This window comes from Haloarcula rubripromontorii (assembly GCF_001280425.1).
GTDB classification, from domain to species: Archaea; Halobacteriota; Halobacteria; order Halobacteriales; family Haloarculaceae; genus Haloarcula; species Haloarcula rubripromontorii.
In genome coordinates, this window is the sequence record NZ_LIUF01000002.1 from 663,457 (window position 1) to 718,428 (window position 54,972).

The 54,972-nt window shown below is 62.1% G+C and carries 59 protein-coding genes, 1 tRNA gene and 4 pseudogenes (2 of these 64 cut by a window edge); 42 read left to right on the forward strand and 22 right to left on the reverse strand.

Annotated elements, in window-relative coordinates; all coding sequences use genetic code 11:
- From mch to AMS69_RS08590, 4 genes are all read right to left on the reverse strand, one after another.
- Positions 1-628: the 5' portion of a methenyltetrahydromethanopterin cyclohydrolase gene (mch, locus tag AMS69_RS08575; RefSeq protein ID WP_053967645.1), read on the reverse strand. 305 nt of this gene lie to the left of the window's left edge; only the first 628 of its 933 coding nucleotides appear in the window; it begins with the start codon at positions 626-628; its stop codon lies off the left edge, out of view.
- Between the two features lie 24 nt (positions 629-652).
- On the reverse strand, positions 653-985 hold the full coding sequence (locus AMS69_RS08580) for an MTH1187 family thiamine-binding protein (protein WP_053967646.1): 333 nt from the start codon (positions 983-985) through the stop codon (positions 653-655).
- Positions 986-1,057: 72 nt separating this feature from the next.
- Positions 1,058-1,705: an HVO_2922 family protein gene (locus AMS69_RS08585; protein ID WP_053967647.1), complete on the reverse strand. Its 648-nt coding sequence runs from the start codon at positions 1,703-1,705 to the stop codon at positions 1,058-1,060.
- Between the two features lie 334 nt (positions 1,706-2,039).
- Positions 2,040-2,111 (reverse strand) — tRNA-Gly (locus tag AMS69_RS08590).
- Between the two features lie 348 nt (positions 2,112-2,459).
- On the opposite strand from AMS69_RS08590, the gene AMS69_RS08595 reads away from it, so the two are divergent.
- The 25 genes from AMS69_RS08595 to secY are packed head-to-tail and all read left to right on the forward strand — an operon-like array spanning position 2,460 to position 16,601.
- Complete coding sequence (locus AMS69_RS08595; protein ID WP_053967648.1) at positions 2,460-3,305, forward strand: putative RNA uridine N3 methyltransferase; 846 nt, start codon at positions 2,460-2,462, stop codon at positions 3,303-3,305.
- 4 nt (positions 3,306-3,309) lie between these two features.
- Positions 3,310-4,326: a 50S ribosomal protein L3 gene (rpl3p, locus tag AMS69_RS08600; RefSeq protein ID WP_053967649.1), complete on the forward strand. Its 1,017-nt coding sequence runs from the start codon at positions 3,310-3,312 to the stop codon at positions 4,324-4,326.
- Positions 4,327-4,329: 3 nt separating this feature from the next.
- Positions 4,330-5,070 carry a 50S ribosomal protein L4 gene (rpl4p, locus tag AMS69_RS08605; RefSeq protein WP_053967650.1) on the forward strand — a complete coding sequence of 247 codons (741 nt, stop codon included), beginning with the start codon at positions 4,330-4,332 and terminating at the stop codon, positions 5,068-5,070.
- Positions 5,067-5,324: a 50S ribosomal protein L23 gene (locus AMS69_RS08610; RefSeq protein WP_004591553.1), complete on the forward strand. Its 258-nt coding sequence runs from the start codon at positions 5,067-5,069 to the stop codon at positions 5,322-5,324. The genes rpl4p and AMS69_RS08610 overlap by 4 nt, the downstream gene beginning before the upstream one ends.
- A 2-nt stretch (positions 5,325-5,326) precedes the next feature.
- Entirely contained in the window at positions 5,327-6,049 is a 723-nt protein-coding gene (locus AMS69_RS08615) for a 50S ribosomal protein L2 (RefSeq protein WP_004516968.1), read from the forward strand.
- Positions 6,046-6,468 carry a 30S ribosomal protein S19 gene (locus AMS69_RS08620; protein ID WP_053967651.1) on the forward strand — a complete coding sequence of 141 codons (423 nt, stop codon included), beginning with the start codon at positions 6,046-6,048 and terminating at the stop codon, positions 6,466-6,468. The genes AMS69_RS08615 and AMS69_RS08620 overlap by 4 nt, the downstream gene beginning before the upstream one ends.
- 2 nt (positions 6,469-6,470) lie before the next feature.
- A complete protein-coding gene (locus tag AMS69_RS08625) occupies positions 6,471-6,932 on the forward strand; it encodes a 50S ribosomal protein L22 (protein WP_053967652.1) in 462 nt (153 codons plus the stop codon).
- On the forward strand, positions 6,932-7,846 hold the full coding sequence (locus tag AMS69_RS08630; RefSeq protein ID WP_053967653.1) for a 30S ribosomal protein S3: 915 nt from the start codon (positions 6,932-6,934) through the stop codon (positions 7,844-7,846). The genes AMS69_RS08625 and AMS69_RS08630 overlap by 1 nt, the downstream gene beginning before the upstream one ends.
- The gene (rpmC, locus tag AMS69_RS08635; RefSeq protein WP_053967654.1) at positions 7,843-8,058 is read left to right on the forward strand and encodes a 50S ribosomal protein L29; all 216 of its coding nucleotides are present in this window, start codon (positions 7,843-7,845) and stop codon (positions 8,056-8,058) included. The genes AMS69_RS08630 and rpmC overlap by 4 nt, the downstream gene beginning before the upstream one ends.
- Positions 8,058-8,342: a ribonuclease P protein component 1 gene (locus AMS69_RS08640; protein WP_053967655.1), complete on the forward strand. Its 285-nt coding sequence runs from the start codon at positions 8,058-8,060 to the stop codon at positions 8,340-8,342. The genes rpmC and AMS69_RS08640 overlap by 1 nt, the downstream gene beginning before the upstream one ends.
- Positions 8,333-8,686 (forward strand): 30S ribosomal protein S17, encoded by a 354-nt coding sequence (locus AMS69_RS08645; protein ID WP_053967656.1) that lies wholly within the window; start codon positions 8,333-8,335, stop codon positions 8,684-8,686. The genes AMS69_RS08640 and AMS69_RS08645 overlap by 10 nt, the downstream gene beginning before the upstream one ends.
- A complete protein-coding gene (locus AMS69_RS08650; protein ID WP_004516961.1) occupies positions 8,686-9,084 on the forward strand; it encodes a 50S ribosomal protein L14 in 399 nt (132 codons plus the stop codon). Before AMS69_RS08645 ends, AMS69_RS08650 begins: the two co-directional genes overlap by 1 nt.
- Positions 9,085-9,088: 4 nt before the next feature.
- Positions 9,089-9,451 carry a 50S ribosomal protein L24 gene (gene rplX / locus AMS69_RS08655; protein WP_053967657.1) on the forward strand — a complete coding sequence of 121 codons (363 nt, stop codon included), beginning with the start codon at positions 9,089-9,091 and terminating at the stop codon, positions 9,449-9,451.
- A complete protein-coding gene (locus tag AMS69_RS08660; protein ID WP_053967658.1) occupies positions 9,448-10,152 on the forward strand; it encodes a 30S ribosomal protein S4e in 705 nt (234 codons plus the stop codon). Before rplX ends, AMS69_RS08660 begins: the two co-directional genes overlap by 4 nt.
- On the forward strand, positions 10,149-10,682 hold the full coding sequence (locus AMS69_RS08665) for a 50S ribosomal protein L5 (RefSeq protein WP_053967659.1): 534 nt from the start codon (positions 10,149-10,151) through the stop codon (positions 10,680-10,682). The genes AMS69_RS08660 and AMS69_RS08665 overlap by 4 nt, the downstream gene beginning before the upstream one ends.
- Positions 10,679-10,864: a 30S ribosomal protein S14 gene (locus AMS69_RS08670; RefSeq protein WP_053967660.1), complete on the forward strand. Its 186-nt coding sequence runs from the start codon at positions 10,679-10,681 to the stop codon at positions 10,862-10,864. Before AMS69_RS08665 ends, AMS69_RS08670 begins: the two co-directional genes overlap by 4 nt.
- 2 nt (positions 10,865-10,866) lie before the next feature.
- A complete protein-coding gene (locus AMS69_RS08675; RefSeq protein ID WP_004516956.1) occupies positions 10,867-11,259 on the forward strand; it encodes a 30S ribosomal protein S8 in 393 nt (130 codons plus the stop codon).
- 2 nt (positions 11,260-11,261) lie between these two features.
- Entirely contained in the window at positions 11,262-11,798 is a 537-nt protein-coding gene (locus AMS69_RS08680) for a 50S ribosomal protein L6 (RefSeq protein WP_004591564.1), read from the forward strand.
- On the forward strand, positions 11,798-12,523 hold the full coding sequence (locus AMS69_RS08685; RefSeq protein WP_053967661.1) for a 50S ribosomal protein L32e: 726 nt from the start codon (positions 11,798-11,800) through the stop codon (positions 12,521-12,523). The genes AMS69_RS08680 and AMS69_RS08685 overlap by 1 nt, the downstream gene beginning before the upstream one ends.
- On the forward strand, positions 12,523-12,972 hold the full coding sequence (locus AMS69_RS08690; RefSeq protein ID WP_008312924.1) for a 50S ribosomal protein L19e: 450 nt from the start codon (positions 12,523-12,525) through the stop codon (positions 12,970-12,972). Before AMS69_RS08685 ends, AMS69_RS08690 begins: the two co-directional genes overlap by 1 nt.
- Positions 12,972-13,535 carry a 50S ribosomal protein L18 gene (locus AMS69_RS08695; protein ID WP_049944128.1) on the forward strand — a complete coding sequence of 188 codons (564 nt, stop codon included), beginning with the start codon at positions 12,972-12,974 and terminating at the stop codon, positions 13,533-13,535. The genes AMS69_RS08690 and AMS69_RS08695 overlap by 1 nt, the downstream gene beginning before the upstream one ends.
- Positions 13,532-14,170: a 30S ribosomal protein S5 gene (locus tag AMS69_RS08700; RefSeq protein ID WP_004957374.1), complete on the forward strand. Its 639-nt coding sequence runs from the start codon at positions 13,532-13,534 to the stop codon at positions 14,168-14,170. The genes AMS69_RS08695 and AMS69_RS08700 overlap by 4 nt, the downstream gene beginning before the upstream one ends.
- A complete protein-coding gene (gene rpmD / locus AMS69_RS08705) occupies positions 14,170-14,634 on the forward strand; it encodes a 50S ribosomal protein L30 (protein ID WP_053967662.1) in 465 nt (154 codons plus the stop codon). The genes AMS69_RS08700 and rpmD overlap by 1 nt, the downstream gene beginning before the upstream one ends.
- Complete coding sequence (locus AMS69_RS08710) at positions 14,634-15,131, forward strand: uL15m family ribosomal protein (RefSeq protein ID WP_053967663.1); 498 nt, start codon at positions 14,634-14,636, stop codon at positions 15,129-15,131. The genes rpmD and AMS69_RS08710 overlap by 1 nt, the downstream gene beginning before the upstream one ends.
- A 6-nt stretch (positions 15,132-15,137) precedes the next feature.
- Positions 15,138-16,601 carry a preprotein translocase subunit SecY gene (secY, locus tag AMS69_RS08715; RefSeq protein ID WP_053967664.1) on the forward strand — a complete coding sequence of 488 codons (1,464 nt, stop codon included), beginning with the start codon at positions 15,138-15,140 and terminating at the stop codon, positions 16,599-16,601.
- Between the two features lie 864 nt (positions 16,602-17,465).
- On the opposite strand, the gene AMS69_RS08720 is transcribed toward secY, so the two are convergent.
- Positions 17,466-18,605 (reverse strand): glycosyltransferase, encoded by a 1,140-nt coding sequence (locus AMS69_RS08720; RefSeq protein WP_053967665.1) that lies wholly within the window; start codon positions 18,603-18,605, stop codon positions 17,466-17,468.
- 269 nt (positions 18,606-18,874) lie between these two features.
- On the opposite strand from AMS69_RS08720, the gene AMS69_RS08725 reads away from it, so the two are divergent.
- Both AMS69_RS08725 and AMS69_RS19620 read left to right on the forward strand, forming a co-directional pair.
- Complete coding sequence (locus tag AMS69_RS08725; protein ID WP_077067772.1) at positions 18,875-20,026, forward strand: glycosyltransferase family 4 protein; 1,152 nt, start codon at positions 18,875-18,877, stop codon at positions 20,024-20,026.
- 32 nt (positions 20,027-20,058) lie between these two features.
- Positions 20,059-20,970 carry a polysaccharide deacetylase family protein gene (locus tag AMS69_RS19620; RefSeq protein ID WP_077067773.1) on the forward strand — a complete coding sequence of 304 codons (912 nt, stop codon included), beginning with the start codon at positions 20,059-20,061 and terminating at the stop codon, positions 20,968-20,970.
- On the opposite strand, the gene AMS69_RS08735 is transcribed toward AMS69_RS19620, so the two are convergent.
- The gene (locus AMS69_RS08735; protein ID WP_053967668.1) at positions 20,954-22,006 is read right to left on the reverse strand and encodes a glycosyltransferase family 4 protein; all 1,053 of its coding nucleotides are present in this window, start codon (positions 22,004-22,006) and stop codon (positions 20,954-20,956) included. The two genes, AMS69_RS19620 and AMS69_RS08735, sit on opposite strands and share 17 nt — an antisense overlap.
- 417 nt (positions 22,007-22,423) lie before the next feature.
- On the reverse strand, positions 22,424-23,251 hold the full coding sequence (locus tag AMS69_RS08740) for an IS5 family transposase (protein WP_053967669.1): 828 nt from the start codon (positions 23,249-23,251) through the stop codon (positions 22,424-22,426).
- A 178-nt stretch (positions 23,252-23,429) separates the two neighbouring features.
- On the opposite strand from AMS69_RS08740, the gene AMS69_RS08745 reads away from it, so the two are divergent.
- From AMS69_RS08745 to AMS69_RS08755, 3 genes are all read left to right on the forward strand, one after another.
- Positions 23,430-24,332, forward strand: coding sequence for a universal stress protein (locus AMS69_RS08745; RefSeq protein ID WP_053967670.1), 903 nt, complete (start codon positions 23,430-23,432; stop codon positions 24,330-24,332).
- Positions 24,333-24,459: 127 nt separating this feature from the next.
- Positions 24,460-24,894 carry a pyridoxamine 5'-phosphate oxidase family protein gene (locus tag AMS69_RS08750; protein ID WP_053967671.1) on the forward strand — a complete coding sequence of 145 codons (435 nt, stop codon included), beginning with the start codon at positions 24,460-24,462 and terminating at the stop codon, positions 24,892-24,894.
- A gap of 150 nt (positions 24,895-25,044) precedes the next feature.
- Positions 25,045-27,630: a calcium-translocating P-type ATPase, PMCA-type gene (locus AMS69_RS08755; protein ID WP_053967672.1), complete on the forward strand. Its 2,586-nt coding sequence runs from the start codon at positions 25,045-25,047 to the stop codon at positions 27,628-27,630.
- A 623-nt stretch (positions 27,631-28,253) separates the two neighbouring features.
- On the opposite strand, the pseudogene AMS69_RS21200 reads toward AMS69_RS08755, so the two are convergent.
- Together AMS69_RS21200 and AMS69_RS20835 are read right to left on the reverse strand one after the other, a co-directional pair.
- Positions 28,254-28,370, reverse strand: a pseudogene (locus tag AMS69_RS21200) (RNA-guided endonuclease TnpB family protein); the annotation flags it as partial.
- Between the two features lie 169 nt (positions 28,371-28,539).
- Positions 28,540-28,889 (reverse strand): annotated as a pseudogene (locus tag AMS69_RS20835) (DUF955 domain-containing protein); the annotation flags it as partial.
- A 212-nt stretch (positions 28,890-29,101) separates the two neighbouring features.
- Here AMS69_RS20835 and AMS69_RS08765 point away from each other — a divergent pair.
- Positions 29,102-30,103, forward strand: a complete 1,002-nt coding sequence (locus AMS69_RS08765) for an arsenic resistance protein (RefSeq protein ID WP_053967674.1) — start codon at positions 29,102-29,104, stop codon at positions 30,101-30,103.
- Positions 30,104-30,144: 41 nt separating this feature from the next.
- On the opposite strand, the pseudogene AMS69_RS19630 reads toward AMS69_RS08765, so the two are convergent.
- Positions 30,145-30,417 (reverse strand): annotated as a pseudogene (locus AMS69_RS19630) (hypothetical protein); the annotation flags it as partial.
- 484 nt (positions 30,418-30,901) lie between these two features.
- On the opposite strand from AMS69_RS19630, the gene AMS69_RS08770 reads away from it, so the two are divergent.
- The gene (locus tag AMS69_RS08770; protein ID WP_053967675.1) at positions 30,902-32,284 is read left to right on the forward strand and encodes an ATP-binding protein; all 1,383 of its coding nucleotides are present in this window, start codon (positions 30,902-30,904) and stop codon (positions 32,282-32,284) included.
- 408 nt (positions 32,285-32,692) lie between these two features.
- Here the strand turns inward: AMS69_RS08770 and AMS69_RS08775 are convergent, their stop codons facing one another.
- Both AMS69_RS08775 and AMS69_RS08780 read right to left on the reverse strand, forming a co-directional pair.
- Positions 32,693-34,834, reverse strand: a complete 2,142-nt coding sequence (locus tag AMS69_RS08775) for a glycoside hydrolase family 36 protein (protein ID WP_053967676.1) — start codon at positions 34,832-34,834, stop codon at positions 32,693-32,695.
- Between the two features lie 271 nt (positions 34,835-35,105).
- On the reverse strand, positions 35,106-35,855 hold the full coding sequence (locus tag AMS69_RS08780; protein WP_053967677.1) for an IclR family transcriptional regulator: 750 nt from the start codon (positions 35,853-35,855) through the stop codon (positions 35,106-35,108).
- A gap of 323 nt (positions 35,856-36,178) precedes the next feature.
- Here AMS69_RS08780 and AMS69_RS08785 point away from each other — a divergent pair, with 323 nt between their 5' ends.
- From AMS69_RS08785 to AMS69_RS21170, 8 genes and pseudogenes are all read left to right on the forward strand, one after another.
- A complete protein-coding gene (locus tag AMS69_RS08785) occupies positions 36,179-37,561 on the forward strand; it encodes an extracellular solute-binding protein (RefSeq protein WP_053967678.1) in 1,383 nt (460 codons plus the stop codon).
- Between the two features lie 21 nt (positions 37,562-37,582).
- Positions 37,583-38,707, forward strand: a complete 1,125-nt coding sequence (locus AMS69_RS08790) for a carbohydrate ABC transporter permease (RefSeq protein WP_202904527.1) — start codon at positions 37,583-37,585, stop codon at positions 38,705-38,707.
- Positions 38,700-39,545, forward strand: a complete 846-nt coding sequence (locus AMS69_RS08795) for a carbohydrate ABC transporter permease (protein ID WP_053967679.1) — start codon at positions 38,700-38,702, stop codon at positions 39,543-39,545. The genes AMS69_RS08790 and AMS69_RS08795 overlap by 8 nt, the downstream gene beginning before the upstream one ends.
- A 3-nt stretch (positions 39,546-39,548) precedes the next feature.
- Positions 39,549-40,673: an ABC transporter ATP-binding protein gene (locus AMS69_RS08800; RefSeq protein ID WP_053967680.1), complete on the forward strand. Its 1,125-nt coding sequence runs from the start codon at positions 39,549-39,551 to the stop codon at positions 40,671-40,673.
- Position 40,674: 1 nt separating this feature from the next.
- Positions 40,675-41,823 carry a galactonate dehydratase gene (gene dgoD / locus AMS69_RS08805; RefSeq protein ID WP_053967681.1) on the forward strand — a complete coding sequence of 383 codons (1,149 nt, stop codon included), beginning with the start codon at positions 40,675-40,677 and terminating at the stop codon, positions 41,821-41,823.
- A 2-nt stretch (positions 41,824-41,825) separates the two neighbouring features.
- On the forward strand, positions 41,826-42,602 hold the full coding sequence (locus AMS69_RS08810) for an SDR family NAD(P)-dependent oxidoreductase (protein ID WP_053967682.1): 777 nt from the start codon (positions 41,826-41,828) through the stop codon (positions 42,600-42,602).
- Complete coding sequence (locus AMS69_RS08815) at positions 42,599-44,599, forward strand: beta-galactosidase (protein ID WP_053967683.1); 2,001 nt, start codon at positions 42,599-42,601, stop codon at positions 44,597-44,599. Before AMS69_RS08810 ends, AMS69_RS08815 begins: the two co-directional genes overlap by 4 nt.
- A gap of 223 nt (positions 44,600-44,822) precedes the next feature.
- Positions 44,823-45,021 (forward strand): annotated as a pseudogene (locus AMS69_RS21170) (hypothetical protein); the annotation flags it as partial.
- Between the two features lie 78 nt (positions 45,022-45,099).
- On the opposite strand, the gene AMS69_RS08820 reads toward AMS69_RS21170, so the two are convergent.
- The 4 genes from AMS69_RS08820 to AMS69_RS08835 form a co-directional block, all read right to left on the reverse strand.
- Positions 45,100-46,521, reverse strand: a complete 1,422-nt coding sequence (locus tag AMS69_RS08820; RefSeq protein WP_053967684.1) for an FAD-dependent oxidoreductase — start codon at positions 46,519-46,521, stop codon at positions 45,100-45,102.
- Between the two features lie 190 nt (positions 46,522-46,711).
- Positions 46,712-47,068 (reverse strand): DsrE family protein, encoded by a 357-nt coding sequence (locus AMS69_RS08825; protein WP_053967685.1) that lies wholly within the window; start codon positions 47,066-47,068, stop codon positions 46,712-46,714.
- Positions 47,069-47,577: 509 nt separating this feature from the next.
- A complete protein-coding gene (gene trxA, locus AMS69_RS08830; RefSeq protein WP_053967686.1) occupies positions 47,578-47,934 on the reverse strand; it encodes a thioredoxin in 357 nt (118 codons plus the stop codon).
- A gap of 153 nt (positions 47,935-48,087) precedes the next feature.
- Positions 48,088-48,492 (reverse strand): helix-turn-helix domain-containing protein, encoded by a 405-nt coding sequence (locus AMS69_RS08835; RefSeq protein ID WP_053967687.1) that lies wholly within the window; start codon positions 48,490-48,492, stop codon positions 48,088-48,090.
- Positions 48,493-49,062: 570 nt separating this feature from the next.
- Between AMS69_RS08835 and AMS69_RS08840 the strand changes: the two genes are divergently transcribed.
- The gene (locus AMS69_RS08840; RefSeq protein WP_053967688.1) at positions 49,063-49,503 is read left to right on the forward strand and encodes a DUF302 domain-containing protein; all 441 of its coding nucleotides are present in this window, start codon (positions 49,063-49,065) and stop codon (positions 49,501-49,503) included.
- Position 49,504: 1 nt separating this feature from the next.
- The gene (locus AMS69_RS08845; RefSeq protein ID WP_053967689.1) at positions 49,505-50,065 is read left to right on the forward strand and encodes a class I SAM-dependent methyltransferase; all 561 of its coding nucleotides are present in this window, start codon (positions 49,505-49,507) and stop codon (positions 50,063-50,065) included.
- 97 nt (positions 50,066-50,162) lie between these two features.
- On the opposite strand, the gene AMS69_RS08850 is transcribed toward AMS69_RS08845, so the two are convergent.
- The 6 genes in view from AMS69_RS08850 to ureC are tightly spaced (each overlapping or abutting the next) and all read right to left on the reverse strand, a layout consistent with a single transcriptional unit that may run on beyond the window.
- A complete protein-coding gene (locus tag AMS69_RS08850; protein WP_053967690.1) occupies positions 50,163-50,852 on the reverse strand; it encodes an urease accessory protein UreF in 690 nt (229 codons plus the stop codon).
- A complete protein-coding gene (locus tag AMS69_RS08855) occupies positions 50,849-51,427 on the reverse strand; it encodes an urease accessory protein UreE (RefSeq protein WP_053967691.1) in 579 nt (192 codons plus the stop codon). Before AMS69_RS08855 ends, AMS69_RS08850 begins: the two co-directional genes overlap by 4 nt.
- Positions 51,427-52,326 carry an urease accessory protein UreD gene (locus AMS69_RS08860; RefSeq protein ID WP_053967692.1) on the reverse strand — a complete coding sequence of 300 codons (900 nt, stop codon included), beginning with the start codon at positions 52,324-52,326 and terminating at the stop codon, positions 51,427-51,429. The genes AMS69_RS08855 and AMS69_RS08860 overlap by 1 nt, the downstream gene beginning before the upstream one ends.
- Positions 52,326-52,949 carry an urease accessory protein UreG gene (ureG, locus tag AMS69_RS08865; protein WP_053967693.1) on the reverse strand — a complete coding sequence of 208 codons (624 nt, stop codon included), beginning with the start codon at positions 52,947-52,949 and terminating at the stop codon, positions 52,326-52,328. The genes AMS69_RS08860 and ureG overlap by 1 nt, the downstream gene beginning before the upstream one ends.
- Entirely contained in the window at positions 52,946-53,326 is a 381-nt protein-coding gene (locus tag AMS69_RS08870) for an urease subunit gamma (protein WP_053967694.1), read from the reverse strand. The genes ureG and AMS69_RS08870 overlap by 4 nt, the downstream gene beginning before the upstream one ends.
- Positions 53,323-54,972, reverse strand: partial view of an urease subunit alpha gene (gene ureC / locus AMS69_RS08875; RefSeq protein WP_053967695.1) — the 3' portion only. 57 nt of this gene lie beyond the right edge of the window; 1,650 of the gene's 1,707 nt are visible here — the last part of the coding sequence; its start codon lies off the right edge, out of view; the stop codon is at positions 53,323-53,325. Before ureC ends, AMS69_RS08870 begins: the two co-directional genes overlap by 4 nt.

Consider the following 54,972-nt stretch of genomic DNA (forward strand, 5'->3'; position numbering starts at 1 on the left):
CCGGCGCGCGGCCGGTGGCCGACAGCACCGACACCGGGTCGAAGCCGAGTTCGGCCAGCCGGAAGACGGCCAGTTCGGCGGCACGGGCCGCGGCGACGACGCTCCCGGTGACACTCGCCGTCGCGAACGACGGCAGGAACACGCCCGTCTCGGGGACGCCGGTGCGCTCGGCAACCTGGCTTGCAACATCCTCATCTGGAAGTTTGTCGGTCTCAAGGGCCAGTACAGCGAAGTCAGCGTCCTCTCGGTAGCCGATGCGCTGGAAGGCCTCTTCCTCGGCCACCAGCGCGCGTGCCGGGCCGCTCCCGAGCGCCTCGAAGTCGTCGACGGCCAGTTCCCAGCCGCCCTTCTGTGAGCACAGCAGGGCCAGCGCCGGGTGGTCCGTCGACAGTTCGACGTGGTTCAACGGTGCGCCGCCGACGGTGTCCATCGTGGACTGAACCGTCGCCAGCCCGGCCGTCTGGATTTCCGCCAGCAGCATGCCGGCCTCGACAGCGCCGGGGACCTCGACACCGAAATCCAGCACCGCGGCGTCGCCCTCCAGCGCGTGTACGTCTATCGTGAGTTCGTCCGCGAAGTCGATGGCCTCGTCGACGAGTTCTGTGGCCATTCGATTGAGACTATCCATACGCCGTCTTTGGCACCCTTCCCTTTAATCTCCGCCTTCGGCCGCGTCGCTTCTGGCCGCCCGACCGAGATGCGCTTCGACGGCGTCGACCTTGTCTTGTGCCTGCTGGTCGACGGTCCGCTTGTCGTCGATTTTCAGGAACGTGCTCACGCGGTCAGTCTGCTCCCCGACAGCCTCGTGAGCGGCGTGGGTGGCCGCGAACAGTTCCTCGCTGTCCTCCGCTTCGATTATCGTCCCCATCGGCGTCGTCTCGTACTCGACGTCGAACGCCTCCAGCGCTGCGACGGCGTCGGCGACGTACGACGACATGCTGTCTTCGATGACCGGTGCGACCGAGAGAAACCCTATGCAAGTCACATCGGTTCACACGCGCGCCTGCGACCTAACCGCTGTGGTGTTGAGAACTGAAGACGCCGCCGTCAGAAGCGCTTACTCGGTGTCTTCGACCGGTGCACCGCGCGCGTTCGTCTTCACGCTCTGGAGACCCTGTTTCGCCTTCTGCTTGGAGGCGTAGCCCTGCCCGCAGTCGGCGATTATCTCACCGTTGTCGTGGCGGAGCCGCCAGCGGGCCTTGTCCTCGCTGTCTTTGAACAGTTCGAACGTCGCCTTGCTTCCCCCCTCGTCGGGAGCCGTCTCGTCTCTCGTCTGGTCGACGACGTACGCGCCGGGGGCGTTGTTCTTGACGCTCTCGAGCCCTTGCTTTGCCTTCTGCTTGGAGGCGTACCCCTCGCCGCTGTCGGCGATGATGTTCCCGTTGTCGTGGACGAGTCGCCAGCGGTACTGCTCGCCGCGGTCCTCATACACCTCGAACGTGGCCTTGCTCGCGACGACTTCGGTCTCAACTGCCCCCTCTTCTTCCTCCCACTCCATCTCGATTTCGAGGGTAACGGTGCCGTCCTCGCGCTCGACCCCGACCTCGAAGTCAGATTCGGCCGGCGGGGCGACCGTCACAGTCTGTTCCTCGTCGGCCGGCACGGGCTCGCCGCGGCTGAGTCTGTTGGCCAATCGTCGGAAGTACGACGCGATTCCTCTGCGACTACGCGTTTCCTGTGACTCGTGGACTGTCTCGTCTGTCATGCGCTCTCACTGTCGATGGGGTAACAAATAATGGTATTCCCCAGTGGCGAGTGGCGCTACGATCGCGCAAAGTACCCGACAGCGGTAGATGAAACACTCGCTTGCGGATGTCGGATCGGAGAATGCGCTGGCTGGGAGTGAGCAATCGCGGATCGATTGCGACTCACGCCAGACGAAGTCTGTCTGCGTTGGAACCGAACCAGACGGTCGCCCTCACACGCTCCGTTCGTTGCTGGCGCTGCGATTGGCAGGGTCCAAATCCAGTTCGGTTTTCCGACCCACAGATTACGAACACACGCCACGCAATGCTCGATAGAACGGTTCGTCGTAGAAATGCGCTGGCTGGGATTTGAACCCAGGTTGTGACCATGGCAAGGTCACGTGATACCAACTACACTACCAGCGCGCACTTCGTTTGCCCTGACCCTTGCGACCGTCGGCCGCTCGGTACCAGCGCGCAACGCCTCGTTGCAATCAAATCTGGCGAGGGTGAGAGTAAAAAGCCTTCCGTTTTCCGGGGAAAACCATGGGAAGTGAGGGCAATCATCGCCCCGGCTGAGCGCCGGATCGTGTGATGGCGTCACGAGACATGGACTTTCGGAAGCGGCAATCCAGTGAGCCGTTGCATCGGTCTCGAACCGGCATGACGGACCATGTGAACGCAACGCATCGCGAACGCGAAACGGGGGCTTTTTAAGCCCTGGAAAGGGAGATATCGGCACAGTCTAGTGGCGCGACGTGGAAGCGTCACGGCATGACGACCAGCGTACTCGTGCCGTCTTCCCTCGCACGGGAAGCCGAGGACAGACGCGAGGCAACTCGCAAGCTCGGTTACGTGGCCCGCGCGGCCGCGGTCTACCGGGTTGATCGGCTGACAGTGTATCCCGACCCTGACGGGGCGGGCAAGTGGGAAGACGGGTTCGTCGAAACCGTACTGCGGTACGCCGCGACGCCCCCACACCTCCGAAAGGAGATGTGGGGTAAGCGGGACGAACTGGAGTACGTCGGCGTCCTGCCGCCGCTCCGCGTGCGTTCACAGACCGGCTCCGGATCTGAGGGTTCGGGGTCGTTAAGACAGGGAATCGTGACCGAGGTCGGAGCTGATGGGCGCGTCCGGGTCAATTGCGGCATGCAACACCCGATCTCCCTGCCCGTCCCAGCGGATATGGACGTGGCACAGGGGGAGCGCGTGACCGTCAGGGTCTCTTCGCGACGGCCGGTCCGGGCGAAACTCGTCGACGCCCCTACAACGGGATTCGACGTTGTCGCCGCGGACCTCGATGCGGCACTCTCGCGCGACGATGCCGGGCTCACTATCGCGTCCTCGCGATACGGCGAGCCGGTAACGTCGACCCGTCTCGGCCAACTGGTCGAGCGGCGCGACGCCGAGGGCGGCATGACCGTCGCCTTCGGGGCACCCGAGCGCGGGTTACCGTCGATACTCGACGTTGCCCCGGACGCCGTCGGGGGAGACCAGACGAGCGACGAACCAGAAGGGTTCGACCTCTGGCTGAATACGGTTCCGAACCAGGGCAGTGAGGTCGTGCGAACGGAAGAAGCTCTGTTCGCCTCCCTCACCTGTCTAACCCTCACGGAGTAAACGAATGCCACAACCAAGCAGACCACGCAAAGGCTCAATGGGCTTTGGCCCGCGCAAGCGCTCGACGAGCGAGACACCTCGCTTCAACAGCTGGCCGTCCGACGACGGACAGCCGGGCGTCCAGGGGTTCGCCGGCTACAAGGCAGGCATGACTCACGTCGTGCTTGTCAACGACGAACCCAACTCCCCCCGCGAGGGGATGGAGGAGACTGTCCCCGTGACAGTCATCGAGACGCCGCCGATGCGCGCCGTCGCCCTGCGAGCGTACGAAGACACGCCGTACGGTCAGCGTCCGCTGACGGAAGTCTGGACCGACGAGTTCCACTCGGAACTCGACCGGACCCTGGACGTTCCGGAGGACCACGACCCGGACGCTGCTGAGGAACAGATACGCGACGCTCACGAGGCCGGTGACCTCGGGGACCTGCGACTCATTACGCACACCGTCCCCGACGCCGTCCCGAGCGTCCCGAAGAAAAAGCCCGACGTGATGGAGACTCGCGTCGGCGGTGGGTCCGTTTCGGACCGCCTCGACTACGCCCTCGACCTCGTCGAGGACGGTGGCGAACACGCCATGAACGACATCTTCCGCGCCGGCGAGTACGCCGACGTGGCCGGTGTCACGAAAGGCAAGGGGACGCAGGGTCCCGTCAAGCGGTGGGGCGTCCAGAAGCGGAAAGGCAAACACGCCCGTCAGGGATGGCGTCGACGGATCGGCAACCTCGGTCCGTGGAACCCGTCCCGCGTGCGCTCGACGGTCCCCCAGCAGGGGCAGACCGGCTACCACCAGCGCACCGAGCTCAACAAGCGCCTCATCGACATCGGCGAGGGCGACGAACCCACCGTTGATGGCGGCTTCGTCAACTACGGCGAGGTCGATGGGTCGTACACGCTCGTGAAGGGCTCCGTGCCCGGTCCGGACAAGCGCCTGGTGCGCTTCCGGCCCGCAGTGCGTCCGAACGACCAGCCGCGCCTCGACCCCGAGGTGCGCTACGTCTCCAACGAATCGAACCAGGGATAACCTATGCAGGCAACAATCTACGACCTGGACGGCAACACAGACGGCGAGGTCAACCTGCCGGACGTCTTCGAGACGCCGGTTCGGTCCGACCTCATCGGCAAAGCTGTACGTGCCGCACAGGCCAACCGAAAGCAGGACTACGGGTCCGACGAGTACGCCGGCCTCCGAACGCCGGCCGAGTCCTTCGGTAGCGGCCGCGGGCAGGCACACGTCCCGAAGCAGGACGGCCGTGCCCGCCGCGTCCCGCAGGCGGTCAAGGGCCGACGCGCCCACCCGCCGAAAGCCGAGAAGGACCGCTCGCTCGACCTCAACGACAAGGAACGGCAGCTGGCCGTTCGCTCGGCGCTGGCCGCGACGGCCGACGCCGACCTCGTCGCCGACCGCGGCCACGAGTTCGACCGTGACGAAGTCCCCGTCGTCGTCTCTGATGACTTCGAGGACCTCGTCAAGACGCAGGAAGTCGTCTCGCTGCTGGAGGCGCTCGATGTCCACGCGGACATCGACCGCGCCGACGAGACGAAAATCAAGGCTGGACAGGGGTCGGCCCGCGGACGGAAGTACCGTCGTCCCGCCTCGATTCTCTTCGTGACCAGCGACGAGCCGTCGACGGCCGCCCGCAACCTCGCGGGGGCCGACGTGGCGACCGCCAGCGAGGTCAACACCGAAGACCTCGCGCCCGGCGGCGCACCCGGTCGACTCACAATCTTCACCGAATCCGCACTCGCGGAGGTGGCCGAGCGATGAGCTGGGATGTCATCAAACACCCACACGTCACTGAGAAGGCCATGAACGACATGGACTTCCAGAACAAGCTCCAGTTCGCCGTCGACGACCGCGCCTCCAAGGGCGAGGTCGCCGACGCCGTCGAGGAGCAGTACGACGTGACGGTCGAACAGGTCAACACGCAGAACACGATGGACGGCGAGAAGAAGGCCGTCGTTCGTCTCTCCGAGGACGACGACGCGCAGGAAGTCGCCTCCAGAATTGGGGTGTTCTAACGATGGGACGACGAATCCAAGGACAACGGCGCGGCCGCGGGACCTCCACGTTCCGTGCTCCGTCGCACCGTTACAAGGCTGATCTGGAGCACCGCAAGGTCGAGGACGGCGACGTCGTCGCCGGCACGGTCGTCGACATCGAGCACGACCCTGCCCGCTCGGCACCAGTCGCCGCCGTCGAGTTCGAAGACGGCGACCGTCGACTCATCCTCGCGCCGGAAGGCGTCGGGGTGGGCGACGAGCTACAGGTCGGCGTCAGCGCCGAGATCGCACCCGGGAACACGCTCCCGCTGGCCGAAATCCCAGAGGGAGTCCCGGTGTGTAACGTCGAATCCAGCCCCGGTGACGGTGGGAAGTTCGCCCGCGCGTCGGGTGTCAACGCCCAGCTGCTCACCCACGACCGCAACGTCGCGGTCGTCAAGCTCCCCTCCGGGGAGATGAAGCGGCTTGACCCGCAGTGTCGCGCCACCATCGGCGTCGTTGCCGGTGGCGGCCGGACTGACAAGCCGTTCGTCAAGGCTGGCAACAAGCATCACAAGATGAAAGCGCGAGGGACGAAGTGGCCAAATGTCCGCGGTGTTGCGATGAACGCCGTCGACCACCCGTTCGGTGGTGGCGGCCGCCAGCACCCCGGCAAGCCCAAGTCCATCTCGCGGAACGCCCCGCCTGGCCGTAAGGTCGGGGACATCGCCTCGAAGCGAACAGGTCGAGGTGGCAACGAATGAGCTCAGAATACCAAATCGGCCACGAAGGAGAGTTCTCCTTCCGCGGCCACACGCTCGACGAGCTGCAGGCAATGGAGCTCGAGGAAGTCGCGGAACTGCTCCCCGCTCGACAGCGGCGAAGTATCGTACGCGGCCTGACTGAGGAGAAACACAAGCTCCTCGAGAAGGCCCGCGAGGCCGGCGAAGAGGAGACAGCCAACGATCCGATCCGGACGCACCTGCGCGACATGCCGGTGCTCCCGGAGATGGTCGGGCTGACCTTCGCCGTCCACGACGGCCAGAACTTCGAGCGTGTCAAAGTCGAGCCCGAGATGCTCGGCCACTACCTCGGTGAGTTCCAGCTCACCCGGAGTAGCGTCGAACACGGTCAGGCCGGTATCGGAGCGACACGCTCCTCGAAGTTCGTACCGCTCAAATAATCATGGGAATCAGTTACTCAGTCGAAGCCGACCCGGACACGACGGCCAAAGCGATGCTCCGGGAGCGGCAGATGAGCTTCAAGCACAGCAAGGCCATCGCCCGCGAGATCAAGGGCAAAACGGCCGGCGAGGCTGTCGACTACCTCGAGGCGGTTATCGAGGGCGACCAGCCCGTTCCGTTCAAACAGCACAACTCGGGCGTCGGCCACAAAAGCAAGGTCGACGGCTGGGACGCCGGACGCTATCCGGAGAAGGCCAGCAAGGCCTTCCTCGACCTGCTCGAGAACGCGGTCGGCAACGCCGACCACCAGGGCTTCGACGGTGAGGCCATGACGATCAAGCACGTCGCCGCCCACAAGGTTGGCGAGCAGCAGGGTCGCAAGCCCCGCGCGATGGGGCGTGCCTCGGCGTGGAACAGCCCGCAGGTCGACGTCGAACTCATCCTCGAGGAGGTCGAAGACTAATGGCCGACGAACAACAGTTCATCGAGGACGGACTCCAGCGGACCCAGATAGACGAGTTCTTCGCAGAAGAACTCGGTCGCGCCGGCTACGGCGGCATGGATGTCGCCAAGACGCCGATGGGGACCCAGATCGTGCTCAAAGCCGAGAAGCCAGGGATGGTCATCGGCAAGGGCGGGAAGAACATCCGGAAAATCACGACGGAACTCGAGGACCGATTCAACCTCGACGACCCGCAGGTCGACGTGCAGGAAGTCGACGAGCCGGACCTCAACGCCCGCATCGTCGCGGACCGACTGGCCAACGCACTCGAGCGTGGCTGGTACTTCCGCAAAGCGGGCCACACCACCATCGACCGCATCATGGAGTCGGGCGCACTCGGCGCAGAGATCGTCCTCTCCGGAAAGGTCACGGGTGCTCGCTCACGCGTGGAGAAGTTCAACCGCGGCTACGTCAAGCACAACGGCGAGCCCGCGGAGGAGATCGTCGACAGCGGCGTCGGCGTCGCGGTGATGAAGCTCGGTACCATCGGGGTCCGAGTCAAGATCATCCCGCCGGACGCGGAGCTCCCCGACGACTTCGAGATCTACGAGGATGTCGACGTCGAGGACTACGTGGCTGACACCGACGGCGAGTCCGTCGAGGAACTCCTCGAAGGCGAGCCCGAAGACAGCGAAACCGCTGAGGAACTCGACGAGGACGTGGCCGCTGGGGCCGACGACGACTCCGAGACCGACGAGGAGTTCGTCGACGAGGAAATCGTCGAGGAAGACGTCGAAGTCCCGACTGACGACGACGTCGAGGACGTCGACGTCGACGAACTCGAAGAGGCTGTCGACGAAGAACTCGACGAGGACGTCGAAGCCGAAGCCGAAGAGCTGATGGACGAGATGGACGAGGAGGGTGACGACGAATGACCGTCCTCCACGTCCAGGAGATTCGGGACATGACGCCCGCCGAGCGCGAGGCGGAACTCGACGACCTGAAGACCGAACTACTGAACGCCCGGGCCGTCCAGGCCGCGGGTGGTGCGCCGGAAAACCCCGGCCGCATCAAGGAGCTGCGGAAGGCCATCGCCCGCATCAAGACGGTGCAGGGCGAAGAAGGCGACCTGCAGGAGAACGAATAATGCCACTGACACCCGAGACGCTCCCACGACACGAACTCGTCGGCCTCGACTGCGAGGTCGTCACGGCGTCCAACCCGGACGCCGTCGGTATCAGCGGAACTGTCGTCGCGGAGACGACACAGATGCTGACGGTCGAGGGAGCCGACCGGGTGTGGCACGTGCCGAAGGACGGCGCGACATTTTCGTTCGCCCTGTCGACCGAGACGGTATTGGTCGACGGCGACCGACTCGTCGCGCGTCCCGCTCGTCGCACAGAGAACACAGGAGATTCACTATGGCGCTAGGACTGAACGTACAGGAACCGGAGGAAGCCTGTGCCGATCAGAACTGCCCGTTCCACGGAGCCCTCTCCGTGCGCGGACAGACACTGAACGGCGAGGTAGCCTCCACTGACATGGAGAAGACCGTTGTCGTCGAGCGCGAGTACGACGTGAAGGTGCCGAAATACGACCGCTTCATGAAGCGGCGGAGCCGCGTTCCGGCTCACGCACCTGACTGTCTCGACCTCGCGGTCGGTGACACGGTCACGATAGCAGAGTGTCGACCGCTCTCGAAAACGAAAAGCCACGTCGTCGTTAGCGCGGGCTCGGACGAGGCCGCGAACGACGAACAGGACGGTGATGCCTGATGGAAGCACTCGGTGCTGACGTCACGCAAGGCCTGGAGAAGGGCTCGCTCATCACGTGTGCGGATAACACGGGAGCGCGCGAACTCAAGGTCATTTCCGTCCACGGCTACTCGGGAACGAAGAACCGCCACCCCAAGGCTGGGCTGGGCGACAAGATCACGGTCTCGGTCACCAAGGGGACGCCCGAAATGCGTCGCCAGGTGCTCGAAGCCGTCGTCGTCCGCCAGCGAAAGCCGATCCGTCGACCCGACGGCACCCGCGTCAAGTTCGAAGACAACGCGGCCGTCATCGTCGACGAGAACGAGGACCCGCGCGGGACCGAGCTGAAAGGTCCCATCGCACGGGAAGTCGCACAGCGATTCGGCAGTGTGGCATCAGCAGCGACGATGATCGTATAGAACCATGAGCAAGCAACCAGACAAACAACGCAAGAGTCAACGACGTGCCCCGCTTCACGAGCGGCACAAGCAGGTCCGGGCGACGCTGTCTGCCGACCTCCGCGAGGAGTACGGCCAGCGAAACGTCCGCGTCAACGCTGGTGACACCGTCGAGGTGCTCCGCGGCGACTTCGCCGGCGAGGAAGGCGAAGTTCTGAACGTGGACCTCGATAAGGCCGTCATCCACGTCGAAGACGTCACGCTCGAGAAGACGGACGGTGAGGAAGTCCCGCGACCGCTTGACACCTCGAACGTCCGCGTGACGGACCTAGACCTCGAAGACGAGAAGCGCGAGGCGCGTCTCGAATCGGAGGATGATTCCGCATGAGTAACCACCAGAAGCGACTCTCGGTGCCAGACAGCTGGCCCGTAGAGCGCAAGACCGCGACGTTTACGGTGAAAGCCGGTGCCGGCCCGCACGGTGAGGACGGGGTTCCCCTCCTCATCGTCCTTCGGGACGTGCTCGGCTACGCCGACAACCGCAAGGAAGCCCGCTACGCCCTCAACGAGGACAACGTCCTCATCAACGGGAAGGCCATCTCTGACGAGGAACGCCCCGTCGGGATGTTCGATATTCTGGCCTTCACCGAGCGCGAGGAGTACTACCGCGTGTTCCCCGGCGAGGGTGGTCGGCTAGCGCTGACCGCAATCGACCCGGACGCGGCACAGTCCAAACTCGGCAAGATCGTCACCAAGACGCACGTCTCCGGTGGCGACGTCCAGCTGGGGCTCCACGACGGTGAGACGCTCATCGTCGAGGACGGCCAGACCTACGACGGTGGTGACTCCATCGTCGTCGGCAACGAGGACGGCGATGTCGTCGCTCACTTCGAATACGAAGAGGGCGCGCTCGTCACCGCCGTCGACGGCGCCCACGCGGGCGAAGTCGGCGAGATCGAGGAGATTCAGGTGACGCCGGGCTCGGCCCAGAACAACGTCATCGTCTCACAGGACGACGGCGAAGGCTTCGAGACGGTCGAAGAGTACGTCGTCGTCATCGACGAGAACTTCACAGGTGATGACGAATGAGCTCCGAGAGCGAGTCCAGCGGCGATTTCCACGAGATGCGCGAACCGCGCATCGAGAAGGTCGTCGTTCACATGGGTATCGGCCACGGTGGCCGCGACCTCGCCAACGCAGAGGACATTCTCGGGGAAATCACCGGGCAGACGCCGGTACGAACGAAGGCCAAGCGGACTGTCGGCGAGTTCGACATCCGCGAGGGCGACCCAATCGGTGCGAAGGTTACCCTCCGCGACGAGATGGCCGAAGCGTTCCTCGAGACCGCACTGCCACTCGCCGAACTGTCGGCAACGCAGTTCGACGACACCGGCAACTTCAGTTTCGGCGTCGAGGAACACACCGAGTTCCCGAGTCAGGAGTACGACCCGAGCATCGGAATCTACGGGCTTGACGTGACGGTTAACCTCGTCCGCCCCGGCTACCGCGTCGCCAAGCGCGACAAGGCGTCGCGCTCGATTCCGACGAAGCATCGACTCAACCCGGCGGACGCAGTCGCCTTCATCGAGTCGACCTACGACGTGGAGGTGAGCGAATGAGCGAAAGTGAAACCACAGACGAGCCCGATTCCGAGACGGCATCCAGTGAGCGAACTGGCCAGCTCGAGTCCTGTCAGCGCTGCGGTCGCGAACAGGGACTCGTCGGCAAGTACGACATCTGGCTGTGCCGCCAGTGCTTCCGCGAGATTTCGCGGGGCATGGGCTTCAAGAAGTACAGCTAACAATGACAGGGAACGACCCATTTGCCAACGCACTGTCGGCGCTTAACAACGCCGAAAGCGTCGGGCACCTAGAGCAGACAGTATCGCCCGCTTCGAACGAGATCGGCAGCGTCCTCGAGGTCTTCTACGACCGCGGGTACATCGACGGATTCAGTTTCGTCGACGACGGCAAAGCCGGCGAGTTCGAAGTCGAACTGAAAGGAGCCATCAACGAGTGTGGCCCGGTCAAGCCCCGCTACTCAGCGGGTGCCGACGAGTTCGAGAAGTGGGAGAAGCGATTCCTCCCCGCCCGTGACTACGGGACGCTCGTCGTCACGACCAGCCACGGCATCATGAGCCACTACGAGGCTCGTGAGCAGGGCGTTGGTGGCCAAGTCATCGCGTACGTATACTAACAATGCCACGAGTAGAACTGGAGATTCCGGAGGACGTGGACGCCGAGCAGGACCATCTCGACATCACCGTCGAGGGGGACAACGGCAGCGTCACGCGTCGGCTCTGGTACCCTGACATCGACGTGTCCGTCGACGGCGACACGGTCGTCATCGAGTCCGACGAGGACAACGCCAAGACGATGTCGACGATCGGTACCTTCCAGAGCCACATCGAGAATATGTTCCACGGCGTGACCGAGGGCTGGGAGTACGGTATGGAGGTCTTTTACTCTCACTTCCCGATGCAGGTCGACGTCGAGGGTGACGAAGTCGTCATCGAGAACTTCCTGGGCGAGAAGGCCCCCCGCCGCACGACGATCCACGGCGATACGGACGTCGAAATCGACGGTGAGGAGCTGACTATCAGCGGTCCCGACATCGAAGCCGTCGGTCAGACCGCTGCGGACATCGAACAGCTCACGCGCATCAACGACAAGGACGTGCGCGTGTTCCAGGACGGGGTGTACATCACCCGAAAACCGAACCGAGGTGACGCCTGATGGCGGACAACGAAGAAGACGTCGAAGCAGAGGAAGCGTACACCGAGCTGACCGACATCAGCGGCGTTGGCCCGTCCAAGGCGGAATCGCTCCGCGAGGCCGGGTTCAACTCGGTCGAAGACGTTCGCGGTGCCGACCAGTCCGCGCTCGCCGATGTCAGTGGCATCGGGAACGCGCTGGCGGCCCGAATCAAGGCCGATGTCGGCGGACTCGAAGTCGATTCCGAGACCGAAGCCGAAGTCGAAGAGGAAGGCGGCGAAGAAGCGCCCGACGAGGACGTGGAGACGGAACTCCAGGCTCGCGGGCTCACCGACAAGACGCCGGACCTCTCCGACGAGGAGGCGCGGTTACTGACCCAGCGACACCGGGTCGGCAAGCCGCAGTTCAACCGCCAGGACCACCACAAGAAAAAGCGCGTCTCGACCTCGTGGCGCAAGCCCCGCGGCCAGCTCTCGAAGCAGCGCCGCGGCATCAAGGGCAAGGGCGACACGGTCGAGGCAGGCTTCCGCTCGCCGACCGCGGTTCGCGGCAAGCACCCGTCCGGCTTCGAGGAGGTCCGCGTGCACAACGTGGACGACCTCGAAGGCGTCGACGGCGACACTGAGGCCGTTCGGATCGCCTCAAAGGTCGGTGCTCGCAAGCGCGAGCGAATCGAAGAGGAAGCCGAGGACGCGGGTATCCGCGTTCTCAACCCCACCTACGTCGAAGTCGAGGTGAGTGAGTGATGACTGATCTCTCTGCACAGAAGCGACTCGCGGCTGACGTCCTCGACGTCGGGAAGAACCGCGTCTGGTTCGACCCCGAGCGACAGGGCGACATCGCCGACGCGATCACCCGCGAGGACGTTCGCGAACTGGTCGATGAGGGCGCCGTTCAGGCGAAAGACAAGAAAGGCAACTCCCGTGGACGCGCCCGGGAGCGCCAGAAGAAGCGTGCGTACGGCCACCAGAAGGGAGCCGGCTCCCGGAAGGGCAAGGCAGGCGCACGGCAGAACTCCAAGGAGGACTGGGAGTCACGCATCCGCGCACAGCGGACGAAGCTGCGCGAACTGCGTGACGAGGGAACGCTTTCGAGTTCGCAGTACCGCGACCTGTACGACAAGGCCGGCGGTGGCGAGTTCGACAGCGTTGCCGATCTCGAACGTTACATCGACGCAAATCACGGTGACGCATAATGGCGACAGGACCACGATATAAAGTACCGATGCGGCGACGCCGCGAGGCCAGAACCGATTACCATCAGCGGTTGCGCCTGTTGAAATCCGGTAAGCCACGTCTCGTTGCTCGAAAGAGCAATAAACACGTCAGGGCGCAGCTGGTGACGCTTGGCCCCAACGGCGACGACACTCTCGCGTCCGCTCACTCGAGCGACCTCGCCGAGTACGGCTGGGAGGCCCCGACGGGCAACATGCCCTCGGCCTACCTCACCGGTCTGCTCGCCGGGCTTCGCGCACAGGAAGCGGGCATCGAGGAGGCAGTGCTCGACATCGGACTCAACAGCCCGACCCCCGGAAGCAAAGTATTCGCAATACAGGAAGGCGCAATCGACGCCGGCCTGGACATTCCGCACAACGACGACGTACTCGCCGACTGGCAGCGCACGCGCGGTGCCCACATCGCCGAGTACGACGAGCAGCTCGACGAGCCGCTGTACAGCGGCGACTTCGACGCTGCAGACCTCCCGGAGCACTTCGACGAGCTCCGCGAGACCCTACTGGACGGTGACATCGAACTATGAGTGCTAACAACGGATGGGAGCCACGGACACGCCTCGGCAAGCAGGTTGTCGAGGGCGAAATCGACTCCATGCAGGAGGCGCTGAACTCCGGACTCCCGCTGAAAGAATCGGAAGTCGTCGACCAGCTCGTTCCCGATCTGGAAGACGAAGTGCTGGACATCAACATGGTCCAGCGGATGACAGACTCCGGCCGCCGCGTGAAGTTCCGCTGCGTGGTCGCCGTTGGCAACCGCGACGGCCTCATCGGCTACGCCGAAGGGCGTGACGATCAGGTCGGCGGTGCCATCCAGAAAGCTATCGACATCGCGAAGCTGAACATCATCGATGTCTCCCGCGGCTGTGGGTCCTGGGAGTGTGGCTGTGGCCGTCCCCACACGGTCGCGCTGCGCACCGAGGGCAAGGCCGGGAGCGTCGAAGTCGAGCTGCAGCCGGCCCCGCGCGGGCTGGGCCTCGCGGGCGGAGAGACCGTCCGCAAGGTGCTCGAACTCGCCGGTATCGAGGACATCTGGACACGCAGTAGCGGGAACACGCGTACCACGGTCAACTTCGCGAAGGCGACCTTCAACGCCCTGCAGAACACGGCCGAGGCGCGCGTCCCCGAACGAACCTTCGAGAAGCGAGAGGTGATCGAGTGATGCACGCGCTCGTCCAGCTCCGTGGCGAAGTCAACATGCACAGCGACATCCAGGACACCCTGGAGATGCTCAACATCCACCACGTGAACCACTGCACGCTCGTCCCTGAGACGGACGCCTACCGCGGCATGGTGACGAAGGTCAACGACTTCGTCGCCTTCGGTGAGCCGAGCCAGGACACCTTGGAGACGATTCTGGCCACGCGCGCCGAGCCGCTTGAGGGCGACGCCGACGTGGACGACGAGTGGGTCGCCGAGAACACGGACTACGACGACATCTCCGGGCTCGCGTTCGCGCTCCTCTCCGAGGAGACGACGCTGCGCGAGCAGGGACTGTCCCCGACGCTCCGTCTGCACCCGCCTCGCGGCGGCCATGACGGCGTCAAACACCCCGTCAAGGAGGGCGGGCAGCTCGGGAAACACGACACCGAGGGAATCGACGACCTCCTGGAGGCGATGCGATAATGACGAGTAAAAAGAAACGACAGCGCGGCTCACGTACGCACGGCGGCGGCTCGCACAAGAACCGACGTGGTGCCGGTCACCGCGGCGGTCGCGGTGCCGCAGGCCGTGACAAACACGAGTTCCACAACCACGAACCGCTCGGCAAGAGCGGCTTCAAGCGCCCGCAGAAGGTGCAGGAAGAGGCCGCAACTATCGACGTTCGCGAGATCGACGAGAACGTCACGCTGCTGGCCGCCGACGACGTCGCCGAAGTCGAAGACGGTGGCTTCCGCGTCGATGTCCGTGATGTGGTCGAAGAGGCCGACGACGCCGATTACGTGAAGGTCCTCGGTGCCGGCCAGGTTCGCCACGAACTCACGCTCATCGCCGACGACTTCTCCGAGGGCGCTCGCGAGAAAGTCGAAGCCGCAGGCGGAAGCGTCGAACTGACCGACCTCGGCGAGCAGCGCCAGGCCGAGGCCGAAGAAACCGACGACGCGGACGCGGACGAGGAATAACGAACGATGAGCTGGAAGGACACCGCCGAACCACTGCTTGTCCGGATGCCCGCAGTCCAGCGGCCGGACGGACACGTCCCGTTCAAGCGCAAGCTCACTTGGACAGGGGGCGTGCTCCTGCTGTATTTCTTCCTGACGAACGTGAAGCTGTTCGGGCTGGACATCGACGCCAGTCAACAGGTGTTCGGGCGCTTCTCCTCGATTCTGGCCTCCGGCCAGGGGAGTATCATGCAGCTGGGTATCGGTCCGATCGTTACGGCGTCCATCGTGTTACAGCTCCTCGGTGGTGCGGACCTGCTCGGGCTGAACACCCAAGACGATCCGCGAGATCAGATCCTGTATCAGGGGCTCCAGAAGCTGCTGGTACTTGTGATGATCTGTCTCACCGGGCTCCCGATGGTGTTTGCCGGCGGCTTCCTCCCGGCTGACACAGCGGTCGCGAACTCACTGGGTATCGGCACGGCCGGTGTCCAGTGGCTCATCTTCGCCCAGATGTTCGTCGGCGGTGTCCTCATCCTGTTTATGGACGAGGTCATCTCCAAATGGGGCGTCGGCTCCGGTATCGGCCTGTTCATTGTCGCCGGCGTGAGCCAACGGCTTGTCGGTGGCCTCCTGACGGCCCCGTTCCTCGGGAACAGCGAGGGGATCATCTACACCTGGTACCTGTTCATCACCGGCCAGCGCGGTACCGGACCAGTGCTGGCTGCTGATGGCCTCCAGACCGTGCTGCTCCAAGGCGAACTGCTGGGGCTGTTCACGACAGTCCTCATCTTCGCAGTGGTCGTCTACGCCGAATCGGTCCGTGTCGAGATCCCGCTGTCGAACGCCCGCGTGAAAGGGGCCCGTGGCCGGTTCCCGGTCAAGCTCATCTACGCGAGCGTCCTGCCGATGATCCTTGTCCGGGCGCTGCAGGCGAATATCCAGTTCCTGGGCCGGATCCTGAACGCCCAGCTGGGCTCGATGCCAGCGTTCCTCGGCACGTACGCCAACGGCCAGCCAACCGGCGGTCTGTTCTACTTCCTTGCCCCCGTTCAGAGCCGTGGCGACTGGATGTGGTGGCTCGAAGGAACGGCCCAACCGGTCTGGCAGATTCTGACTCGGGTCGGTATCGACCTGTTCGTCATGCTGGTCGGCGGCGCTATCTTCGCCGTGTTCTGGGTCGAAACCACCGACATGGGCCCGGAGGCGACGGCCAAGCAGATCCACAACTCCGGGATGCAGATCCCCGGCTTCCGTCAGAACGTCGGCGTCATCGAAAAGGTCCTTGAGCGATATATCCCGCAAGTGACCGTCATCGGTGGGGCCTTGGTCGGACTGCTCGCCGTGATGGCCAACATGCTGGGTACCATCGGCGGCGTCTCCGGTACTGGGCTGCTGCTGACAGTCTCCATCACGTACAAGCTGTACGAGGAGATCGCTGAAGAGCAGCTCATGGAGATGCATCCGATGATGCGCCAGATGTTCGGGTAGAGCGGTAGAATATCTGGACTTCCTTAATTTCGCTCCGTCCTCTGAACAACTGCTTCGGCTTTATTTTTCCCGCTCAGAGAAGTTATCTTAGATGAGTAGCACACGTGACAGCATTGATGTCGCTCGTTACCGAAATAGTAGTTTGGCACACATAGACGCTGTGCTCGTCGACTGAGACTCACTGTAGTCCCTCAATCAGTCTGCGGGCTTTCATCCTCAGCCCTTAATAAAATAGTTGGTTCATTTGCTGATGAATCTCGCGCTGCAGACAGCGGTGGCCGCCCCGTGGGAGGCGATTGAAGTGTGCAAGGACGGGGGCGCTGATAACTGAGGACAACGAAAAGGAGTATCCCGGACGGCCTACAAGATCCTTCGAGTTCATAGTGGTTTTATTACGCGTAATTAGATACGATTATAAGGGGTGGCGTAGATATCCAGCCCGTTGTTTCCTAAATAAAATCTTCTGTAATTAACCGAATGCGTGAAGACTATGCAATGCATTAAAATGCTAATTCACACTCCAAGTTATCAGCTGTCTCATCAAGCTCGATGGAATGGGTCGCTCAAAATGGTGATTCTGACGTAGTTCTCGAAATGGAGAATGCTGTTGTGTCTCCTAATCTCATATTCGCCGGCAAAGTACTGTCTGTTGACAGGTTTGGGAAGCGACCATCACTCAGGACAAGTTGGCTAGGGTTGAAGTACTCAGCGTCCGCTGCGTCTGAAAGTGACTTGACTGATTCTTCTAGAACTATTAGTTCACGACTGTTGTCTTCAGCCGGGTTTAAATACTTGAAATAGCACGGCGAGGGGTGTCATTAATGATTGCAAAACGCTACGACAAAAAGTACTCGCTTAGCTCGCTCACTCCACACCGGCGTGCTTATCGAGGATAGTCGAAATGCGATCGCGTAGCTCAGATCCGATTTGGGGCCATGTATACCGCTGCTCAACCAGTGTTCTGGCGGCGGTGCCGATAGCATGGCGTTTATTAGCGTCGGAAAGTAGCTGATGGATGGCGTTGGCGAATTCTGTCGCGTTGTCTGAAATGACGATATGCTTCCCGTCTAACGCGTTGATTCCTTCCCTTGCGAGTGGGGTAGCGACGACGGGCCGTCCCAGCGCCATCGCCTCAAGGACTTTGTTCTGGAGCCCGGATCCGTGTCGCATCGGCGCGACGACGATGTCAGCGCGATCAAGATACTCTGCAGGGTCATTCACGAACCCTGTTACCGTCACGCCCGGGCGTGCGTCTGTTGATGCGACTCGGTCGCTTGGATCTGTTCCAACGACTTGGAACTCGGCAGTAGGGTACTTGGACCGAATGGTGGGAAAAACTTCCTCTATAAAGTACAATGCGGCGTCTTCGTTCGGGAAGTAATCCATCTTTCCGAGAAAGACAATCCTTGGATCATTGGGTGCAGTCCTGAATTCATTGGACCCTCGTCCGATGAGGTCTGGCTTCACGCCGTTCGGGAGGATAGAGAGCGATGAAAAAGACTGCCGACCGGTGACAAAGTTGCGGTCCGCCTCCGTGATAATGAACGAGTGATCAAAGGAATTCGCGACGGACCGCTCGTACTTCCTGAGTCGCCGCCATTCGACCGGATAGATCGCGCGCCAAAGTCCAGTCGCGTCCTTCGAGGCTTCGCGATAGGTCCGAGATATCGCGTCTACGAGGTCCGCGGTCACTGGAGGCGACTGACCGAACGCGTACTCGGTCGTCCGAACGTGGTTACAGTGGAGCAGATCAAACCTGTGGGCGTGATCGTCGAGCCAAGCATCGACCTCATCGAATCTATAATAATGCGTTTGAAGCGGCTTCGAAGAGGCAAGCCCCGGTAGCGTGTTAAGATAGAATTTGTAGTTGGAATAAGTGAAGAGGTGGATGGCTTCAAACTCCGCTCTGAGCGCCTTGACAGCCGATTCGTCGATTGGTTCTTGATCGATGACGAGTAATTCAACATCGTGCTCCCGGGCGAGTTCGCGGGCTGTGTAAAACATCCGGAGCTTCGCACCCCCAGTGAGCGGATACGGAAGCCGAGAACAAAGTACCAGAATACGAGCCAAGGTGAGAGAGACTTTGCTGGAGCGGATTATGAGATTTGTGATAGCGATTTCCGTACCGGACCTCCTTCGCGACCCTAAACGGCTGATTGTCGGGCTCCGGTTCGAAATCCGAGGATGATACCCTTCCCACAGCGTAAATCTACAGTGAGAGGGACCAGTATCGCATGGACAGACATATATTTCCAAAACATCGAACCACCAGTATGCAACTCGCTGTATTTGCTGAGGACTTCTATCCCGCGATCAACGGAGGTGCATTATTACAGTGGAGAATCTGCCAGGTCGCTGCACAAGACGGGCACGACGTCACAGTGTTCACGGCGAAGACGAGCGAGACACGATGTTTAAGCCAGGTTGATGGAGTGAAGATTCATCGACCAATGCGTGCGAAGCCAGAATCAGCAGAGGGGTATGAACCGCACGCGGTGTTGTACCGGATCGCGTTTTCGCTGTACACGTTCTTTTATGCGTACCGCTGGTTTAGTCGGAATGATGTCGACGGGATATATGCGAGTTCCCTCTCCTTACATTGGGTTGCGAAGGTACTCTCTCGGTTCAAAGACGTTCCGGTCGTGAATTTCGTCGGTGGAACGCCGTCCGCGAGGTCCGAGTTCCAGTGGACGCCGAAATTTTTTCTTGAGCGTCTCAACTTCAGATTCTGGCTGGGGGACTTCGTCTACTGTCAGGCCTCCCGCGTTGCGAACGTCATCCAAACGGCGGGAAACAACGTCGAAACGACACCCGGTATCGTAAACGCGGAAGCAATCCGCATGGCCGACAAGTCGAGCGACAGAGAAGCTTTCCGACGCGAATGGGGGTTCGACAGCGACGACATCATTCTCAGCTTCGTAGGCAGGCTCGTCCCTCTAAAGAACCCCGACACGGCCCTTGATATCGTCGCCGGTCTTCCCGACCGATATAAACTTGTGGTCGTCGGCGACGGACCGATGTTCGATCAGCTCGAGAATACGGTCGAACAGTGTGGGCTTTCCGACCGCATTCGCTTTACCGGTGTGTTGGAGCACGATTTGGCACTCGAAACTGTCGCAGCGACGGATGCCGTACTGCTCACGTCTGATTTCGAATCACATCCGACAGTTGTGTACGAAGGCCTCACGCTGGGGAAGCATGTGTTCGCGACGCCGGTCGGGACAATTCCAGAAACTGACTACCCACGCCTTCACGCAGGAACGGTCGACGAACTGCCTGAAATAATTCAAGAAACAGAGTGGAAACCACTCGAAACGTACGATGAGGAGGCCCTCGCAAAGTATTCTATCGAGTCATCGACGAGAGCAATACTGGAGACCATGGAATCGCTGCGGACGACGCAGCAAAGTAGCGAGGTGGCGTGAGATTGACGGGAAGCGTCGTTATCAGCCTCGAAGTGGAACTCGGATGGGCAAAACATGACCTCAACGAGTATGACCACCTCAGTGAAGACCGACGCACCGAAACAAGAACGCTGAGTAATCTCTTGGACTGGTGTGAATCTGCCGAGGTCCCCATTACGTTTGATGTCGTCGGACATCTTTTGCTTGATGCGTGCGATGGCAACCATGAGGGGCGTCCTGGTGACGGGTGGTTCGATGCTGATCCGGGGACAGACGTTGAATCCGACCCTCTGTTCTATGCACCGGACATGATCGATGCAATCTGTTCGAGCCCGGTTCCCCACGACGTATGCACGCACACATTTTCGCACACGCCGTGTGGAGAGGTGACATCGGAAACGGTCGACTGGGAACTGCGACGGGCTCAGGACGCCCACGACGAGTTTGGAATCCCGTGGTCGCGGGCGTTCGTCCCACCGCGTCACAGTTCAGCACACGAGCGTGTGCTCAAACAGAACGGTATCGACACGGTTCGCACTCCCGAACCGTGTCGGCTAATCCAGATGAACGTAGGTCGGCGCCTGTATCACAATGCTTTGTCCCCTTACCAGCCGAGTGACGGACGCATCTGTGATGGAACTGCCGTCACACCGAGCACGCCGTACATCTCGCTCGGGTGTCCGAACCTGTCGATGGGGCAGCTCGACCCGCACCCCGTGTTCAGGCTGATCCCGGTCTCACTTCGAAAACAGTGGCATCTCAGACGGCTCTGCCGCGGCGTCGACAGGGCAATCCAGTCGGACGCCACGCTGCACGTCTGGTCTCACCTTTGGGACCTCTCGAACGCTCACCAGCGGGACATCGTTGAGCGGTTTATTGCCTATGCTGGAGCACGACAGGAGCAGGGTGAAATCGATGTGCTGACCATGGCCGACTTCGGCCGAGTGATCAGGCAAACGAACTAAAGAAGTCGACGTATCTCTGGCGCAACACATCAGTTGAGAACTTTTTGACGTCATCAACCGGGAGTGACTCGAAGTGCGAAACTAAATCGAGAAACTCGTCCGCCGTGGTGAACGTGTTCTCAGTAACTGATGACACGTCACCGACATCTCGAGCAACGACCGGTGTGCCCGAAGCGAGCGACTCAAGTAGGACTCTGGGGAGGCCCTCGGTAAGAGATGGGTGGATCAGTACATTAGCGAATGTCAAATATCTTGGGACCGCTGCTGGAGCGATTGGGCCTGTGAAAGAAACCCGATGCTCCAGCGCTGGCGGAACATCAATTGAATCTTGTTTGCTGCCGATAAACACTACATGCAGGTCTGGTCGGCGAGTAAGCAGGCGGGGGAGGGTCGCTTCGATAAACTTGGCCCCCTTCAAATCAGTTATTCTGCCGATTGATATGGCGATAGGTCCCTCGACACCGTACGGCGACTCCGTCCCGACGTTGGAAAACCGGTCTAGATTCACCGGCGTCGGGAGTTCGGCCACCTCGCGTTTGTTCGGTCCGAAAAAGAGGGACACCAACCGATCAGTCCCGGCCGAGCCAAGAGTAATATACTTTGTAGAGAGGGCGATGGGGAGATGTCCAAGCATGTTGTTGACCGCAAAGAATTTAATGCACTGTAAGTCGGACGCGACTCGGTATTCAAAGAACCTGTCGCCGCTGTAGCGGTACACGAAGGGAACATCGTACAGGCTACCGAGTGTCGCTCCGATAGTCCCATGAATAGGCGGCTGTACGACATGTGTCAGTACATCTGGGTCGTGTGTACGGAGATATGAGTGGAGGGCTTGCATCCCGCCAACTCGGGTTGAATTGTACGCGGTCCCGTAGACCGAGAATAGTTCGTGTACGTCAGCGTTGAGTTCGTTGACCGCGGTACCGACGAGGTGGAGGTCTAGATCGTCGTTCATCATCAGACCGATATTCCTTGTCGTCAAGCCGACATTAAATGCGGTTGCAGATCCGATGTAGAAACAGGCGGTCGTTGACATGGTGCAGTATCGTCGGTCTAAGAATTAAATAATGATTGATTTCACTACAGGCATATGAGAACGTGGGCTCTCACTAATCAGTCAACACTGAACAGAGAATAATAATAGTATGCAGAGCCGACGGTGTTGGATTGAATATCTAACCGTTTCAGCTGTTTCGAGAATTGGCAGAATAGTGCAACAACGGGGGGAACGAACAATCTAGACCATCGTCAAATCGGGAGGTTGGAGTCAATAGTTCTGTTCAGTTCAGCCCTCTGCTGGAGTTTTACCATTGACCACCTGAATTGACCATTATCCATCAATAACGTAACGTATTTATTCAGTGGCATCAATCAATTACGATAATGAATAGCACCTTAAGTGACGAAGATTTGAATATATCGGCCGTGGTGAATCGCCAGACGTGGTTCGATTTCACTGTTTTAGAGATTGCTTGATGTTGTGAACCGCACACATCAGGACGAGTTCACGAAATTCACCGTACCAAGTTCGCGCACGCACGGCGTCGCCGAGCGTGCGCTTGATCGTGGAGAAGACGGTCTCACACATCGCTCGTTGGCGGTATCGAGGCCCATCGATCCGCGCGTTGTGCGCGTGATCGATGGGTCGGAACTCACGATGTTTGATCAGCGGTCTCACGCCCTCTTCGCGGAGTTTGTCGCGTAAATCCATCCAGTCGTAGCCTTTGTCCGCAGCGAGGCTGGCGAGGTCGCCCGCGTTGCGGCGGGCGACCTGCCAGCCGAGCTGTGTGTCGTGGCGTTTCTCGGTCGTACAGTGAACGTCCAGAATCGCTTGGCTTTTTGTGTCGACGAGAGCTGTCGCTTTGAGCGTCTGTACTCGGTAATTCGTCCGACGGCAGTAATGTTTGCTAGCGTTTTCGCGGTCGAAGAATGTCGCGTCAATGGCGGCGTGACCGGATGGCTCGTGCTCCTGCGCCGACAGGCGCAGCAGCACTCGCCAGAGCGCTGTCTTGATTCTATCAAACCACTTGACTAGCGTGGAGTGGTCGGGGAGATCGGCCGGTTTGAGGCCGATCTCCCCGAGTATTTGTGGCATCTCACTCAGCAAATCGAGTGCTTCTCGGTAGGATTTCTCCAGGTAAACCCGCAGACAGTGCAGCGACACCACCGCATACTCGGCGAAGCCGCCACCCCCTTCGGGGGCGGCGACTTCGCCTCGCTCACCAACAGCATTTTTAGCTAACTGGACCGCTTTGTTTGTGAAGCGGGAGATCTTCGACATAGAGCATCGGCGGTTTCCCGCTTCATTCCACTAGTTCTAACGGTCGAAGCCGACGCTGTCCAGCGATTCACCAGAGCCGAATATATCTAATCGGCCACTCTCAACTGCCGGATTTCTAATAACCTGAGAACCACGACTGCAGTTTATTTACTGACAGCAACGAGCTGTAAACACAGCAATGTTCGACTCAATCTTGGTTCCGACCGATGGCAGCGAACACGCGACCCGGGCCGCTGAACACGGGGCAGCGCTTTCGCGTGCGTTCAGCGCGACCCTGCACGTCATGGCTGTCATCGATACGCGAACGGCAGGCGGACCATTCAGCAGCGGCGAACTCGACGACGAGACACGCGACCGTATGACGGCTGACGCCGAAGAAACGGTCACAGCTATCACAGACGCGGTAGACGCCACTGGAACGGTACAGACGACTATCCGCACGGGCAATCCTGCTGACGAGATCTGTGCATACCGCGACGAGCGCGATATCGACCTGATTGCGATGGGAACGCACGGACGTACCGGTGTCGGCCGATATCTCGCCGGGAGCGTGACAGAGAGCGTTGTCCGGCAGGCCGATGTCCCCGTTTTTACCGTCCGCGCCACCGAACAGAGTCGCGCCACCGACTCCTATGACGACATTCTCATCCCGACGGACGGAAGCACGTCCGCAACGGCCGCTGTCGAACCGGCTTGCGAGATCGCAGCACAGTTCGACTCCCGCGTTCACGTTTTGAACGTCGTCAACCTCGGCGATGTTGCGACCGGTTCGGAATACACACTGCCGAAAGACCTGATCGATACTCTGGAATCACAGGGTGAGAAAGTGACCGAGCGAATTGCAGCGCGAGCACGCGACTCCGGCGTGGACGCTGTCACAGCGGTCGTCGATGGATTCCCGGCGGCAGATATTCTCGATTACGCCGAGGAGAACGATGTCGATCTCATTGCGATGGGAACGGCCGGTCGGACTGGGCTTAATCGGTTCCTCATGGGCAGCACGACGGAACGGGTCATCAGACACGCTGACATGCCTGTGCTGGCAGTCAATGCCCGAGACCAGCGTGGCGACGCCACCTGAAAACAGCGTCATGCGGTCCTGTCTGCCGGCGTCTGACTGCGGACGGCGTCAGCCAGGTCCCCAGCGAGCCAGCAGGCAGATGCGGCTCGACCATGCACTTATTGCTGTTCCTTTCGTGACAGTAACTATGTCCGCGGACAACCCGGTTACGATGACGGACGAGGAACGGGACGCGCTTCTGGACAACGGGGGGACGGGCGTCCTCTCGCTCGCCGCCGGTGACGCACCGCCCCACTCGGTTCCGGTATCATACGGGTACGACGCGCCGACTACCACCTTCTATTTCCGGCTGGCTGTCGGCGCTGAGAAGTCGAAGGGCGAACTCAGTGACCGCCCGGCGACGTTTGTGACCTATCGTGAGACGGATACTGGGTGGCAGAGTGTGGCCGCCAGCGGTCGACTTGAAGACGTCGAACGGGAGGGAATTGAGACGGAAACGCTGGAGGGACTCGAACACGTCGACATTCCGCTGATCGACATCTTCGAACGCCCGCTCCGCGAGGTGACATTTGAATTCTACCGCCTCGTCCCGGATGACCTCACGGGACGAACCGAACCCTGACGCGAGACAGCTCTCAGTAGTATCGGTCCAGTGTGGTTATGGCTATAACCCGTTTGATGCGTCCTTTCTTCGTCGAAACCACCGTCACAACGAAGCACTGCCGTACTGCGGAGGCAAACTCATATCAACATAGCGGTAGATCAGCCGTCCATGTCCGAAGCCGCCCACACGAAACCGACTGCCGACGTTCTTTCCGGACTGGACAGCGAGTCGGCTGGGCTATCGGCGTCAGAAGCCCGCTCTCGGCGCGACAGACACGGCGAGAACGAAATCACGCAGGGGAGCAAACGGACACCACTCGATATCGCTGTTGCACAGTTCGACAGCGCCCTTATCTGGGTTCTCGTTGCGGCCGCGATACTGTCCGTGTGGGCGGGACACGCTGTCGACGCAGTACTGATAGCCGTGATTGTACTCGGGAACGGCCTGTTCGGCTTCGTACAGGACTACCGTGCAGAGGGGACGCTCGAATCCTTGCGAGAACTGACCGCTCCAACCGCGACAGTCAGGCGCGACGGCCAATCTGTCGAGGTCGACGCAACCGAACTCGTTCCGGGTGACGTTATCGAACTGGAGAGCGGTGCTGTCGTTCCCGCCGACGGTCGGCTGATTGACTGTCAGTCCTTGGAAGTAGACGAAGCAGCGCTCACTGGTGAGAGTACGCCGGTCGCGAAGGGAACTGAGCCGGTTGGAGCCGATACACCGCTTGCTGAGCGCGAATCGATGGTGTACAAGGGGACGAACGTCACGCGCGGCTCGGCCGTTGCTGTCATCACGACAACCGGGATGAACACTGAGGTCGGGTCTATCGCCCGCCAGCTCGCGGGCACGGAGGAAACTGACACACCACTCCAGACTGAACTCGACACACTCGGGCGGACACTCGGTATCGGTGTGATAGCCCTTGCTGCGCTCGTGGTCCCACTTCTCGTCCTCCAGGGGACCGAGCTGGTTCAGGCGGCACTCACCGCGATATCGCTCGCGGTGGCTGCGGTTCCGGAAGGCCTTCCAGCGGTGGTGACGCTAACGCTGGCCCTCGGTGTTCGGAAAATGGCCGACGAGAACGCGCTCGTGCGGCGCTTGCCCGCCGTCGAGGCGCTGGGCGCCGTCGATGTCATCTGTACGGACAAAACCGGGACGCTGACCGAGGGCCGAATGTCAGTTAGTCAGATCTGGGTCAACAACGCTGTTGTCGACACTGACGAGATCGACGGGGAATCCTTGCCGGACCGCGTTGCCAAAGTACTCCGTGCAGGGACACTGTGTAGCGATGCGACGCTCGAAGCGGGCGACCCGACCGAGCGGGCCATTGTCATGGCGGCTGATGAAGCCGGAATCGACGTCGAACGTCTCCGTGAAGCGAACCCGAGAACAGACGAAATCCCGTTCTCCTCGGAACGCAAGTGGATGGGCACCATGCACGATGACATGGTCTACGTCAAAGGTGCGCCTGAAGTCATCCTCTCGAAGTGTGCCCGTGTCCTCACCGACACTGGACCGGCGGACCTGACGGCCGACAGAGCCGAGCAGATCAGGGAACAGGTCGGTACGTTCGCTGATGACGCGCTCAGGGTACTCGCAGTGGCGTACTCAGCGGATGCCGGCGTGGTCGAACGCGATGACACAACCGGGCAGGCCGCCGATGTCAGTGACGACCTGATCTTCGCTGGGCTGATCGGCATGATCGACCCGGCCCGTGAGGAGGTGGCCGACGCGATTGCGGCGACCGAGCGTGCCGGCGTTGGCGTGAAGATGGTAACCGGCGACAACGTCCGGACCGCCGCGGCCATCGCCGGCGAACTCGGGATCGGCCAGCGCGTGATGGAGGGCCGCGACGTCGAGGACTGTTCTGCGGAAGCGCTCCGTGACCGTGTCGAGTCTGTAGACGTGTTCGCACGCACGTCTCCGGAGCACAAAGTACGGATTCTGCAAGCGTTGCAGGCGAACGGTCATACTGTCGCAATGACTGGCGACGGTGTCAACGACGCACCGGCGCTGAAAAACGCCGATATCGGCGTCGCGATGGGCGTCCGCGGAACTGACGTTGCCAAACAGGCCAGCGACGTTATCTTGCTGGACGATAACTACGCGACAATCGAGCGGGCAATCGAGCGCGGGCGGGCGATCTTCGACAACGTCTGGAAGTTCGTCGGCTATCTGCTGAGTGCCAATATCGCAGAAGTGGCTATCGTCTTTCTCGCCTCGCTCTTTGGCTACCTCGTCTTGCCGGCGGTGCAGTTGCTGTGGATTAATCTCCTGACTGACGGACTGCCAGCGCTCGCGCTCGGGGCCGACCCGAAAAGCGATGACGTGATGCAGCGGCCGCCCAGAGACCCGGGCCGGGGCATCATCGACCGCGAGATGCTCGCCCTCATCGGGGGAACAGGCGTCATTTCGACAGCCGTAATGCTCGGGCTGCTACTGGTCACGCTTGCCGGCGCATCCACAGTCACGCCGTACGCGATGACGATGGTATTCACCGGGTTTGTCTTCCTCGAATTCGAGAAACTGCACGTGATTCGCTGGCTCCGGGAGACACCGCCACTCTCGAATCGGTGGCTGGCGTCCGCAGTTTGTGGGTCGATACTCCTGCAGCTTGCCGTCCTCTACACCCCACTCAACACATACTTCGGGACGGTCCCGCTCGGTCTCGCCGACTGGGGATTGATTGGTGGAGTCCTCCTCCTCGCTCTGCCGCTGTACCTCGCTGTCGCCAGCGGTGTGAAGCGCCTCTAACGAGACTATATTCGGCGATTGATCTCGCGAGCCGATAGCAATTTTTTGCCCCCAGTCGGGTTCTTAGCGGTTCAGTGTGAGTGTCCCGAGAGTACCCATGCATCGAAGACCACCAACGGCGATCGGAGAACACCAATCAGCATTTAGCGAATCGCAGCTCCAAGACCTCACAGTCCACGCCGAGGGGACCGTAGATCGACTTCGGCGAGTGAGCGAAACTGCGAAGCCGATTGTCTCAGAACAGTTGAGGTTGAGCCGATGGGGCCGGTTGTGGAGTTGAAAGCGCGATTATAAACGTCACCGCCAAGCGAGGACTCACAGTGATATTGCCGGTTGTCTCGGTACCACCGACGAATCGTCGTCGGATGATACCACCCTTCCGTATCAATCTAATAAAGATTCAATGATAGAAGATGACGACCTGTCTCACGACTGCGAGTTGGGCCCCGAGGCAATCTTCGGAACACACCTTCGAAGGCGTCCTGTTCACCGACGAGAGGAAACCCCGGTGAACGTGCTCACCGGAGCGAACGAATAGCAAACTATTCAGAAATAGAACGCACCGTTACGCTGTTAGGACAAGGGGCGTTCTCGTAGTTGACCATCTTCTCGGCCTTGTCGGAGATAGTGTCGTAGTTTATCTCGTTCCAAAGAGCGGCAGAAGCGTCCAATAATTCCCGGCGCAGTTGCTCTCCATCGCCGGAGAGCGGTCGCCCTGCGAACGTGACGGTCCGCTTCATCGGCCAATTCTAGATGCGAAGCGCAAAATAATGAACGTGAGCCGGCCACAGTGAAAGTAAAGAGTACCATTGTGGGAAATTCGGACCATCGGTAACGGGGTAGTTTTCCACAGAAGTTCGCGCGATTCACGCTCTGTATGAACGGCGGGGACTCTCTTCCCGTTGAAAGGTAGCTCGGCGAATTCTCGCACTCCGGACACTGCTTCGTGCTGATCGGCGCTCGGATCCAGATGCCCGATTCGCCCCCTTAGACGTGCCGGTCGAACTCCTCCTGCCAGGTTCGGTAGCCAGCCACACGAGTCGGCTCGGGACACTGCTGCTTGATGAGGAGCGTGTTCCCGTAGGAGCAGTCGTGGAAGCGACTCTGGAGTCAAGCCACGCTTGGAACTCCGCGCTTGCTTGCGCGTCGTCGACGCCGGCGACGAGGTCGTCGATCCGCTGTTGGATAGTGCTGTTCATCTCGTCGGATCGCGTGTCGGTCTGGTCGAAGGAGACCCACGAGTCACTAGATGTAGCCATCGTGGCCACCAAATCAAGTTGACCGGGACTGTGTCAGTTCAAGACGCGCCGCACCCCTCAGGGGCGCACAAAAACACATCCCCACACTGCAACTGACGGTCTAGCCGCTCTGGTCGCTCACCGATGGGAACTTACGCCTGCTCCCACCATCTCTAAAAAACGAGGGGACTTGGATTGCCGACCGTCGCTACAGACTCCCGTTTCACTCATCTATGACTACACTCTCAAAACAGTGGATTCAGCACAATCAGGTCGGAATCTACGCGGTCGCCGTCATCCTCGCGATTGGGGTCGGACTGGGACTCCCGGGCGCGAGTTCTGTGTTGGAACCGCTCATCAACCCCGTCCTCGCGGTGCTGTTGTACGTCACGTTCCTGGAGATTCCGTTTGTCCGGATTCGGCGGGCCTTCCGGAACGGCCGGTTTATGGCCGCAGCACTCGGGATGAATTTCGTGGTCGTGCCAACCGTCGTGTTCGGCCTCACGCGGTTCCTTCCGCAGGAGCCAGTCATCCTCGTGGGGGCGTTCATGGTGTTGTTGACACCGTGTATCGACTACGTCATCACGTTCACGGAACTCGCGGGCGGTGATGCAGAGCAGATAACGGCTGCGACGCCCGCGCTGATGTTGATTCAACTTCTGCTCCTTCCGCTGTACCTCTGGTTGTTCATGGGTCAACAGGTCGCTGAGTTCATCGAAGCCGGGCCGTTCATCGAGGCGTTCGTCGTCATTATCGCGCTCCCGCTGACGCTCGCGTGGGCAACTGAATACCGGGCGGAACGGTCCAGTCGCGGCGCCCGATGGCAGGACACGATGGGGTGGTTGCCGGTCCCGATGATGGGGGCGACGCTGTTCGTGGTCATCGCCTCCCAGCTGCCGCGCGTGCAGGATTCGATCGGACAGATTGCCTCGGTCGTTCCGGTCTACATGGCGTTTCTGGTCGTTATGCCGCTGCTCGGTCGGCTGGTCGCGGGCGTGCTCGGGATGGAGGCTGGCGAGAGTCGGGCGCTCGTGTTCACCTCCGTCACGCGGAACTCGCTCGTCATCCTTCCGCTGGCGCTCGCGCTGCCGTCGGGCTACGAGCTTGCGCCGGCGGTGGTGGTCACCCAGACGCTTGTCGAACTGACGGGAATGGTTGTTCTCACACGAGTCGTCCCGGCGTGGTTAGTTCACGAGACTCCCGATCAACTCCTTGATCGCGAACGAAGCGACTGAATTGCGCTCACGACTGTAGTTTTTGGTGCGAGCTGCGGGTACCGGAGGTCGTGACGTTCGTCAGCGAAGCCGACCGTGACGAGGTACTCGGCGAACTCATCGACGCGTTCGACGTCGTTTGCCCTGTCGGTCGCAAGGTGACGCGCCCACTCGACGACCCACTGGAAGGCTGGATCGGACCCCCCGTGTAGATACCACCACTGGGCCGCTTTGAGAACCACTATTGGATTCGTCGTCGCGTGCTCGCTGGCGACCCCGCGGGTGATAAACTCGATTTCCTCGGGTACGTCGTCGGGACGCTGTTGTTGACTCACTGGAACTGACGTCCTCCCACCCCTGAAGGTGTAGGATTCCTCCGGTGGGGATGTTGGCCAGGTCGCACCCACGGAGGTAAGTTTTCCCTTGCGGGTACTCCGGTTTGTGCGCTCCTCGTTGGGACTTGCCCTCTCAGAAGAGTGTGTCAACTCAGACCAGTTGTGGTCGTCCCACTTGAGGTGCCGCCCTTGTGTCGAGGTGCGGAAAGACGATTTGACATGAGACAGATCCGCTGCAGTCTGGCGATTTTAACGCTAACTAAGTCGCTCGACTTGGAGCCACTATACGCAGACGGACGCTTTTCGCATTTCCACGGAAGAGCGAGGCTTATTCTTTGGAGGGTAGGACTCGAACCAGTATCACGACTCCACAATCGATTGTCTATCGATAAAATAGACAAAAATCAAATAGCCAAATACAGATTAGCCTATTCTGTATTTGGTTATTCGATGCAGTTATACCAGTATCTGACCATCTACTACTATGGACCAGTTCGTGGACCGAGAGAGCGAACTTGCACGTCTTCAGGACTGCTACGAGTCCGAAGATGCAGAGATGGTCGTCATCTTCGGTCGGCGTCGCCTCGGGAAAACTGAACTCGTGAGACAGTCGCTCGCTGACCGCGACGATGTTGTCATGTACCAAGCCACCGAAACGACGAAACAAGTGCATCTCGACGAATTCGTTGACCTCGCTTCCGAGTCATTCCCCGGCGTCAGCCGAATCAAACCCGAGTGGGAGTCACTCCTCGGCTATCTCGCTGAACAAGACGCCGTCATCGTGCTTGACGAGTTCCCGTATCTTATCGACGCCGACGAGAGTCTGCCGTCAGTCATTCAGCGACTCTGGGACCACGAACTACAGGATACCGCGGCGACACTCATCCTCGTCGGTTCATCAATCAGCATGATGGAAGAGGCTACGCTCCTCGGAAACAGTCCGTTGTACGGCCGGTTTACCGAGAAACTCGACCTGCGACAGTTCGACTTCGGCGCTGCAAGAGAGTTCTTCCCCGCGTCGTACACACCGGAAGAACAAGTATTCGCGTGGGGTGTCTTCGGCGGCACACCGTACTACTTAGACGGGGCCGAACTTGACCACGGCCTCGGAACGGTTATTCAACAGTCCCTCCTCGACCAGCAGGGATTTCTGCACAACGAACCCGAGTACGTCCTCCGTACCGAACTTACTGACCCGAATCGATACTTTGCGATTCTGAAAGCAATCGCCGCCGGGAACGCTACATCAAACGAGATCGCGCAGACAGTCGGCATCGGAGGCAAGCAAATTTCGACGTACACGAAGAAACTAGAACGGCTTCGGTTGGTCGACCGCGAAGTTCCGGTCACAGAAGACAAGACGAAGTCGAGGCGAGGACGGTACCGGATACTCGACCCGCTGTTCCGCTTCTGGTTCCGGTTCGTCTACGGTAACGAGGATCGGTACGACCGACTGAATGATCACGCCTACGAGACCGTTATCGAAGCAGAGATGGCCGACTTCGTCAGTCACGAGTTCGAAACACTCTGTCAAGATGCACTCTCCGGGATGTATCCCGACGAACTGTTCACAGATATCGGCCGCTGGTGGTACAAAGACCAGGAAGTGGATGTCGTCGGTCTCACGGCCGATGGAACGATGGTGACGGGCGAGTGCAAATTTACGAACAGCCCGCTCAAGTATAACGCGCTTGCATCGCTCGAAGAACAGACACAGGAAATTCGCTGGTCGCCTGATAGCGGTGATGTTACCCGAAAGTACGTTCTTTTCGCCCGCAATGGCTTTACACAGTCAGTTCGAGACGCAGCAACCGAACGCGACGATCTCCAACTGTTCGACCTGGAAGAAATCGTAGATAGCTTTTGAATTCGCCCGTCAAGGACTTTACAGCCGACGAGTACCGAGAGCCAGAACGGGGAATAGCGTGGTTTCGGGTGCGGCAATCAGACCCCGGTACCGGTTGGACAACTTACCCATAGCCCGCCTTCACTCCAAAATAACTACTCGTAACCTGACCGCGGATGGATTTGGAAACAACTGCCGACGGTGTTCAGCTAAGGATTGAGGAGTGAGGCCGGCGGTTTTGAAGTGTCTATGCCCAAAAGCGCGGTTTCCAGTTCGGGGTCGTGGACGGACAGGCGGCCTCTCCGGACCGTGTCTTGGACGACAAACAGCATGTTCGACGCGTCGGCGTCGGTCTCGTGGAACTACTTCGCCGCGATGGTAACAACCGTGTTCCCAATTCCGGAGCCAGCGAACTGATTTCCGGCCGTCTCAGGCCCGTTCGAAGGCTATCGTAGTCGTCCCCGGCCGGGCGGTACGTTCGAGGGTTCCGGTGTCGTATGCTGCGTCCGTGTCGGGATGCGTCCAGCCCTCGGGAACCGCCAGCACAATGTTCTGTGTGGTCTCGACATCGAGCGAGAGCGTCAGACGGCCACCCGCTTCGTCGGCGTCCCACTTCACCTGCTCGACGCGGCCCCCGAGACCGGCGAGGTGGTCGGTCCCCAGCAGGTGGGGGCGATCCAGGGCCGGGGCGACGTGGACGAGCAGACAGCCGTGGGCCGATATCGTCCGCTCGACCGTGCCGCCGGCGGCGACCGGTTCGCCCGCTAGGGCGTCCCAACCACGTTCCTCGGTGGCGAGCGACAGCGAGCAATTCGCCGGCTCGTCGCACCAGTTGAACAGCGCGACCGCTCGGCCGGCGTCAGCGGGCCGCTCACACTCGACACGTTCGGGGAACTCCGTTTCCCCGACGCCGGCGACGGTTCCGTTCTCGACCGGCGGGAGTGACCGCTCTAGCAGCTCTCGTCCCTCCGACCCGATCTCGCTGATCTTGTCGCTGAAGACGTTTGAACCGCCAGTGAGTGCGACGATTGCCCCGAACGTCTCCCGTTCGGCCATCGAGAGTTCCGTCGTCTCCCGAACCAGCTGGCAGTCCGGGTCGGTGACCCACCACCGGCGGTGGAGGTAATTCCGGTTGAGGACGTTCCGGATGGCGTTCTCGTGGGCCGGCTCGCTGGCGGACTCACCCTCGCGGACCCAGTACTCGGCGGTGTCGGGACCGACCCGCATCGCGTCGACGAAGCCGACGCTCTGGCCCTGTGGTGCGCCACAGCCCAGGATGTACGTCTCGTCGCCGGCGGTCTCCCGGATCGCCGCTAGCCCACGTCTATACGCCTCCGCACGGGTCACGTCGGCGAACCGCTCGCCGGGCAGTGCCCCGGCGTAGAGGAAGTCGAGTTTGAGGTAGTCGAAGCCCCACTCTTCGGTGATCGTTCGGAAGGTCTCCCGGAGCCACCGCTGGACGCCGGGGTGGGTCAGGTCAAGGCCGTACATCTCACCGTGGCGCTCGCCCGCCGAGACGAACGCCCCGTCGCCGTCGGTCAACAGCCACTCCGGGTGGTCCTCGACGAGCGTGGCGTCCTCCTGGACGAAGAAGGGCGCGAGCCACAGGCCCGGGGTGTGACCGGCATCGTCGATATCGTCGACCAGCGCGGTCATGTCCTCGAACCCCTCGGCCAGCGTCCGCCAGTCGCCGAAGGCAGTCTGGTAGCCGTCGTCGAGCTGGACGATCTCGGCCGGGAGCCCCCAATCGTCGAGGGCAGCGCGGTTCGTCCGTACGTCCGCGGCGGTGACCTCGGTGAAGTAGTGGTACCACGAGCACCAGCCGGACGGTACCCACTCGCCGACGCGGGCGTCCATCCGAGCGCCGGTCCGGTCAGCGATCGCAGTCAGCGCCTCGTCGACCGGACGGGTCGCGTCGATCCGGAGGGGCGCGCTCGTTACTGTTTCGCCCGGTCCCAGGTCGACGCCGTCGCCGGGACAGACCGCTGACAGCGCCTCGACGCCCTCACCGTGTTGATAGTCGAAGCGGGTGACGAACTCGGAGTGGTCGAGAAAGCCGGCGGTCAGGGCTGTGTCGTCATCGAGCAGTCCGATCTGGCAGTGACTCGTCGTCGCCGGCGCGGCCGCGTCGGTCATCATCGGTACATCGACCGGTTCGACAGCGGGAAACGACTCGCCGACGGGGAGCGTCGCGGTCGGCGTCCAAGACTGGTAGCCGTGGCGGTACACTTGCGTCTCAGGGCCGAAGGCCAGGTCGTCGGCAACGAGCGGACAGAGCCGGCCGACCGGCCTGGGCTCGTCGGCCGTGTTTGTGACCGCCACCGAGACGTGAACGCCGCCGTCGGCCGTAGTGAGCCAAACCGTCGTCTCCGCGGTGGCCCCGTCATAGCGGACTTGGATCCCGTCCTCGGAACTGGCGACGTGGTAGCTGTCGGTCGCCGGCAGGCGCTCGGCGCCGAGTTCGGCCAGGACGGTTCCACTCGCGAGTGCCTTCGCTCCGTGTCGCACCGCGAGGCGTCCCGTCTCGGGCACGAATCTGACGGCCGTCTCGCCCGCGTCGAGTTGGACCATACGGCATGTGCCCGCTCCGATCGTAATAGCTGTTTGGTGAACCTTGAGGAGAATAATTTATTTATATTGATATAACACCGCTCGGCAAAATTTGATCGCTTTGTTCACCATGAGAAAACAAGTTATCTCAGGGCATGCTAGTTGCGACCTCGGTGTGCAGTAGAAACTGAGTACTGAGGCACTGAATTCGAACTTTAGCCGGCCGTTCACTGCTGATACATATGTGCGTTCAACACTCCAGTTTAGCGGCAAAATTTAGCACAACTACGGATTAGAACAGGTCGACAGAAATACTATTCGCGCTGCTGACAACAAGGCCGGTGACGTCCTCTTCGAGGCGCTTCCCGCTCATCCGGTTGGCCGGCCCGGTGACCGACACCGCACCGACCGACCGCCCGTCGTCGGTCGTGAGCGGGGCAGCGACGCTTCTGGTCCCGTCAGCCCGTTCCTCGCGGTCGAAGGCGACGCTCTGCTCGCGGACGGTCCGGAGTTCGTCGAGCAGTGCCGTCTCGTCGGGTGCGGAGCTGCCGTTGCCCGCGGGATACTCCGTCTCTGCTAGCAGCGTCCTGATCTCGTCTTCGGGGCGGTGAGCCAGTATTGCCCGCCCCGCGGCGTCGGCCGGCAACGGTCGACGGATCCCCTCGCGGATGGCGGTTTCGCCCCCGTCGCCGCCCGCTACCAACACGTACGTCGCCGTGTCGTGTTCCTCGACGACGAGGGCCGCGACCTCGCCGCTAGAGCGCGCGAGGCGGGCGACTTCTGCCCGCGCGGCCTGGTATACCGGCATCGACTCGCGCGCTCGCGCGCCGAGATCCAGAAACCGCGATCCGACGCGGTACTGGCGGCCTTCCCGGACGACGTACTCCAACTGCTGGAGCGTCTGGAGGTGATTGTGGACCGCCCCTTTCGAGAGATCGAGTTCCCGTGCGAGTTCGGTCACGCCCGCTTCACCCCGACCGAGCAACGCCTCGACGACCCGCAGCGTCGTCGCAGTCGACTGCACCGGGTACGACTCGTCCATAGTTGGCCATCGGCACCCAGATGTATATATCGTTCGTGAGCAGTGAACAGACTTTGAGTGACGGCTGAGACAACCGCCGCGAGGCGATTGATAAAACCACGGTTTCAGGACCGCTACGCCCTGATATTTCTTTACTATCATTGCTCTCGACCGACTATTTGTTCACTCTAGGTGAACAACCGTATTAATCAGAAAAATTATCTAATGGCTGAATTTTCCACCCAAAATATAGAGAAAACGCATGAAGGCAGCGGTACTATCGGACCTTCCGACAATTGGCAAAAGCATTAAATAATGGACTATCATGTGTTGTGGTAGTGCCGATGACTGACTCCAACCGACGACTCGACCGACGACGCATCTTGCAACTGAGCGCGGCAGGTCTCGCGGGCCTGGCCGGCTGTGGGACCGGTAGCCAGCCAGCCACGGACAGCAGTGGCTCGGACGGCGGCAGCAGCGACGGCGGTAGCGGCGGCTCGACCGAGACATCCGCTGACGGTGGCTCCGGCTCGCAGATGGCCTCTTCGGTGGCGGCCTGGAGCTGGGACGTTGCGGCCAAATCGCTCGATCTCATCGACGACCCCTACGAGGAAGCCAACGGCGGGGATGTCACCGTCGAGCAGTTCGGCCGCTCGAACATGAAAGACAAGTTCAAATCGCGCATCCTCTCCGGGTCGGGCGCGCCGGCTATCGCCACGATGGAGAGTGTCGACGCGGCTGCCTGGGTCAACACGGGCGGACTGCGCGACATCGGCCCGTGGATCGAGGACGCTGGTATCAAAGACGGCTTCGTCTCCGGGAAGTGGGGCCCGCTCACGAAAGACGGCGCCACGTACGCGCTCCCGTGGGACCTCGGTCCGGTCGGAATGTTCTACCGCAACGATGTCGCCGACGAACACGGGCTCGATCTCGAAAGCGTCGAGACCTGGGACCAGTTCATCGCGGAGGGTGAGAAACTCCCCGACGGGACCGCGCTGGTAAACTTCCCACCGAACGACTACGACGGGATCTGGCGGATGATGTTCCGCCAACTCGGTGGCCTGCCGTTCACCGACAGCGGCGCCGTGAACATCAACTCCGAGAAGTCTCTGCAGGTCGCCCGCCAGATGAAGCGGGCGCACGACGCCGGTATCACCTCCAGTGTCGCCTCTTGGTCCAGCGAGTGGTTCAACCGCTTCGCCGAGGGCACGATCGCCGGGCTGTACGGCGGGGCCTGGATCGAAGGGACGCTGAAAGCCGAGATCGGTGACACCTCGGGCAAGTGGCGTGTGATGAAGCCACCGGCATACGAGTCCGGCGGTAACCGGGCGACCAACTGGGGCGGCTCGAACCTCGTCATCGCCGACCAGGTCAGCGACGCCAAGGCCCGCCGTGCCTTTGACTACATGCAATATGCGCTGGCAAACGAGGAGATGCAACTCAAGATGTACAGGGAATACGGACTCTTCCCGGCCTACAAGCCGGCCTACGAGTCGGACGCGTTCGACCAGGGGTCGGAGTTCCTTGGCGGGCAGGCCGCCGGCCGGATGTTTGCCGAGATCGCGCCGAACATCCCGAGCTACACGTACACGACCGACACGCCCGAGATCACGAAGGCGATCAACAGCGAGTTCAAGAAGATGATCTCCGGCGACCTCTCGCCGAAGGAGGCCGTCGACAGTGCAGCCAATCAAGTCGCCGAGCGCACGGGTCGGGAGCTCGCGTAACACCGCGGTTCTTTATTCCTCATGTCGACCAGCTCCTCAAACCCGGTCAGAGACAAGCTCACTGCGGTCCGCGAGCGGGCCAAACAGGCCGTCACACCGATCTGGCGGGCGTTTATCGATGCCGTCCGCCCGGCCCGACAGGCCCAGATCCGGGCGACCCGGTCGGTCGGTGCCCGGCTCCCGTTCTCGGTGAGTGCGCCGTATCTCTTCCTGGCGCCGTTTTTCATCCTGTTCAGCTCGTTTCTGGCGTTCCCGATCCTCTATACGCTGTATCTCTCCTTTCACACCTACCAAGGGATCGGCAACGCCACGCTGTTCTGGATCGATCTCGGTCCGATCCAGTTCGAGCTGACACGCATCGCCCAACTGGAGTACGTCGGACTCCAGAACTACCAGCGGCTGCTCGGTGACGCGCTGTTCCAGAACGCGCTGGCGAACACGACGTTCATCCTGCTTGTGCAGGTGCCACTGATGATCGTCCTCGGACTGGCGCTGGCGCTGGCGCTGAACGCCTCCTGGATGCGGTTCAAGGGACTGTTTCGGACGACCATCGCCCTACCTGTCGCTGCGAACCTCGTCGCGTACGCGACGGTGTTCCTGTTATTGTTACAGGACAACGGGCTCGTCAACACCGTCTTCCAGATGCTCGGGCTACCGACGGTCCCGTGGCTCAGCGGCGGGACGGCGCTGATCCCCGGCCCGCTCAAGTCGGTGCTGGGGACCGGATTCTGGCCGCGTATCTCGCTTGTTGGAGCCGTCACCTGGCGCTGGACCGGTTACAACATGATTATCCTGCTGGCGGGGCTCCAGAGTATTCCCCAGCAGCTGTACGAAGCGGCCGAGATTGACGGCGCGAGCCGCTGGGAGAAGTTCCGCTACGTGACGCTTCCCCAGTTGCGCCCGGTCCTGTTGTTCGTGGTCGTCACATCGACCATCGGGACCTTCCGGCTGTTCTCCGAACCGCTGATCATCTCGGAGGGCGGCGCACCGCTGTCGGCGACCCGGACCCTCGTCGTCTATATCTACAACATCGCGTTCCAGCAGTTCCAGCTCGGCTATGCAAGCGCGATGACAGTCGTGCTGGTCGGTATCGTCGCGGTCCTCTCGATCGTCCAGCTCCGGATCGGGGGTGAATCCGATGCGTAAACAGACCCGCGACGAAGCGATCTGGCGGTTCCTCGGCTACACCTTCGTCCTGCTCGTGACGCTGCTGATGGTGGTCCCGATCTACTGGATCATCGTCGCGTCGACGCTGCCCGAACAGGCGTTCCTCTCGGCGGGGACCGATATCCAGCTGTTCCCCGGGTCAAACTTCTTCGCGAACCTGGAGGCGCTGCAGGCCCGCGAGAGTGTCGACTTCATCCAGAGCATCTGGAACTCTGTGTTCATCGCCATCGTCTACACGCTACTGTCGCTCGTGCTCTGTTCGATGGGCGGGTTCGCCTTCGCCAAGTACGAGTTCCGGTTCAAGGAACCGATCTTCTACGCGATCTTGGCGACACTGACCCTGCCCATCCAGTTGCTGGTCATCCCCCTGTTCCTGCTGATCTCGCAGATGGGACTGACCAACTCCTACTGGGCGATCATCCTGCCGTGGGCGGCCAACCCGCTGGGCATCTTCCTGATGCGCCAGAACATGAAACAGATCCCCGACGCCTTGCTGGAGTCGGCCCGCATCGACGGCGCGACCGAGTTCCAGCTGTACTACCGCATCGCACTCCCGACTATGAAGTCGTCGCTGGCGGCGCTTGCCATCGTCCTGTTCCTGTTCCAGTGGAACCTCTTCCTGTTCCCGCTGGTCGTGTTGAACCAGGGCAAGTACACCATCCCGGTGGCGATCAACGAACTGGTCGGCGCCCAGCGTGTCTACTACGACCAGATCATGGTCGCGGCAGCGCTCAGCATCATCCCGCTGTTCTTGGTGTTCCTCTTCTTGCAGCGACACTTCGTCAGCGGGATCCTCGCAGGTTCGGTCAAAGAATAACCCATGGCACAGATAAATCTCGACACCGTACGAAAAGAGTTCGCTGACGACGGCCGCACCATCGTCGCGGTCAACGACCTCGATCTGACTATCCGGGACGGGGAGTTCCTCGTCCTGGTCGGTCCCTCGGGGTGTGGCAAGACGACGACGCTACGTAGTGTCGCCGGACTCGAAGAGGTAACGGCAGGCACCATCACCTTCGACGACGAGGAGGTTACAGACCTCCGCGCTCGTGACCGGGACGTGGCGATGGTGTTCCAGAACTATGCGCTGTACCCGCACATGAACGTGCGGCGCAATATCGGCTTCGGGCTACGACTCTCGACGGATATGTCCTCCAAGGAAATCGACCGCCGCGTCGACGATGTCGCCGAGATGCTCGGCATCGAGGAGCTTCTTGGGAAGAAACCCAAGGCGCTCTCGGGCGGCCAGCAACAGCGCGTCGCGTTGGGACGGGCGATCGTTCGAGACCCCGAAGTGTTCCTGATGGACGAACCCCTCTCGAACCTAGACGCCAAACTCCGGGCCCAGATGCGCACGGAGCTACAGGAACTCCAGCACGAACTCGACGTGACCACCGTCTACGTCACTCACGACCAGACGGAGGCGATGGCGATGGGAGATCGTATCGCCATCATGAACAGCGGGGAACTCCAGCAGGTCGGGACGGCCGAGGAGGTCTACCGCAGCCCCGCGAACGAGTTCGTCGCCAACTTCATCGGCTCGCCGTCGATCAACCTGCTGACCGCGACCATCGAGGGCGACTTGCTGAAAGGACCGGGCGAGTTCAGCTACCAGCTTGACGATCCATCGCCGGTCGAAGGGTACGACCGCGTCCGCGTGGGCATTCGTCCGGAGGACATGACCCTCGTCGAGGACGGGATCGCCGCCTCGGTGACCGTCGTCGAACCGATGGGCAACGAGAACTTCTGTTACATGGAGATGGGCGATATCGACCTGACCGCCCGCATCGACTCCAGTCTCCGCCCGAGTCCAGACGAGACCGTCGAGTTCGGGTTCGAGGAGACCGCGCTGTACCTGTTTGACCCCGAAACCGGCGAAGCGCTGAAGACGATGACCGACGAGACTGACGTTGCTATCGAGGACTACGTCACGCGACCCAAATAACATGATTATCACTGACTACGATCTCTACGAAGTACCGCCACGATGGCTGTTCCTGCGGCTGGAGACGAGCGATGGCACCGTCGGCTGGGGCGAACCAGTCGTTGAGGGCCGCGCCCGCACTGTCCGGACGGCCGTCGAAGAACTGCTCGACACCTACCTGCTGGGAAAAGACCCCATGCGTATCGAGGACCACTGGCAGACTATGTACCGCGGCGGGTTCTACCGCGGCGGGCCGGTGTTGATGTCCGCGATCGCCGGCATCGACCAAGCGCTGTGGGACATCAAGGGCAAACACCACGACATGCCCGTCTACGAACTGTTGGGCGGGAAGGCCCGCGACCGGATGCGGGTCTACCAGTGGGTCGGGGGCGACCGCCCCGAGGGCGTCGCCGACGCGGCCCGCGAGAAGGTCGACGAGGGCTTTACCGCCCTCAAAATGAATGCGACCGCGGAAATGCGCCGGGTCGACTCCCCGTCTGCCGTCCAGGCGGCCGAGGACCGCCTCGCCGCGGTCCGAGAGGCTGTCGGCAACGATATCGATATTGGCGTCGACTTCCACGGCCGGGTTTCGAAATCCATGGCCAGGCGCCTCGCGAAGGCCCTAGAACCGTACGACCCGATGTTCATCGAGGAACCGGTCTTGCCCGAACACAACGACGCGCTCCCGCAACTGGCGAGTCACACCACGAACCCAATCGCGACCGGCGAGCGGATGTTCTCCAGGTGGGACTTCAAGGAGGTTTTCGAGGACGGCTGTGTCGACGTGATCCAGCCCGACCTCTCACACGCCGGCGGGATCACCGAGGTCAAGAAGATTGCGTCGATGGCCGAGGCCTACGACGTGGCGATGGCCCCACACTGTCCGCTGGGCCCCATCGCGCTGGCGGCGTGTCTCCAAGTCGACGCCTGCTCGCCCAACGCCCTGATCCAGGAGCAGAGCCTCGACATCCACTACAACGGGACCAGCGACGTGCTGGACTACCTGAAAGACCCATCGGTGTTCCAGTACCACGACGGCTACGTCGACCTGCCGGAAGGACCGGGGCTCGGCATCGACATCGACCACAGCTACGTCCGGATGCAGGCCGGCGAGGTCGACTGGCATAACCCAGTCTGGCGCCACGACGACGGGAGCGTCGCGGAGTGGTAAGCATGAACCGCTTTGCCGACGACGTGGCCATCGTTACGGGGTCGACACGCGGCATCGGTGCCGGTGTCGCCGAACGACTCGCCGCCGAGGGCGCGAGCGTCGTCGTCTCGGGTCGCTCCGAAGACGACGGCAGCGACGTCGTCGAAACCATCCGCGAGGCCGGCGGGAGTGCCCACTTCGTCCGGGCGGACATGCGCGACCCTGCCGACATCGAGACGCTGGTCGAGGCGACCGTCGCCGAGTTCGGTGGCTTGGACGTCTTGGTCAACAACGCTGGCGTCGAAACCTACACCGGCGCCGACGAGGCGACCATCGACGACTGGTCGTTCGTCGTCGAGACGGACTTCCGCGCGTTCTGGCTGGCCGCAAAACACGCTTACGAACACATGGACGAGGGCGCCATCGTCAACATGTCCTCAAACCACTCGATGGCGACGACTCCGGATATCTTCCCGTACAACGCGGTCAAGGCCGGCATCAACGGGATGACGCGGGCGATGGCTGTCGACTTCGGGCCACAGGTCCGGGTCAACACCGTCGCCCCGGGCTGGGTTGAGGTCGACCGGACCACTGGCGATATGGACGAGGAGCGCCGCCGAGAACTGGAGGGTATCCACCCGACCGGCCGGCTCGGCTCGCCCGAGGACGTGGCCGGCGCGGTGGCGTTCGTCGCCAGCGATGATGCCGAGTTCGTCACCGGGAGCACGATCACTGTCGACGGCGGCCGCGCGGCCGTCCTACAGGACGACTTCCTGCCTGACTACCGGGAGGAACGATGACCGTCGGCGTCTGTTACTTCCCCGAGCACTGGCCCCACGAGCGCTGGGAACGGGACATCGAGCAGATGGCCGAGGCGGGTATCGAGTACGTCCGTATGGCCGAGTTCTCCTGGTCCCGGATCGAACCTGAATCGGGCGAGATCGACCTCTCGTGGCTTGATGAGGCCGTCTCGCTGATCAGCGACCACGGGATGGAGGCCGTGTTGTGTACGCCGACGGCCACGCCGCCGAAGTGGCTCATCGATCAGCACCCCTCGATACTCCAGGAGGAACCTGACGGCACTCCCCGTCACTACGGGAGCCGCCGGCACTACTGTTTCAATTCCCCGGCCTACCGCGAGGAGACCCGCCGGATCGTCTCGACGATGGCCGACCACTTCGCGGACAATCCTCACGTCGCCGGCTGGCAGACAGACAACGAGTACGGCTGTCACGAGACGATCCGCTGCTGGTGCGACGACTGTGCAACCGCGTTCCGCGAGTGGCTCCGCGAGCGCTACGGCGACATCGAGTCGCTCAACGAGGCTTGGGGGACGACCTTCTGGAGCCAACATCTCCGGTCCTTTGATGAGGTCGACCCGCCCCGACACACCGCCGCTGAACACCATCCGTCGCGGCTGCTCGACTATTACCGCTTTAGCGCCGACAGCGCCGTCGACTACAACGCGATCCACGCCGACCTGCTGCGCGAGGCCGACGACGACTGGTTCATCGCCCACAATTTCATGGGCGATTTCGACTCCTGTGACGCATTCCGCTTCGCCGACGATCTAGACCTGTTCACCTGGGACTCGTACCCGACGGGCTTCGCCCAGGACCGCCGGCCCGCTGCCGCTAGCCCCAACGAACTCCGGGCCGGCGACCCAGACCAGGTCGGGATGAACCACGACCTCTACCGCGGGGCCAAACAGCAGCCGTTCTGGGTAATGGAACAACAGCCCGGAGACGTGAACTGGCCGCCCTACGCCCCCCAGCCCGGCGAGGGCGCGATGCGGCTGTGGGCCCACCACGCCGTCGCCCACGGTGCCGACGCCGTGCTATACTTCCGGTGGCGACGCTGTCGGGAAGGGCAAGAGCAGTACCACGCCGGGCTGCGCAAACAGGACGGCTCGCCCGACCGGGGCTACCACGACGCCGACCAGGCGGCCACCGAACTGGCCGAGCTAGACCTCGATACGGTCGATGCCGACGTGGCGCTCCTCCACGAGTACGACAACCTCTGGGCGACGAACATTCAGCCCCACGCCCCCGACTGGGAGTACTGGACCCACATGCGCCAGTACTACGCCGCGCTTCGTGCGCGCTCGGTCCAGGCCGATGTGGTCCACCCCGACCGGGACCTCTCGGGATACGACGCCATCGTCACGCCGGCGCTGCACCTCGTCGACGACGCGCTCGCCGCGACGCTGGAAGGGGCAGTCGAAGACGGGACGGAACTCCTGCTGACGGTTCGCTCGGGCACCAAAGACCGCGCGAACAAGCTTCCGGGCGTTCCCGCGCCCGGGCCGCTCACCGACCTTGTCGGGGCAACCGTCGACCAGCACGAGTCGGTTCCAGAGCGGCTGGATCGTCAGGTCACCTACGACGGCGAATCTTACGAGTTCCGAACGTTCGCCGAGTGGCTCGACACCGACGACGCGACCACCGTTGGCTCATACGTCGGCGGCGTCGGTGACGGTCGCGCGGCGATCACCGAACACGAATTCGGCGCGGGCCACGTCGCCTACTGCGGCGTCTGGCCCGAGGCCGACCTCGCCGACGCCGTCGTGACGGACCTACTCGACCGGGCCGACGTGGGCTACTCCGAGCGGCTCCCGACCGGCGTTCGGGCCGCCCAACGCGACGGCTACACCTGGGTGATGAACTTCACGAGCGATCCCGTCTCAGTGGCGCTCCCCGAGGACGCCCGTCTGGTCGTCGGCGACGACACCGTCGACGCCTTCGGCGCGACCGTCTACGAGGGCGAAGCGGCGGACCTCTCGGTCGACGAGGGGTAGGAGGTCACTTTTTTCGACCCGTTTCATTGCTTTCCGCTCACTGGCTTTGTCGAACCGCTCGCCCGGAAAACGTCCGCGACGGTCAGTATAGAGAGCCGTCTATCAGATCAGGACCTCGGTCTGCCCCGCGCATAGAGAGCACATGCTGGCGGTGTACTCTCTCTACCGTGTTGCTACGGTTGCGTGGACTGCAGTGAAAACGAGTAGCTATAGGATTGTCTGGTCGACCGTGTTTGAGGCCGCTGACGGTGAGCTGAAGGCCCACGAGTTACGCTGGACGCGTGGGACGAGAACGACGGCACTCCTCGCGAGGCAAGGCGAAATCGGTACTGTGTCACGACTGACGGCGACATAGCCAACGCTCAGCTCCGGTCTCCCTGCTGACCTTCGAGGTTGAGCCGATGGCGGCACTCGAAGTGTAGGTCATTCCTGCGCCGAGTATGGTCGTATCCCAGATTCACCACACCGTGTTTCGAGTGGAACGCTCTGAGCCGTGGTCTCTAGAGGTGTCCATTAAGCACTTTCGCGGCGACCAGCACCGGGTCCCAGACGGGGCTGAACGGCGGCGCGTACGCCAGGTCAAGTCGTTCCAGTTCGTCGATGGTCATATCTGCCTCGATGGCCGTCGCGAGCGTGTCGATACGTATTGCCGCTCGGTCTTCGCCGACGAGTGCGCCGCCCAGCAGGCGGCCGCTCTTCCGGTCTGCGACCAGCGTCACGTCGGTGTCGTCGCCGCCGGGGTAGTACCCTGACCGGGAGCCGGCCGTGACTGTTTTCGATACCGGGTCGAACCCGGCAGCGCTGGCCCGTTCGTGGTCGAGGAGGCCGACACGCCCGCATTCGAGGACGAACGCCTTCACGACGGCTGTCCCGGCGATATCGCCGACAGGGGAGGGGTCGCCAGCGACGGTCTGCCCGATTGCACGACCGGCCCGGTTCGCGGTCAGTCCGAGCGGCACCCAGTCGGGCGCATCGGTCACAGCGTGGCGGTCCTCAGCGCAGTCCCCGGCGGCGTAGACGCCATCGACGTTCGTCTCCCCGTACTCGTCGACTGCTATCGCCCCGGAGTCGCCCAGTTCGACCCGCGTGTCAGCTATGAGTGCGGTGTTGGGACGGATGCCGATACCGACCAGTGCGAGGCCCACGTCGGTGGTGCCGCCGTCGTGAGCGACCGACGTAACGCGCCCGTTTTCGTCGCCGACGAGTTCGTCTACGACGGTGTTCAAATGCAGCGTCACACCCTGCTCCCGGAGATGGTCGGCCACGCGCTCGCCGACTGTTTCACCGAACGGCGGCAGGAGGTGGCCCGACCGCTGGAAGAGGTGTGTCTCTACGTCGTGGGCGCGGAACGCCTCTGCCATCTCCACACCGACGTACCCGCCGCCGACGATGGCGACTCGCTCCGGTGGCCCCCAGTCTGTGTACTTCTCGACGAGCGCCGTATCGACGTACTCGATGCTCGTGTCGACGGCGGAGTCGCCCGGGTCGGACAGCGCGGCACGGACCGCGGCGGCCGAGTCCAGTCCATGCATCGTGAACGCGCCGTCGAGTTCCGCCCCTGCAATCGGTTCAGTCACGGCGTGTGCACCCGTTGCGACAAGCAGGTCGCCGTATGGCTGGTCGACTGTCTCGCCGTCGTGGGCGACGGTGACCGTCCCGGCATCAGTATCGACGCCGACGACCTCGTGGTTCCGGCGAAGGTCGATACCCCGCTCGGCCGCCTGCTCGGGCGACAGCGAGAGGAGGTCAGTCAGCCGCTCGACAGTTCCCTTCACGTAGTACGGCGTCCCGCAGTGGGCATAAGACACCCACTCGCCCTTTTCGAAGACAATCACGTCACGGTCCGGTGCCTCGCGGGCGAACTTGCTCGCGGCGCTGAGCCCGGCTGCGTCACCACCGATGACTACGAACGGGTCCATCATACAGTCCGTTGCGTCGCTGCGGTACTTAGTGTTGAGCGAGAAAGAGGTACCTGCATTGATAACTGTGAATACCCGTATCCGGGGCGGATTCGAATTGGCTGGCCGGTGGTTCCTGTGAAAGACGCGAACGGCTCCGATTCAGCCGCGTCGTGGGTCGCTACGGCGCGATTGGACGAGACTACTGTTGGACTTAGAAGGTGATGACTTCGTAGTCGTCGTCGACGAGTGAGCGGATACTCGGGTGGCCGTCGTGGTCGTCCAGCGTGACAAGCCCGGCGTCGGCGACGGCGTCTTCGACGCCGAATGCGCCGGAACAGTAATCACAGACCGCCACGTCATCCTTGAGGCTCTGATACAGTTCGTGGTAGTCGCTGTCCTCGTCTTCGAGTTCCGGAATCCACTGTGTTCCGGCGCCGTCGAAGATGAGTTCGAGGTCGTCCTCGTCGTTCTGTGCGAACTCTGCTGCGGCTTCGAGGCCGTTTGCGAGCCGGCCGAGATTTTCGTGTCCCTCCGTCCCTGCGAGAATGATGATGGCTGCTTTCGTCATTACGTAGCGTAATAGAACTCCCGTCAATATATTACGAGCGGGTGCGTGCGCCGATGTCGAACTCGCACCAAGTCTTTATAAATCAGGGAAAGTCGAGCAATGAGTGAGCTAGCCCGGGAGTCGTCGGCCACGGACTACAGGCGCGCTTCATTCGGACAAACCGCCACACGTCTGTGATTTCAGTACTCGTCAGGAAACCACCCATAGAGACCGTCTCGCTGTCCTGCGATAAGCGTCAGAAAATGATACCCTCGCTGCCGGTGGCTGCGCCCCGAACACTGCGGGGCGACGCGACGGCGCTGCCTGTGACAACCGAGAGCGTCGATGTCCTGCTCGCCGAATGTGTCTCTGTCTCACTGACCTCGATATCGCTCTCGCGGAGGCCACCCGCGTGCTGGTGGATGGCTGACGACTCGCCTTCTCAGACTCGTCGTCGACGGTGACCGGCCCGACATGCCCGACTCAGTCGCCGGGATGCGCTCCGTATTCGACGACGTGGAAACGCAACCCTACGTGTAGGACTCGATAAGCGCTCGGAGGTCTGCTTCGCCTTTGACGCCGACGATCTCTTCGACCTGCTCACCGTCGGCGAACATGATGAGCGTCGGAACACCGCGGACACCATACGACTGAGCGAGTTGCTGGTTGGCATCGACATCGACTTTGGCTACGGTCGCATCGGTCTCCGCGGCCAGCGTCTTGACTACCGGTTCGAGCATCTGGCACGGGCCACACCAGTCGGCATAGAAATCCACGAGAACGACATCGTGCTTGCCGACGACATCGTTGAGTTGGTCCGCTCCGTCAATGTGAAGCGGTTCGTTCGTCGTGGCCTTCTCGGTCTCGGACGCAGTATCAGTCGTCATCGATATACTCTACGCGCCTGCAGTAAATAAGGTTTTGCACACCATATACAATACTATGAATTATCACACGCCGAGCAGGCATCGTAAAAATATAGGTCGTCACGGGCAGAAACCGACTCGGCGCGGGAGCCAAGGGACGATAGAGGGGCGTCGTTAGCTTTCGACAGTCGGGGCCGTGGACTCAGCTTGTTCGTACTTGGTTTCGAACTCCTGAATCAGCTGCCCCATCTTTGCGTACCAGTCGTTGAGCATCCGCTGCATCTCGTCTGCGATCTGTGACGGGTCCGTCGGCGAGTAGACGTGGTAGTAGCCGCCCTGATCGTAGTTGATCTGGTCTTTCTCGATGAAGCCCGTCTGGAGGAGCCGCTGGACGGCGCGATACGCGGTCGAGCGCTCTCGGTCGACTGCTTCGGCGAGTTCGTCGACGGTTAGCGGTTCGTCAGCCTCGACGAGCGCTCGAAAGCACTCTTTGTCGAGTTCCTTGAGGCCGTGGAAACATTCCAATAGCCCCTCGCACTGCATGTCCTGTCGGAGTTGTTCGGACATCGAATCTGGCATCGTTATCACGTCTCTGTAGCCGCTAGGCGGTTAAAAGACTTGTGTACAGTTCGCACAAATGCACGCAAAAGCTGCTAGCTAACGGGCAGACGAGCGACCGCACACAGGGGATACGACCTTTACCGTCAAGGTAGTCTCCACCCGTCGCAGTATCGTACCGGTCTCACTCCCCGACCGTGACGCACTCGTTGCTACTTACTCAATCACTCAGGCTGGACCGTGGCAGAGGGCGATGGAGTCGTAACGTGACCATTCTCTGATATCCCCGCATTTGTGGTATTTTTGCCCACTTTTCACACGACCAGCTCATCCTGAGTGAGTTGGCGCGGGAGTCCAAGGACAGATCCAGCGCAGTAGCCCGGCAGCACTCGCTCATGGCGCAGTTTCCTTGCTACTCTACATCTATATCACTCCCGAGAGGCTGATTGGTCCCATGTTCAGCCCACAGTCGACAGCCACTTCCTCGACGTGTAGCGCGCGACTCGTCTGATTGAATATTTTCGAGAACGGGCCGCGCTACTGACGTGCATCCGAAGAGACTTTGTTCTGTAGACACAATACAATACACGAATGACACTCCCAATCGACCCGAGTCAGATTGACCCTGAAGACATCGGTGAACAACAGGCGACGCTCGAAATGAGCCACGAGGACGCAATCGAGCACGTTCGAGACGTGTTTACCGACGCTGGATTCGGGGTCCCCGTCGAATTCTCGCCGTCTGAGATGCTCAACGAGAAGATCGACGCGGACCGTGACCCATACTACGTGCTGGGTGCCTGCAACCCCGAGGTCGCTGACCGCGCTCTCGACGCGACGGACAACAAACTCGGCGCGCTCATGGCCTGTAACGTCGTTATCTGGGAGGAAAAGCCCGAACGACAGCGCGTCTACCACGTCTCGATTATGCGTATCGCTCGCCTCGTTGGAATGGCACCCGACAACGAGGAGATGGCAGATATCGTCGCTGACACCGGCGAGATTGTCGACGAGGCGTTCCAGAACCTCTAACATGGGGTATCACACGTTCGACGCGGGCCGGGCCGACAAGCTCGAAGACGCACAGCAACGGTACCGATATCTCTCCGCGGAAGAGCTCCGCTGGGCGCTGTCGGCCAGTAGGGACGAGACGGTCGCGGATCTCGGGAGCGGGACTGGTTTCTACACCGACGATGTTGCACCGGCCGTCGACCACGTGTACGCCGTGGATATCCAGGAGGCGATGCACGACTACTACCGGGAGAAAGGCGTCCCCGACAACATCGATCTTGTGACGAGCGCGGTCGATGACCTCCCGTTCGATACTGATAGTCTCGATGGGGCGTTCTCGACGATGACGTACCACGAGTTCGCTAGCGACGGGGCACTGAACGAGGTCGCACGAGTGCTCAAATCGGGCGGAACATTCGCTGTCGCCGATTGGGCGGCTTCCGGCAGTGGTCGTAACGGCCCGCCCGTCGATGAACGATTTTCCGCTGACGAGGCGACGGACGCGCTCCGACAGCATGGGTTCACGGTTGAGTTCGAGGCTGTGCGGCCGGAGACATTTCTGGTCGTTGCGAGCGCTGAATAACGGGTCAGCACTGCCCACCGGACACTCCCGGTTTCTTCTGACTTCCGTGAGCCGGTCCGAGAACAGGCTCAAACTGTCGCGCTCGAACGTCTGGCCGTCAACTGGCGAACAGCCGACGCTCTGCCCGTTCGTGGTCGGCGGCCAGTACGTCTACGAGGGGGGCAAACGGAGTCATCTCGTCCAGCCCCCGGTCCGCGCTATCCTCGACTGCGGCGGTCATCACCGGCTGTAGGTCGTTCAGGATTCGCTGGGCATCCGTGTGGCCCAGCGAGAGGAGACGCTGGGCCGCACCCAGCAGTCCGGTGACGAAGCCGTGACAGCACAGCAGACAGGCCTCTCGGACGGGGACGCCGGCAAGTCCGGTCGCAACGCCGAGGACGACAGCGTAGTTCCCGGGCGCGTCGTCGGTGTCGACGCGCTCCGCGTAGCGGTCCAGCAGGGCCGACTCCCGCAGTTCTGTCTGGAGCGAGAGGAGTCGGTCCCCGGATTGCTGGGCGCTCTCGCGGAACTCCGCGGCCAGCGTCACGGCCGAGAGCCGCCGGTCGGCCCGACAGACCCCGTCGAGGTCACCGTCGGTGGCGGCGGCGTGTGCGGCCCGGAGCGCGACGAGTTCGGCGGGACCGACCTGCTGGCGGAGGTACGTCGACAGGAGCGCTTCGAGGTCCGCCGCGTCCTCGACCCGGTCGTCTTGAATGAACTGCTCCAGCCCGTACGAGACCGTGTAGGTCCCGACCGGGAGAAACGAGTCAGCCAGCCGGAACGATTCGAGCGTCGCGGCGTCGGTCATTGGTCGCCTCCGTCAATGGTGCGGACGCCGTGGTCGTGGGCGTGGCCACTGCCGCTGTGACTGTGGCCGCTAGCGTCGTGGCCCCCGTCACCGTGGGTGTGGTCGACGCCGTCGTCGTCGAACGTCGTCGGCGGCACGCGCTCGTACCGCATCGGCACGTCTCCGGAGAGCAGGTCCGCGACCGTGGCTTCCATCCGCGCTTTCGACTCGGTCACCGGGAACAGTGCCTCCTCGCCGCGGACCGCCAGGTTCCAGTGTCGGTTCCCGACGGCGTGACCGAGCGCCAGCGCTGCGGTCGGCGACACGTCGCTGTCGGCGAAATCGAGCACCAGGACCTCGACGGCGGCGAGTTCGACGACGACGAGCGTGCCGTCGTCGGCCTCCAGCATGTCGCCGTCCCCGAGGTCGCGGGCGATCACGATACCGAGGTCCCGACCGTCCGTCGTCTCGGTTCGGACCCGCGAGCGGCGGCGTTCGGTGTCCGAAAGCACGACAGTGGCGTGGTCCGACCCGTCGATGGCCTCGGCGACGGAATCGTCGTCGCGGTGGCCGAGATACGTCTCTGCGACCAGCATCAGTACTTCCTCCCGGAGGGGGCGGGCGCGTCCAGCAACTCCCGTCGCGCGTGGTCCCAGGCCGCGTGCAGCGTCGATTGGACGGTCTCGGCCCGGTCGCCGAGGGCACGGACCCCGACGCCGGCACCGTTCGGGAGTGCCGTCGCGCCGGCCCGGGCCTCGCCGTCGGCGACGACCGCGTGGAGCGCGTCACTCAGTTCGTCCTCGTCGCGGTCGGGCGCGAGGACGAACGCCGTCCCGTAGACGGTGAACTCGCCGAGGACGCCGGGCGCGGTCGGGTCGCCGTCGGCCGGCGTCAGATGCGTCGCGTCCTCGAACAGGCGGCCGTCGGGGCCGTCCGCACGCACGCGGGAGAGGTACCGCTCGAACTCGAAGCGTTCGCCCCGGGCGAGACGGCCCGGGACGACCACGTCGGCGACCACGGCGGTCGCGCCGGGGGCCAACCCGACCGAAAGCTCCTGCATGTACCGGGAATCGGCGTGGAGAATCGTCGGCTCGGGCACGTAGTCTAGGTGGCCGTCGGTGCCGACGCTGAGGGTCGTCTCCGCGGCGGCGTAGTTACACGTCATCGTCTGGACCTTCGTCGAACTCTGGGTCGAGACGTGCGCGACGGCTTCGTCCCCGACCTCGATGGTCACGTCGTGACGGTCGCCCTGGGCGACGCCACCGGTCGGCGACTGGACGAAGACGGTGTCGGCCTCGGGGAGGGGGTCGTGGCCCAGCGTGCCCGAGATGTGGAACGGGACCGTCGCGTAGTCGTGGACCAGGGTCGTCCCGTCGGCCGTCCGCTCGAAGGTCAGTTCGAGCACGCCGTCTTTCCCCGGCGACCCCACGGCGGCCTGCGGGACGGCCTCGGTCGCGTACCCCTCGAACGCCGGATGGGGCGCGTCCGCGGCCATCAGGCGAACAGCACCCCTTCCCGGACGTGTGACAGCACCTCGTCGACGTTGGTCTCGTCCTTGCAGTTGGTGAACACGACGGGGCCGTCCCGGACCTCGTCGGCGTCCCGCTCCATTACGTCGAGGTCGACGCCGACGTGGGGCGCGAGGTCGGTCTTGTTGACCACGAGCAGGTCACAGTCGACGACGCCCGGCCCGCGCTTGCGCGGGATGTCCTCGCCTTCCGCGACGGAGATGACGTACAGCGAGTAGTCGGCGAGTTCGGGGTTGAACGTCGCCGCGAGGTTGTCGCCGCCGCTCTCGACCAGCACGAGGTCCAGTTCGGGGTGGTCGGCGAGGAACGAATCGATTTGCTGGAGGTTCATCGACGGGTCCTCGCGGATGCCAGTGTGCGGACACGCGCCGGTCTCGACGCCGGCCACGAGGTCCTCCGGGACGACCCCGGCGAAGCGCTCGCGGAGCACGTCCGCGTCCTCCTGTGTCAGGATGTCGTTGGCGATGACGCCCACGTCCAGGCCCTGCTCGCGCAGTTTCGGGACGAGCGCCGTCAGTAGCGATGTCTTGCCGGAGCCGACCGGGCCGCCGATGCCGACCGTCGCCACGTCGCGGTGCGTGAGGCTCACTCGTCGGCCTCCGTCGCGTCGTCGCCGTCCGTTGCGGCGTCCTCGCCCTCGCTATCGGCGGTCCCCACGCTGTCGGAGCGAATCGGGTCGTGGACCGTCACGAGCTTGGTCCCGTCGGGGAACACCGGTTCGACCTGAATCATGTCTATCATCTCGGGGACGCCGTCCATCACGTCCTCGCGGCCGAGCAGTTTCGACGCGCCGGAGCGGATTTCGGCCACCGACTGGCCGTCTCGTCCCCGCTCGATGCACCAGTCGCTGATGTAGGCGACGGCTTCGGGGTGGTTCAGCGGGACGCCGCGTTCCTTGCGGCGTCGCGCGACCTCTGCCGCGGTGAAGACCGTGAGTCGTTCCTGTTCTTTGGCTGTGAGTTTCATAGCAGGTATCGCTGTGCGAGCGGGAGTTCCGAAGACGGTTCGCAGGTGACGTGGTCGCCGTCGACCCGGACCTCGAACGTCTCGGGGTCGACCTCGATATCGTCGGGGCAGTAGTCGTTGTACACCATGTCGTCCTTGCCGGGCGTGCGCGCCCCCTCTATCGGGACGACGCGGGAGTCGAGCCCGTACTCCTCGCCGACGCCGGCCTCGGCGGCCGCCGGGGAGACGAACGACAGGGAAAGGGCGTGCCTGGCCTTGCCGACCGCGCCGGCCCGTTCGCGCTGGATGATGGGCTCGCAGGTCATCAGCGAGCCGTTGGCCTCGCCCATCTCCGAGTGGACCGGGAAGCCGCCCTTGAACGTCATCGCCGGCTTGACACCGAAGAACGCGGGGTCCCAGAGGCAGATGTCGGCCAGTTTGCCGGGTTCGAGGGTTCCGACGTACTCGTCGATGCCGGCGCTGATAGCGGGGTTGATGGTGTACTTGGCGATGTAGCGCTTGATGCGGTGGTTGTCCGCGCCGGTCCCCTCGTCCTCGGGGAGCGGGCCGCGCTGGGATTTCATCTTCGAGGCCGTCTGCCACGTCCGCGGGATGACCTCGGCCATCCGCCCCATCGCCTGGGAGTCGGAGGTCATCATCGAGATGGCCCCCATGTCGTGGAGCACGTCCTCGGCGGCGATTGTCTCCGCGCGAACGCGGGACTCAGCGAAGGCCACGTCCTCGGGCACGTCGGGGTTGAGGTGGTGACACACCATCACCATGTCCAGGTGTTCGTCGAACGTGTTGTCGGTGTAGGGCATCGACGGATTGGTCGACGACGGGAGCATGTTCGGCTCGCCGACCATCTCCATGATGTCCGGCGCGTGACCGCCGCCCGCGCCCTCGATGTGGAACAGGTGCATCGTCCGGCCGTCGACAGCACCGAAGGTGTTCTCGACGAAGCCGGCCTCGTTCAGCGTATCCGTGTGCATGCAGACCTGCACGCCCTCGTCTTCGGCGACGTCGAGGCAGGTGTCGATTGTCTCGGGCGTCGACCCCCAGTCCTCGTGGAGCTTCAGTCCGCAGGCCCCGGCCGCGACCTGCTCGCGGAGCGGGCCGGGGTCGGAGGCGTTGCCCTTGCCGTAGAAGCCGACGTTGACCGGCCACTCTTCGGCGGCCTGCAGGAAGCGCTTGATGTTCTCCGGGCCGGTCGTGGTCGTGGTCGCGCCGCCGCCGTACCCGCCGCCGAGCATCGTCGTGATACCGCCCGACAGCGCGTGTTCGTGGAGCTGTGCGGAGTTGAAGTGGATGTGGATGTCGAGGCCGCCGGCGGTCGCTATCTTCCCCTCGGCCGGGTACACGTCCGTCGACGGGCCGACGACCATGTCGACGCCGTCCATCGTGTCGGGGTTGCCGGCCTTCCCGATGCCGGCGATCTCGCCGTTCCGAATGCCGATGTCGGCGGCGACGATGCCGAGTATCGGGTCGATAATCGTCGCGTTAGTCAGTACCCAGTCGAGTGCCCCCTCCGCCTGTGTGACGCCGGGAGCCATCCCCAGGCCGTCACGCAGGGTCTTGCCGCCGCCGAACACGGCCTCGTCGCCGTGGGTCCGCAGGTCCTCCTCGACCTCGGCGAACAGTTCCGTGTCACCGAGCCGGATTTTATC

Bases quoted from the DNA above. Each gene is read 5' to 3' on its own strand.
- AMS69_RS08585 (WP_053967647.1), bottom strand. From the start codon at position 1,705: ATGACAGACGAGACAGTCCACGAGTCACAGGAAACGCGTAGTCGCAGA.
- AMS69_RS08595 (WP_053967648.1), top strand. From the start codon at position 2,460: ATGACGACCAGCGTACTCGTGCCGTCTTCCCTCGCACGGGAAGCCGAG.
- rpl3p (WP_053967649.1), top strand. From the start codon at position 3,310: ATGCCACAACCAAGCAGACCACGCAAAGGCTCAATGGGCTTTGGCCCG.
- rpl4p (WP_053967650.1), top strand. From the start codon at position 4,330: ATGCAGGCAACAATCTACGACCTGGACGGCAACACAGACGGCGAGGTC.
- AMS69_RS08610 (WP_004591553.1), top strand. From the start codon at position 5,067: ATGAGCTGGGATGTCATCAAACACCCACACGTCACTGAGAAGGCCATG.
- AMS69_RS08615 (WP_004516968.1), top strand. From the start codon at position 5,327: ATGGGACGACGAATCCAAGGACAACGGCGCGGCCGCGGGACCTCCACG.
- AMS69_RS08620 (WP_053967651.1), top strand. From the start codon at position 6,046: ATGAGCTCAGAATACCAAATCGGCCACGAAGGAGAGTTCTCCTTCCGC.
- AMS69_RS08625 (WP_053967652.1), top strand. From the start codon at position 6,471: ATGGGAATCAGTTACTCAGTCGAAGCCGACCCGGACACGACGGCCAAA.
- AMS69_RS08630 (WP_053967653.1), top strand. From the start codon at position 6,932: ATGGCCGACGAACAACAGTTCATCGAGGACGGACTCCAGCGGACCCAG.
- rpmC (WP_053967654.1), top strand. From the start codon at position 7,843: ATGACCGTCCTCCACGTCCAGGAGATTCGGGACATGACGCCCGCCGAG.
- AMS69_RS08640 (WP_053967655.1), top strand. From the start codon at position 8,058: ATGCCACTGACACCCGAGACGCTCCCACGACACGAACTCGTCGGCCTC.
- AMS69_RS08645 (WP_053967656.1), top strand. From the start codon at position 8,333: ATGGCGCTAGGACTGAACGTACAGGAACCGGAGGAAGCCTGTGCCGAT.
- AMS69_RS08650 (WP_004516961.1), top strand. From the start codon at position 8,686: ATGGAAGCACTCGGTGCTGACGTCACGCAAGGCCTGGAGAAGGGCTCG.
- rplX (WP_053967657.1), top strand. From the start codon at position 9,089: ATGAGCAAGCAACCAGACAAACAACGCAAGAGTCAACGACGTGCCCCG.
- AMS69_RS08660 (WP_053967658.1), top strand. From the start codon at position 9,448: ATGAGTAACCACCAGAAGCGACTCTCGGTGCCAGACAGCTGGCCCGTA.
- AMS69_RS08665 (WP_053967659.1), top strand. From the start codon at position 10,149: ATGAGCTCCGAGAGCGAGTCCAGCGGCGATTTCCACGAGATGCGCGAA.
- AMS69_RS08670 (WP_053967660.1), top strand. From the start codon at position 10,679: ATGAGCGAAAGTGAAACCACAGACGAGCCCGATTCCGAGACGGCATCC.
- AMS69_RS08675 (WP_004516956.1), top strand. From the start codon at position 10,867: ATGACAGGGAACGACCCATTTGCCAACGCACTGTCGGCGCTTAACAAC.
- AMS69_RS08680 (WP_004591564.1), top strand. From the start codon at position 11,262: ATGCCACGAGTAGAACTGGAGATTCCGGAGGACGTGGACGCCGAGCAG.
- AMS69_RS08685 (WP_053967661.1), top strand. From the start codon at position 11,798: ATGGCGGACAACGAAGAAGACGTCGAAGCAGAGGAAGCGTACACCGAG.
- AMS69_RS08690 (WP_008312924.1), top strand. From the start codon at position 12,523: ATGACTGATCTCTCTGCACAGAAGCGACTCGCGGCTGACGTCCTCGAC.
- AMS69_RS08695 (WP_049944128.1), top strand. From the start codon at position 12,972: ATGGCGACAGGACCACGATATAAAGTACCGATGCGGCGACGCCGCGAG.
- AMS69_RS08700 (WP_004957374.1), top strand. From the start codon at position 13,532: ATGAGTGCTAACAACGGATGGGAGCCACGGACACGCCTCGGCAAGCAG.
- rpmD (WP_053967662.1), top strand. From the start codon at position 14,170: ATGCACGCGCTCGTCCAGCTCCGTGGCGAAGTCAACATGCACAGCGAC.
- AMS69_RS08710 (WP_053967663.1), top strand. From the start codon at position 14,634: ATGACGAGTAAAAAGAAACGACAGCGCGGCTCACGTACGCACGGCGGC.
- secY (WP_053967664.1), top strand. From the start codon at position 15,138: ATGAGCTGGAAGGACACCGCCGAACCACTGCTTGTCCGGATGCCCGCA.
- AMS69_RS08720 (WP_053967665.1), bottom strand. From the start codon at position 18,605: ATGTTTTACACAGCCCGCGAACTCGCCCGGGAGCACGATGTTGAATTA.
- AMS69_RS08725 (WP_077067772.1), top strand. From the start codon at position 18,875: ATGCAACTCGCTGTATTTGCTGAGGACTTCTATCCCGCGATCAACGGA.
- AMS69_RS08735 (WP_053967668.1), bottom strand. From the start codon at position 22,006: ATGTCAACGACCGCCTGTTTCTACATCGGATCTGCAACCGCATTTAAT.
- AMS69_RS08740 (WP_053967669.1), bottom strand. From the start codon at position 23,251: ATGTCGAAGATCTCCCGCTTCACAAACAAAGCGGTCCAGTTAGCTAAA.
- AMS69_RS08745 (WP_053967670.1), top strand. From the start codon at position 23,430: ATGTTCGACTCAATCTTGGTTCCGACCGATGGCAGCGAACACGCGACC.
- AMS69_RS08750 (WP_053967671.1), top strand. From the start codon at position 24,460: ATGTCCGCGGACAACCCGGTTACGATGACGGACGAGGAACGGGACGCG.
- AMS69_RS08755 (WP_053967672.1), top strand. From the start codon at position 25,045: ATGTCCGAAGCCGCCCACACGAAACCGACTGCCGACGTTCTTTCCGGA.
- AMS69_RS08765 (WP_053967674.1), top strand. From the start codon at position 29,102: ATGACTACACTCTCAAAACAGTGGATTCAGCACAATCAGGTCGGAATC.
- AMS69_RS08770 (WP_053967675.1), top strand. From the start codon at position 30,902: ATGGACCAGTTCGTGGACCGAGAGAGCGAACTTGCACGTCTTCAGGAC.
- AMS69_RS08775 (WP_053967676.1), bottom strand. From the start codon at position 34,834: ATGGTCCAACTCGACGCGGGCGAGACGGCCGTCAGATTCGTGCCCGAG.
- AMS69_RS08780 (WP_053967677.1), bottom strand. From the start codon at position 35,855: ATGGACGAGTCGTACCCGGTGCAGTCGACTGCGACGACGCTGCGGGTC.
- AMS69_RS08785 (WP_053967678.1), top strand. From the start codon at position 36,179: ATGACTGACTCCAACCGACGACTCGACCGACGACGCATCTTGCAACTG.
- AMS69_RS08790 (WP_202904527.1), top strand. From the start codon at position 37,583: ATGTCGACCAGCTCCTCAAACCCGGTCAGAGACAAGCTCACTGCGGTC.
- AMS69_RS08795 (WP_053967679.1), top strand. From the start codon at position 38,700: ATGCGTAAACAGACCCGCGACGAAGCGATCTGGCGGTTCCTCGGCTAC.
- AMS69_RS08800 (WP_053967680.1), top strand. From the start codon at position 39,549: ATGGCACAGATAAATCTCGACACCGTACGAAAAGAGTTCGCTGACGAC.
- dgoD (WP_053967681.1), top strand. From the start codon at position 40,675: ATGATTATCACTGACTACGATCTCTACGAAGTACCGCCACGATGGCTG.
- AMS69_RS08810 (WP_053967682.1), top strand. From the start codon at position 41,826: ATGAACCGCTTTGCCGACGACGTGGCCATCGTTACGGGGTCGACACGC.
- AMS69_RS08815 (WP_053967683.1), top strand. From the start codon at position 42,599: ATGACCGTCGGCGTCTGTTACTTCCCCGAGCACTGGCCCCACGAGCGC.
- AMS69_RS08820 (WP_053967684.1), bottom strand. From the start codon at position 46,521: ATGATGGACCCGTTCGTAGTCATCGGTGGTGACGCAGCCGGGCTCAGC.
- AMS69_RS08825 (WP_053967685.1), bottom strand. From the start codon at position 47,068: ATGACGAAAGCAGCCATCATCATTCTCGCAGGGACGGAGGGACACGAA.
- trxA (WP_053967686.1), bottom strand. From the start codon at position 47,934: ATGACGACTGATACTGCGTCCGAGACCGAGAAGGCCACGACGAACGAA.
- AMS69_RS08835 (WP_053967687.1), bottom strand. From the start codon at position 48,492: ATGCCAGATTCGATGTCCGAACAACTCCGACAGGACATGCAGTGCGAG.
- AMS69_RS08840 (WP_053967688.1), top strand. From the start codon at position 49,063: ATGACACTCCCAATCGACCCGAGTCAGATTGACCCTGAAGACATCGGT.
- AMS69_RS08845 (WP_053967689.1), top strand. From the start codon at position 49,505: ATGGGGTATCACACGTTCGACGCGGGCCGGGCCGACAAGCTCGAAGAC.
- AMS69_RS08850 (WP_053967690.1), bottom strand. From the start codon at position 50,852: ATGACCGACGCCGCGACGCTCGAATCGTTCCGGCTGGCTGACTCGTTT.
- AMS69_RS08855 (WP_053967691.1), bottom strand. From the start codon at position 51,427: ATGCTGGTCGCAGAGACGTATCTCGGCCACCGCGACGACGATTCCGTC.
- AMS69_RS08860 (WP_053967692.1), bottom strand. From the start codon at position 52,326: ATGGCCGCGGACGCGCCCCATCCGGCGTTCGAGGGGTACGCGACCGAG.
- AMS69_RS08870 (WP_053967694.1), bottom strand. From the start codon at position 53,326: ATGAAACTCACAGCCAAAGAACAGGAACGACTCACGGTCTTCACCGCG.